This window comes from Pseudomonas sp. P42 (genome assembly GCF_017973755.1).
GTDB classification, from domain to species: Bacteria; Pseudomonadota; Gammaproteobacteria; order Pseudomonadales; family Pseudomonadaceae; genus Aquipseudomonas; species Aquipseudomonas iridis.
In genome coordinates this window covers 1-57,191 of record NZ_JACOPU010000004.1, presented here as the reverse complement: position 1 = coordinate 57,191, position 57,191 = coordinate 1, and the positions used below count along the sequence as shown (strand labels likewise).

At 58.5% G+C, this 57,191-nt stretch carries 50 protein-coding genes, 3 tRNA genes, 1 pseudogene and 2 riboswitches (1 of these 56 running past the window's edge); of the genes and pseudogenes, 28 read left to right on the top strand and 26 right to left on the bottom strand.

Features of this window, described 5'->3' with window-relative positions; genetic code table 11:
* The 3 genes from H8B20_RS13310 to nfuA all read left to right on the top strand — a co-directional run.
* Nucleotides 1–1,804: the 3' portion of a fatty acid cis/trans isomerase gene (locus H8B20_RS13310; protein WP_210623382.1), read on the top strand. Its footprint begins 491 nt before the window's first position; only the last 1,804 of its 2,295 coding nucleotides appear in the window; its start codon lies beyond the left edge, outside the window; its stop codon occupies nt 1,802–1,804.
* Nucleotides 1,805–1,986: 182 nt separating this feature from the next.
* On the top strand, nt 1,987–3,000 hold the full coding sequence (locus H8B20_RS13305; RefSeq protein ID WP_210623381.1) for an acyltransferase family protein: 1,014 nt from the start codon (nt 1,987–1,989) through the stop codon (nt 2,998–3,000).
* Nucleotides 3,001–3,058: 58 nt separating this feature from the next.
* Nucleotides 3,059–3,643, top strand: coding sequence for a Fe-S biogenesis protein NfuA (nfuA, locus tag H8B20_RS13300; RefSeq protein WP_042559410.1), 585 nt, complete (start codon nt 3,059–3,061; stop codon nt 3,641–3,643).
* Nucleotides 3,644–3,783: 140 nt separating this feature from the next.
* Here nfuA and cobM read toward each other — a convergent pair whose 3' ends face one another.
* From cobM to H8B20_RS13280, 4 genes are all read right to left on the bottom strand, one after another.
* Complete coding sequence (gene cobM, locus H8B20_RS13295) at nt 3,784–4,530, bottom strand: precorrin-4 C(11)-methyltransferase (protein WP_210623380.1); 747 nt, start codon at nt 4,528–4,530, stop codon at nt 3,784–3,786.
* A 79-nt stretch (nt 4,531–4,609) separates the two neighbouring features.
* Nucleotides 4,610–5,023, bottom strand: a complete 414-nt coding sequence (locus H8B20_RS13290; protein WP_210623379.1) for a cobalamin biosynthesis protein — start codon at nt 5,021–5,023, stop codon at nt 4,610–4,612.
* Nucleotides 5,020–5,721, bottom strand: coding sequence for a CbtA family protein (locus H8B20_RS13285; RefSeq protein ID WP_210623378.1), 702 nt, complete (start codon nt 5,719–5,721; stop codon nt 5,020–5,022). Before H8B20_RS13285 ends, H8B20_RS13290 begins: the two co-directional genes overlap by 4 nt.
* Nucleotides 5,722–5,732: 11 nt before the next feature.
* Nucleotides 5,733–5,930: a CbtB domain-containing protein gene (locus tag H8B20_RS13280; RefSeq protein WP_042559406.1), complete on the bottom strand. Its 198-nt coding sequence runs from the start codon at nt 5,928–5,930 to the stop codon at nt 5,733–5,735.
* A 121-nt stretch (nt 5,931–6,051) separates the two neighbouring features.
* Nucleotides 6,052–6,273, bottom strand: a riboswitch (cobalamin riboswitch).
* A 220-nt stretch (nt 6,274–6,493) separates the two neighbouring features.
* Nucleotides 6,494–6,705: riboswitch (cobalamin riboswitch) on the top strand.
* A gap of 100 nt (nt 6,706–6,805) precedes the next feature.
* Between H8B20_RS13280 and cobW the strand changes: the two genes are divergently transcribed.
* The 5 genes from cobW to H8B20_RS13255 all read left to right on the top strand — a co-directional run bounded on the left by cobW (nt 6,806) and on the right by H8B20_RS13255 (nt 15,576).
* Entirely contained in the window at nt 6,806–7,876 is a 1,071-nt protein-coding gene (cobW, locus tag H8B20_RS13275) for a cobalamin biosynthesis protein CobW (RefSeq protein WP_047301522.1), read from the top strand.
* A 3-nt stretch (nt 7,877–7,879) separates the two neighbouring features.
* On the top strand, nt 7,880–11,728 hold the full coding sequence (cobN, locus tag H8B20_RS13270; protein ID WP_210623377.1) for a cobaltochelatase subunit CobN: 3,849 nt from the start codon (nt 7,880–7,882) through the stop codon (nt 11,726–11,728).
* 253 nt (nt 11,729–11,981) lie between these two features.
* The gene (locus tag H8B20_RS13265; RefSeq protein ID WP_210623376.1) at nt 11,982–12,983 is read left to right on the top strand and encodes a magnesium chelatase ATPase subunit I; all 1,002 of its coding nucleotides are present in this window, start codon (nt 11,982–11,984) and stop codon (nt 12,981–12,983) included.
* Nucleotides 12,908–13,648, top strand: coding sequence for a VWA domain-containing protein (locus H8B20_RS13260; protein ID WP_200615322.1), 741 nt, complete (start codon nt 12,908–12,910; stop codon nt 13,646–13,648). The genes H8B20_RS13265 and H8B20_RS13260 overlap by 76 nt, the downstream gene beginning before the upstream one ends.
* A gap of 368 nt (nt 13,649–14,016) precedes the next feature.
* A complete protein-coding gene (locus tag H8B20_RS13255; protein WP_210623375.1) occupies nt 14,017–15,576 on the top strand; it encodes a TerC family protein in 1,560 nt (519 codons plus the stop codon).
* A gap of 152 nt (nt 15,577–15,728) precedes the next feature.
* Here H8B20_RS13255 and H8B20_RS13250 read toward each other — a convergent pair.
* Nucleotides 15,729–16,173 (bottom strand): annotated as a pseudogene (locus H8B20_RS13250) (thioredoxin family protein).
* Between the two features lie 352 nt (nt 16,174–16,525).
* On the opposite strand from H8B20_RS13250, the gene H8B20_RS13245 reads away from it, so the two are divergent.
* From H8B20_RS13245 to H8B20_RS13210, 8 genes are all read left to right on the top strand, one after another.
* Nucleotides 16,526–17,374, top strand: a complete 849-nt coding sequence (locus H8B20_RS13245) for a transporter substrate-binding domain-containing protein (protein WP_210623374.1) — start codon at nt 16,526–16,528, stop codon at nt 17,372–17,374.
* A 51-nt stretch (nt 17,375–17,425) separates the two neighbouring features.
* Complete coding sequence (locus H8B20_RS13240) at nt 17,426–18,088, top strand: amino acid ABC transporter permease (protein ID WP_024012746.1); 663 nt, start codon at nt 17,426–17,428, stop codon at nt 18,086–18,088.
* A gap of 9 nt (nt 18,089–18,097) precedes the next feature.
* On the top strand, nt 18,098–18,760 hold the full coding sequence (locus H8B20_RS13235) for an amino acid ABC transporter permease (RefSeq protein WP_042559394.1): 663 nt from the start codon (nt 18,098–18,100) through the stop codon (nt 18,758–18,760).
* Entirely contained in the window at nt 18,757–19,554 is a 798-nt protein-coding gene (locus H8B20_RS13230) for an amino acid ABC transporter ATP-binding protein (RefSeq protein WP_047301512.1), read from the top strand. Before H8B20_RS13235 ends, H8B20_RS13230 begins: the two co-directional genes overlap by 4 nt.
* A gap of 21 nt (nt 19,555–19,575) precedes the next feature.
* Entirely contained in the window at nt 19,576–19,965 is a 390-nt protein-coding gene (locus H8B20_RS13225; RefSeq protein WP_016984340.1) for a RidA family protein, read from the top strand.
* A gap of 213 nt (nt 19,966–20,178) precedes the next feature.
* Nucleotides 20,179–20,943 (top strand): IclR family transcriptional regulator, encoded by a 765-nt coding sequence (locus H8B20_RS13220; RefSeq protein WP_047301511.1) that lies wholly within the window; start codon nt 20,179–20,181, stop codon nt 20,941–20,943.
* A 43-nt stretch (nt 20,944–20,986) separates the two neighbouring features.
* The gene (locus H8B20_RS13215) at nt 20,987–22,201 is read left to right on the top strand and encodes an amino acid deaminase (protein WP_210623373.1); all 1,215 of its coding nucleotides are present in this window, start codon (nt 20,987–20,989) and stop codon (nt 22,199–22,201) included.
* Between the two features lie 157 nt (nt 22,202–22,358).
* Nucleotides 22,359–23,291, top strand: a complete 933-nt coding sequence (locus H8B20_RS13210) for a sugar kinase (protein WP_210623372.1) — start codon at nt 22,359–22,361, stop codon at nt 23,289–23,291.
* 125 nt (nt 23,292–23,416) lie between these two features.
* Here H8B20_RS13210 and H8B20_RS13205 read toward each other — a convergent pair whose 3' ends face one another.
* Together H8B20_RS13205 and H8B20_RS13200 are read right to left on the bottom strand one after the other, a co-directional pair.
* Nucleotides 23,417–23,692 (bottom strand): peptidylprolyl isomerase, encoded by a 276-nt coding sequence (locus H8B20_RS13205; protein ID WP_025112520.1) that lies wholly within the window; start codon nt 23,690–23,692, stop codon nt 23,417–23,419.
* Between the two features lie 51 nt (nt 23,693–23,743).
* Nucleotides 23,744–26,281, bottom strand: a complete 2,538-nt coding sequence (locus H8B20_RS13200) for a PAS domain-containing hybrid sensor histidine kinase/response regulator (RefSeq protein WP_210623371.1) — start codon at nt 26,279–26,281, stop codon at nt 23,744–23,746.
* Between the two features lie 127 nt (nt 26,282–26,408).
* On the opposite strand from H8B20_RS13200, the gene H8B20_RS13195 reads away from it, so the two are divergent.
* Together H8B20_RS13195 and H8B20_RS13190 are read left to right on the top strand one after the other, a co-directional pair.
* Nucleotides 26,409–27,518 carry a PilT/PilU family type 4a pilus ATPase gene (locus H8B20_RS13195; RefSeq protein WP_210623370.1) on the top strand — a complete coding sequence of 370 codons (1,110 nt, stop codon included), beginning with the start codon at nt 26,409–26,411 and terminating at the stop codon, nt 27,516–27,518.
* A 130-nt stretch (nt 27,519–27,648) separates the two neighbouring features.
* Complete coding sequence (locus tag H8B20_RS13190; RefSeq protein WP_210623369.1) at nt 27,649–31,416, top strand: hypothetical protein; 3,768 nt, start codon at nt 27,649–27,651, stop codon at nt 31,414–31,416.
* A 38-nt stretch (nt 31,417–31,454) separates the two neighbouring features.
* On the opposite strand, the gene H8B20_RS13185 is transcribed toward H8B20_RS13190, so the two are convergent.
* The 10 genes from H8B20_RS13185 to H8B20_RS13140 all read right to left on the bottom strand — a co-directional run bounded on the left by H8B20_RS13185 (nt 31,455) and on the right by H8B20_RS13140 (nt 44,512).
* Complete coding sequence (locus H8B20_RS13185) at nt 31,455–33,410, bottom strand: acetoacetate--CoA ligase (protein WP_210623368.1); 1,956 nt, start codon at nt 33,408–33,410, stop codon at nt 31,455–31,457.
* A 148-nt stretch (nt 33,411–33,558) separates the two neighbouring features.
* Nucleotides 33,559–34,332, bottom strand: coding sequence for a 3-hydroxybutyrate dehydrogenase (gene hbdH, locus H8B20_RS13180; protein ID WP_210623367.1), 774 nt, complete (start codon nt 34,330–34,332; stop codon nt 33,559–33,561).
* Between the two features lie 7 nt (nt 34,333–34,339).
* On the bottom strand, nt 34,340–35,731 hold the full coding sequence (locus H8B20_RS13175) for a GntP family permease (protein WP_210623366.1): 1,392 nt from the start codon (nt 35,729–35,731) through the stop codon (nt 34,340–34,342).
* Between the two features lie 292 nt (nt 35,732–36,023).
* Complete coding sequence (locus H8B20_RS13170; RefSeq protein ID WP_210623365.1) at nt 36,024–37,430, bottom strand: sigma-54 interaction domain-containing protein; 1,407 nt, start codon at nt 37,428–37,430, stop codon at nt 36,024–36,026.
* A 165-nt stretch (nt 37,431–37,595) separates the two neighbouring features.
* Entirely contained in the window at nt 37,596–39,170 is a 1,575-nt protein-coding gene (locus tag H8B20_RS13165) for an ABC transporter ATP-binding protein (protein ID WP_210623364.1), read from the bottom strand.
* A gap of 9 nt (nt 39,171–39,179) precedes the next feature.
* Nucleotides 39,180–40,202: an ABC transporter permease gene (locus H8B20_RS13160; protein ID WP_210623363.1), complete on the bottom strand. Its 1,023-nt coding sequence runs from the start codon at nt 40,200–40,202 to the stop codon at nt 39,180–39,182.
* Nucleotides 40,202–41,263, bottom strand: coding sequence for a microcin C ABC transporter permease YejB (locus H8B20_RS13155; RefSeq protein WP_042559380.1), 1,062 nt, complete (start codon nt 41,261–41,263; stop codon nt 40,202–40,204). The genes H8B20_RS13160 and H8B20_RS13155 overlap by 1 nt, the downstream gene beginning before the upstream one ends.
* The gene (locus tag H8B20_RS13150; protein ID WP_210623362.1) at nt 41,263–43,131 is read right to left on the bottom strand and encodes an extracellular solute-binding protein; all 1,869 of its coding nucleotides are present in this window, start codon (nt 43,129–43,131) and stop codon (nt 41,263–41,265) included. The genes H8B20_RS13155 and H8B20_RS13150 overlap by 1 nt, the downstream gene beginning before the upstream one ends.
* Before the next feature lie 133 nt (nt 43,132–43,264).
* On the bottom strand, nt 43,265–43,546 hold the full coding sequence (locus H8B20_RS13145; RefSeq protein WP_003445034.1) for a peptidylprolyl isomerase: 282 nt from the start codon (nt 43,544–43,546) through the stop codon (nt 43,265–43,267).
* Nucleotides 43,547–43,642: 96 nt separating this feature from the next.
* Nucleotides 43,643–44,512 (bottom strand): lipase family alpha/beta hydrolase, encoded by an 870-nt coding sequence (locus tag H8B20_RS13140; RefSeq protein WP_210623923.1) that lies wholly within the window; start codon nt 44,510–44,512, stop codon nt 43,643–43,645.
* A 335-nt stretch (nt 44,513–44,847) separates the two neighbouring features.
* Between H8B20_RS13140 and H8B20_RS13135 the strand changes: the two genes are divergently transcribed.
* On the top strand, nt 44,848–45,927 hold the full coding sequence (locus H8B20_RS13135) for a hypothetical protein (protein ID WP_210623361.1): 1,080 nt from the start codon (nt 44,848–44,850) through the stop codon (nt 45,925–45,927).
* A gap of 56 nt (nt 45,928–45,983) precedes the next feature.
* Here the strand turns inward: H8B20_RS13135 and H8B20_RS13130 are convergent, their stop codons facing one another.
* Nucleotides 45,984–47,060: a 3-deoxy-7-phosphoheptulonate synthase gene (locus H8B20_RS13130; protein WP_210623360.1), complete on the bottom strand. Its 1,077-nt coding sequence runs from the start codon at nt 47,058–47,060 to the stop codon at nt 45,984–45,986.
* A 639-nt stretch (nt 47,061–47,699) separates the two neighbouring features.
* Here H8B20_RS13130 and H8B20_RS13125 point away from each other — a divergent pair.
* The 7 genes from H8B20_RS13125 to H8B20_RS13095 all read left to right on the top strand — a co-directional run bounded on the left by H8B20_RS13125 (nt 47,700) and on the right by H8B20_RS13095 (nt 51,867).
* Nucleotides 47,700–48,143 (top strand): GNAT family N-acetyltransferase, encoded by a 444-nt coding sequence (locus H8B20_RS13125; RefSeq protein ID WP_210623359.1) that lies wholly within the window; start codon nt 47,700–47,702, stop codon nt 48,141–48,143.
* Between the two features lie 127 nt (nt 48,144–48,270).
* Nucleotides 48,271–48,912, top strand: coding sequence for a response regulator transcription factor GacA (gacA, locus tag H8B20_RS13120; protein WP_016984198.1), 642 nt, complete (start codon nt 48,271–48,273; stop codon nt 48,910–48,912).
* Nucleotide 48,913: 1 nt separating this feature from the next.
* On the top strand, nt 48,914–50,737 hold the full coding sequence (gene uvrC, locus H8B20_RS13115; RefSeq protein WP_210623922.1) for an excinuclease ABC subunit UvrC: 1,824 nt from the start codon (nt 48,914–48,916) through the stop codon (nt 50,735–50,737).
* A 32-nt stretch (nt 50,738–50,769) separates the two neighbouring features.
* Nucleotides 50,770–51,330 (top strand): CDP-diacylglycerol--glycerol-3-phosphate 3-phosphatidyltransferase, encoded by a 561-nt coding sequence (pgsA, locus tag H8B20_RS13110; RefSeq protein WP_042559374.1) that lies wholly within the window; start codon nt 50,770–50,772, stop codon nt 51,328–51,330.
* A 60-nt stretch (nt 51,331–51,390) separates the two neighbouring features.
* Nucleotides 51,391–51,466, top strand: a tRNA-Gly gene (locus H8B20_RS13105).
* A gap of 45 nt (nt 51,467–51,511) precedes the next feature.
* Nucleotides 51,512–51,585 (top strand) — tRNA-Cys (locus H8B20_RS13100).
* A 195-nt stretch (nt 51,586–51,780) separates the two neighbouring features.
* A tRNA-Leu gene (locus tag H8B20_RS13095) sits at nt 51,781–51,867 on the top strand.
* A gap of 93 nt (nt 51,868–51,960) precedes the next feature.
* Here the strand turns inward: H8B20_RS13095 and H8B20_RS13090 are convergent.
* The 8 genes from H8B20_RS13090 to H8B20_RS13055 all read right to left on the bottom strand — a co-directional run bounded on the left by H8B20_RS13090 (nt 51,961) and on the right by H8B20_RS13055 (nt 56,090).
* Nucleotides 51,961–52,992: a site-specific integrase gene (locus tag H8B20_RS13090; RefSeq protein ID WP_210623358.1), complete on the bottom strand. Its 1,032-nt coding sequence runs from the start codon at nt 52,990–52,992 to the stop codon at nt 51,961–51,963.
* On the bottom strand, nt 52,993–53,199 hold the full coding sequence (locus tag H8B20_RS13085; RefSeq protein WP_150592035.1) for a DUF4224 domain-containing protein: 207 nt from the start codon (nt 53,197–53,199) through the stop codon (nt 52,993–52,995). It abuts the gene before it with no gap.
* Nucleotides 53,196–53,669, bottom strand: coding sequence for a hypothetical protein (locus tag H8B20_RS13080; RefSeq protein ID WP_210623357.1), 474 nt, complete (start codon nt 53,667–53,669; stop codon nt 53,196–53,198). Before H8B20_RS13080 ends, H8B20_RS13085 begins: the two co-directional genes overlap by 4 nt.
* Nucleotides 53,666–54,046 (bottom strand): pyocin activator PrtN family protein, encoded by a 381-nt coding sequence (locus H8B20_RS13075; RefSeq protein WP_210623356.1) that lies wholly within the window; start codon nt 54,044–54,046, stop codon nt 53,666–53,668. The genes H8B20_RS13080 and H8B20_RS13075 overlap by 4 nt, the downstream gene beginning before the upstream one ends.
* A gap of 158 nt (nt 54,047–54,204) precedes the next feature.
* Nucleotides 54,205–54,486, bottom strand: coding sequence for a phage antirepressor KilAC domain-containing protein (locus H8B20_RS13070; protein ID WP_210623355.1), 282 nt, complete (start codon nt 54,484–54,486; stop codon nt 54,205–54,207).
* Between the two features lie 10 nt (nt 54,487–54,496).
* Complete coding sequence (locus H8B20_RS13065) at nt 54,497–55,087, bottom strand: hypothetical protein (protein ID WP_210623354.1); 591 nt, start codon at nt 55,085–55,087, stop codon at nt 54,497–54,499.
* Nucleotides 55,084–55,263 carry a hypothetical protein gene (locus tag H8B20_RS13060; protein ID WP_134827538.1) on the bottom strand — a complete coding sequence of 60 codons (180 nt, stop codon included), beginning with the start codon at nt 55,261–55,263 and terminating at the stop codon, nt 55,084–55,086. Before H8B20_RS13060 ends, H8B20_RS13065 begins: the two co-directional genes overlap by 4 nt.
* A gap of 77 nt (nt 55,264–55,340) precedes the next feature.
* Entirely contained in the window at nt 55,341–56,090 is a 750-nt protein-coding gene (locus H8B20_RS13055; RefSeq protein WP_210623353.1) for an XRE family transcriptional regulator, read from the bottom strand.
* Nucleotides 56,091–56,190: 100 nt separating this feature from the next.
* Between H8B20_RS13055 and H8B20_RS13050 the strand changes: the two genes are divergently transcribed.
* Complete coding sequence (locus tag H8B20_RS13050) at nt 56,191–56,415, top strand: helix-turn-helix transcriptional regulator (protein WP_210623352.1); 225 nt, start codon at nt 56,191–56,193, stop codon at nt 56,413–56,415.
* A 319-nt stretch (nt 56,416–56,734) separates the two neighbouring features.
* On the top strand, nt 56,735–57,191 hold a 457-nt coding region (locus H8B20_RS13045; RefSeq protein WP_210623351.1), incomplete at its 3' end, for a phage regulatory CII family protein.

Genomic DNA, 57,191 nt, shown 5'->3' with positions numbered 1-57,191 from the left:
CATGCCGCTGGCCGTCACTGGCCTGACCGATCAGCAATACCAGACCTTGCAGCGCTGGCTGGCCTCCGGTGCGCCAATCGACGAACAAGGCCTGGCGCCGAGTGCCCAGGAAGCGATGCAGATTGTGCAATGGGAAAATCTGCTCAACCAGCCCGGTGCACGGGAAAGTCTGGTCGGCCGCTGGTTGTTCGAGCACTTGTATCTGGCCCACATCTATTTCAAGGGCGGCGAGTCCGGGCACTTTTTTCAGTGGGTGCGCTCGCGTACACCGCCCGGTCAGCCGATCGACCTGATCGCCACTCGCCGCCCCAATGACGATCCCGGCACGCGGGTGTATTACCGCTTGTGGCCGATACAGGGCGTGATCGTACACAAGACCCACATCACCTATCCGCTGAGCGCGGAGAAGATGGCGCGGGTAAAAAGCCTGTTCTATAGCGGCGACTGGCAGGTCAACGCGCTGCCGGGTTACGGTCCGCAGAGCCGGGCCAATCCGTTTGTCACATTCGAGGCGATTCCGGCGCAGGCGCGCTATCAGTTCATGCTCGACAACGCTGAATACTTCGTCCGCACGTTTATTCGCGGCCCGGTGTGTCGGGGGCAGATCGCGACCGACGTGATTCGCGACAACTTCTGGGCACTGTTCCAGGCGCCGGAACATGACCTGTACATCACCGACCCTAACTATCGCGGCCAGGCCACGCCGTTGCTGGCCATGCCCGGGCAGAACGACGATGTCGGCAGCGTGCTGAGCCTGTGGCGCAACTACCGCGACAAACGTAATGAATACGAGGCGCTGCGTCGTGACAGTTACGCCGACTTGCCGGCGCCGAGCTGGTCGACCCTGTGGGCGGGCAACGACAACGCGTTGCTGAGCATCTTCCGCCACTTCGACAGTGCCTCGGTGACCAAAGGCCTGATTGGTGAAGTGCCGCAAACGATGTGGCTGTTCGACTACCCGCTGCTGGAGCGCACCTATTACCAGTTGGCGGTCAACTTCGATGTCTTCGGCAATGTCTCGCATCAGGCGCAAACCCGCCTGTATTTCGACCTGATTCGCAACGGTGCAGAGCAGAATTTCCTGCGCCTGATGCCGGCCGATTCCCGTGAGGACTACCTCAACGATTGGTACCAGAGCGGTGGCCAGTTCAAGATGTGGCTCGATTACGAAGCCATCGACGACGACAAGCCGACCGCGCTGAAACTCGATGAGAAGGACCCGAAACACGACTTCGCCATGCAGTTGCTCGCGCGCTATGGCGATCTCAATGCGCGGCCAGACCCGATCAACCGGTGCGCCGGCGCTTATTGCTCGCGGCCGAATATCGATCCGGCGTTGCAAAATGCCGAGCAGGCGCTGAGCCGTCTGACTTCACGCCCGGCGGCCGGTTTGAAGGTCATCGATCAATTGCCGGAAGCGACCATGCTGCGTGTCGAAACGGCCAGCGGTAAACGCGAGGCCTACAGTCTGATGCGCAACCGCGCGCACAGTAACGTGGCGTTTCTGCTGGGTGAGTCCCTGCGCTATCAGCCGGGGCTGGATACGCTGACCATCTATCCGGGTGTACTCAGCAGTTATCCGAACTTCATCTTCAACATTCCCGCTGATCAGGTGCCGGCATTCGTCGATGCGATGGAGAATGCCAAGGATGCCAACCGTTTCGAAAAAATCGTCGAACGCTGGGGTATTCGTCGCAGTCATCCGCAATTCTGGTTCTATTTCCACGATTTGAGTCAGTACATCCACGAAACCGATCCGGTGGAAGAGGGCGTGCTGGACATGAATCGCTACGAGAATCTTTGATCATTTGAGCAATACCTGCTGTCCCAGTTTTCAAGCAGCATCGCAAAACCCCTGTGGCGCTGAGCCTGCTCGCGATTGCCCCGGCCCCTTGAGCATTTCTGGTGCCTGACATTCCGTTATCGCGAGCTAGTCCACTCCACAAGGGCTTTGCGGTGGTTTGAGGGGGTGGACAGGAGTGATCAATGTTGATTTCAGTGCAGGCCTTGCGGGCGCTTGCCGCGTGGACAGTGGTCTGCCATCACTTCATGCAGATTTTTTTCGGCTTCCAAGCGCGCGGGCCGATTGGCCAGTTGTTCATCGACAAGGGCGCGGTGGGGGTCGACATCTTCTTTGTCATCAGCGGTCTGGTAATTTTCCTGTCCACCGAAGACAAGGATCTGCGACCCGGGAAATTCCTTCTGTATCGGCTGTTTCGCATCGTCCCGGCGTACTGGCTGTATACGCTGTTGATGGCGCTGCTGGTGGTGTTCGCCCATCCGGTGTTGCCGGATCAGACGCTGGAATGGCGTCATTTCCTCTTATCGTTACTGTTTATCCCGACGCAAAACCCTGGTGGTTACGGCATCTACCCCACCCTAAATGTCGGCTGGACACTCAATTACGAAATGCTGTTTTACGTGCTGTTTGCCTGCGCGCTGGTGTTCCGCTGGCAGGTGCGCCTGCTGGTGGTCGCGACGCTGTTGTTTGCCGCTTGCCAGGCGTTCGGCTTGCTCAACGAGTTTTACCGGGCAGACATCGTCTATGAATTTTTGCTGGGGATCGGCATCGGCGTGCTCTACCGCCGAGGGCTGATCGGGGCGGGGTTATGGCTGCCGCTGTTGGGCATCGTTGGTGCATTAGCAGCGATTTATCATCTGGCTCCGGGACCGAGACTACTGAACTGGGGCGTGCCGAGCGCGGTGCTGGTCATGGCGTGCATCGCGCTGGAGCGCTACGTCGAGCGCAGCAAAGCGCTCAAGCTGCTCGGGGATTGTTCATATTCGGTGTATTTGATGCACGTGCTGGTGCTGTCTGCAGGTGGATTTATCGCTCAACGATACGCCATCAACCCGTATCTGATGTTTATCGTATGTGTGCTGGCCATTGGTGCGGGCTCGTGGCTGAGCTACGAATGGGTGGAAAAACGCAGCTATCGTTGGCTCAAGGCGCAAATAGATGACCGTTCCGTCGAGAATCATTCCCGACAAAAATACTAGGACTTTGTCCGGCGCAACGATTGGCGTAAACTCCGCCACAAGCCTGCGAGGAGTTTCCATGACCGCTATTACCATTACTGACGCCGCCCACGATTACCTGGCCGATCTGCTTTCCAAGCAGAACACCCCGGGCATCGGCATCCGCGTCTTCATCACCCAGCCTGGCACCCAATACGCCGAAACCTGCATTGCCTACTGCAAGCCGGGCGAAGAAAAACCTGAAGATACCGCGCTGGGGCTGAAAAGCTTCACCGCGTATATCGATTCGTTCAGCGAAGCGTTTCTCGATGACGCCGTTGTCGATTACGCCACCGACCGCATGGGCGGCCAACTGACCATCAAGGCGCCGAACGCCAAAGTCCCGATGGTCAACGCCGAAAGCCCGGTCAACGAGCGCATCAACTATTACCTGCAAACCGAAATCAACCCGGGGCTGGCCAGCCACGGCGGTCAGGTCAGCCTGATTGATGTGGTTGAAGACGGCATCGCTGTGTTGCAGTTCGGTGGTGGTTGCCAAGGCTGCGGCCAGGCAGACGTGACCCTGAAGGAAGGCATCGAGCGCACCTTGCTTGAGCGTATTCCGGAGCTCAAAGGCGTTCGCGACGTGACTGACCATACGCAGAAAGAAAACGCCTACTACTAAGTCAGGCGTTCACTGCGAGCATAAAAAAACGGCACCCGTGAGTGCCGTTTTTTTGTGTGAAGTTCCAGGACGCCTTCGCGAGCAGGCTCGCTCCCACATTGAAGCCATGTCGTTCACCAACCCTGCTCGCGAAGGGGCCGTCATGGGCGATACAGATGCGCATGCCCGGCGCGATACAGCGATGACTCGCTGAACACCTCACTCCCCAACACCCGCCCAACCAGAATCAACGCTGTGCGGCGAAAGCCTTTGGCGGCAACCTTCTCGGCGATATCCGCCAGCGTCCCCACCACCCAGTCCTGATCCGGCCAGGTCGCTCGGTGAATCACCGCGATCGGGCAGTCGGCGCCGTAATGCGGCAGCAGTTCAGTCAGGATCTTTTCCAGATGATTGACCCCCAGATGAATCGCCATCGTCGCGCCATGCTGCGCCAGACTGCCCAACTCTTCGCCGGCGGGCATTGCCGTCTTGTCGGCATAGCGGGTCAGGATCACGCTTTGCGATACGTCAGGCAGCGTGAGTTCTGCGCCCAGCAACGCCGCGCATGCCGCAGTCGCTGTCACTCCGGGGATGATTTCAAACGGGATATTCAGTTCACGCAGATAGCGGATCTGCTCGCCAATCGCGCCATACAGACTCGGATCTCCGGAATGCACCCGCGCCACATCCTGGCCTTGGGCATGGGCAGTTTTGATCAGATCGATGATCTGCTCCAGATGCAATTCAGCGCTATTGACCAGTGTCTGTGCCTGATGACCATCGAGCACCGCCGCCGGTACCAGCGAGCCTGCGTAGATGATCACGGGGCAACTGCGAATAAGCCGCTGGCCTTTGACGGTGATCAATTCCGGGTCGCCTGGGCCGGCGCCGATGAAGTAAACGGTCATCGTTGAATCCTTGGGAAATAGGCACGGCAACGCTTCAGATGAAGATTGCTCATGATTGATGGCGGAGATTATCGGGAATTTACGCGGCGCCGGCCAATGCCAGCGTTGCCTGTGCGTATTTTTGTCGAGAAATCAGTAGCTTTGCCGGTGCCTGAATCAGCTGTTCGGCGAGTGCCAGTGCGGCGCTTTCCGCTACGCCATAACAACCGGTGCGTTCGAAGGCAATCTGCGAATGGTGGCTGAGTTGCAGTTCATAACTGGCCAATTCCTCACTGCTGAAGTAAAGCAGCGGCAGGGCCAGTTGATTCGCGAGTTCCTGCAGGCCGGGTTCATCGCGCTTCAAGTCGATGCTGGCCAGAGCCTTCACGGCATGCAGTTCGATGCGATTGGCTTGCAAGGCTTGATCGAGTAACGCGCGCAGCGTGCTCGCAGGGCAGCCGCGCTGGCAGCCCAGACCGACCACGAAAGTCGGCGCTGCGCTGTCAGTCGTCATGCGTGGTATTGACCGTCGTTCTTGCGGCGGAACAACCAGGCGCTGATCAGGCCCAATGCCAGCCAGAACGCTACGTTGGTCAATTGCGAGGCGATTTTGAACTGCGCTTCCAGTGCTTCTGGAGCGAGCATCGAATGCACCTCCGGTTGCGGGGCGCCGATCACGTGCGGTACAGCGAGGATGGCCACACCGAGGATTTTCATCAGCCAATGACGGCTGAACGCAATCAACGCCAAACCGGCAGCGGTTGAAGCGGCGGTGCTGATCCACCACAACTGCCGCGAAGCCAGATCCGCCGCGGCAGTGCCCGGCAGTTCAGGCGGCAAGCCCAGGGTCGGTGCGAGGACGAACGTCGCGTAACCGGCCAGACCCCACAGCAGACCTTGCGAAGTTTTGGTCGGCGCGCGCAGGGTGTAGAGGCCGGCCAGCATCAGGGCAAAACCCACGGCCACCACCAGATTGCCACCCGTGGTCGAAAGCACGCGCTGCCAGCCGTCTTCCGGCTCCCAGGCTTCGGCATCATGGGTGTGCGCGGCAGTGCCGGCGGCGTGTTCGTGAACGGCGGCAACAGGTTCGGATTTTTCATAGGTTTCGGCTTGAAGAATCAGCGGCGACACCCAGAAACTTTGCAGCAGCGTGAGCAGCAGGGCGGCCAGCAGACCGGTGAAACCTGCGGTTTGAGCAATTCGCTTGATCATGTCGGCAGGTCTCAGTGGCACGGGAACGCGGCGCTGTGGCGGGTATCGTGAGCCGCGTTGTGCACGGCTTCGATGTGCGAGAAACCCGCGAAATAGACGAGGCCTGCACCCAGGATCGACGCGAAAATGGCGGCGGTCAGGCGCTGGCTCAGGGTGGCGGTGCTGGAGATTTTGTCCGTGTTGCTGCCGGTGCTGGTGATGATTGACATGGCGCTTCCCTCTGGAATGTCAGCAGGTGAATAGAGCGCGTGAAAACCCCTGCGGCGCGGGCACGCAGAGGTTCAAACAGCGCCCGCCCACCGCGGGTTTGTTATGTTCAGCGACGCAGGTGCGCGCTGTGTGTTGCGGGCCGGTCTCCGGGCTCACGAGGGGTTGGCGTCAGGCCGACCTGCAAGCGTCACCTTCCCATGCCGCAATGGCACAGTGGATCTGACGCTTCGCTCGCTTACCGTTGCGGGGGCAGCACCGGACTGACATGGCTCTGAGTAAAGCACATGATTCACCGGTTTCCCGTTTCACCCTATGAAGGGCACCCGTAACAAGTTGTGTAGGAAAGCATGAGGGCGGGATTTTAGTCAATTGAATGGGAGAGGGCGCCGATTTTCGGCCCTTTCAAAATTGGAATTCGACTTGGTCTTTCCAAGTCGGCGTCATTCTTCCTGATGCCTCGATCAGTCCCCTCTCCCTCAGGGAGAAGGCCAGGGTGAGGGGCTTTTGATTTTTTGCCCTCTCGGCAGCCCCACCCCCCCATTGACCCATCCCCACACCATGCGTAGCCTTGCGCCTTCGAGGTTCTTCGGCATTGCCGAAGCTAAGAAGGGAACGCGGTCAATGCCGCGGCTGCCCCCGCAACTGTGAACGGTGATATTCGCTGCCACGCCACTGCAAGCTCAATCCACAGAGCCCGCGGGAAGGCGCAGCGAATGCCAGGCCCGGCGCCTGAACACCGTCAGCCAGGAGACCTGCCTCGTCACAGATTCTCAATTCAACCGGGCGGGGTGATCCGGTGGCGAACTCTCCAGGCACGCACGCGCGGTGCCGGTTCTCGTCCCGTATGCCCGCCACTTTGCCAAAGGGCATACCGATGAAAACACTGGCCAAACTCCCTGTCACCATCGTCACCGGCTTCCTCGGCTCGGGCAAAACCACGCTGCTGCGGCACATGCTCGACAACGCGCAGGGCCGCCGTATTGCGGTGATCGTCAACGAGTTTGGCGAGTTGGGCATCGACGGTGAAATCCTCAAGCAATGCACCATCGGTTGCACCGAAGAAGAAGCCACCGGCCGCGTCTATGAACTGGCCAACGGCTGCCTGTGCTGCACCGTTCAGGAAGAGTTCTTTCCGGTAATGCGCGAGCTTGTTGCCCGTCGCGGTGACCTCGATCATATCCTCATCGAAACCTCTGGCCTGGCCCTGCCAAAACCGTTGGTGCAAGCCTTCCAGTGGCCGGAAATCCGCAGCGCCTGCACGGTTGACGCGGTGATCACCGTGGTCGACAGCCCGGCCGTGGCCGCTGGCACCTTCGCCGCGTTCCCGGATCAAGTCGATGCCCAGCGCAAACTCGACCCGAACCTGGATCACGAATCGCCGCTGCACGAATTGTTTGCCGACCAACTGGCCAGCGCCGACCTCGTCATCCTCAACAAATCCGATTTGATCAGCCCTGAAGACCTGGCGCGCGTACGCCTGGAAGTCGCCGAAGAGCTGCCGCCAGCGGTGAAGATCATCGAAGCCAGCAGTGGTCGCGTGCCGCTGGACGTGCTGATCGGCCTCGGCGCCGGTTCCGAAGAACACATCGACAGCCGTCACAGCCATCACGACCATCACCACGACGGTGATGACGACCACGATGACCACGATCACGACGCCTTCGATTCGATCTCCATCGAACTGCCGCAAGCCGACGAAAGCCTGTTGCTCGACGCGCTGACGCAACTGGTGGTCAAGCACGGCATCCTGCGTGTGAAGGGCTTTGCGGCGATCCCGAACAAGCCGATGCGCTTGCTGATTCAAGGCGTGGGCACGCGTTTCGACAAGCATTTCGACCGTCAGTGGGGCGCCGATGAAGCGCGCGTCACGCGTCTGGTGTTGATCGGTCAGGAGCTCGACGCCGCTCAACTCGAAGCGCAACTGCGCGCTGCGCTCAGCGTTTAACCCATGCACCTGCTCAGGACCCAGCCCGGCGGTTTCGTCTCGGATGACAACATCGCGGACCTGGGGCAAACCCCCGCCGAGCTGGTGATCCTGTGCAGCGGCGATTCCAGCCTGGCGCTGCTCGCCGAAGCTGCGCAGCAATTGCCCGAGGATTATCCGAGCCTGCGCCTGGCCAATCCCATGCAGGTGCAGAATCACGCTTCGGTCGACCTCTATGTCGATGAGGTGCTGCGCCACGCCAAAGTTATTCTGATCTCGCTGCACGGCGGTATTGCCTATTGGCGTTACGGCGTCGAGCGTTTGATCGAGTTGTCAGAGCGCGGCGTGCACGTGATGCTGGTGCCGGGTGATGATCGTCCCGATCCGGAACTCAGTGACCTGAGCACCGTCAACGCCGAGGATCGTGACCGGCTCTGGCAGTTCCTGCGTCAGGGCGGCATGGGCAACGCAGTGGATTTCTTTCATTGCCTGGCCAGCCGTTGGCTCGCCCGCGATTACCCGTGGGGCGAACCACAATCCCTGCCACGCACGGCGATTTACCATCCACAAAAAATCAGCGCCGCACTGAATGACTGGCAGGCCGATTGGCGGCCCGATCAGCCGGTCGCGGCGGTGCTGTTTTACCGCTCGCATTTGCAGGCGGCGAACACCGCGTTCATCGATGTTTTCTGCCAGCGCTTGCAAGCGGCAGGGCTGAACCCTTTACCGATTGCGGTGGCGAGTCTGAAAGAGCCCGGCTGTCTGTCGGTGGTCGAGGACTGGCTGGATGAAGTCGAGGCGGGGGTGATTCTCAACACCACCGGTTTTGCTCAGTCGAGTCCCGAAGCGCCGCACTTGCGGCCGTTTCGCCGCAACATCCCGGTGATTCAGGCGATCTGCGCTCAGGACAACGAACCCGGTTGGCGCGAGAGCGAGCAGGGCCTCGGTCCGCGGGACCTGGCGATGCACATCGCCTTGCCGGAACTCGACGGACGCATCATCAGCCGCCCGATCAGCTTCAAGGATCTGGCCTGGCGCAGCGAGCGCAGTCAGTCCGACGTGGTCTGCTATCGGGCGCAACCCGAACGCATGGATTTTGTCGCGGAACTGGCACGACGCTGGATCGATCTGGCGCGGGTGCCGAATGCCGAGAAACGCATTGCGCTGATTCTCGCCAACTACCCGACTCGCGACGGGCGCATCGGCAATGGTGTCGGCCTCGACACGCCGGCGGCAGCGCTGAATATCTTGCGGGCGTTGCAGGCCGAGGGTTATCCGGTAACGGCTGAGTTGCCGGACAGCGGCACAGCGCTGATCCAGCAATTGCTCGGTGGCGTCAGCAATGATCTCGACACCATCGATTTGCGCCCGTGCCAGCAAAGTCTGGCGATGGACGATTACCTGACGATGTTCAACGCACTGCCCGAGGCCAATCGCGCGGCAGTGATCGAGCGCTGGGGCCCGCCACAAAACGATCCGATGTGCCGCGACGGGCGCTTGATGATTGCCGGGTTGCGCTTTGGCCTGACGTTCGTCGGCATCCAACCGGCGCGCGGTTATCAGGTCGATCCGAGCGCGGTGTACCACGACCCGGATCTCGTGCCACCGCACGGTTATCTGGCGTTCTATTTCTGGCTGCGCAACACCTATGGCGCCCACGGCGTGATCCACGTTGGCAAACACGGCAACCTTGAATGGCTGCCGGGCAAGGGCGTCGGGCTCTCGGAACACTGTTGGCCGGATGCGCTGCTTGGGCCGTTGCCGAATATCTATCCGTTTATCGTCAACGACCCGGGCGAGGGCGCCCAGGCCAAACGGCGCACGCAAGCGGTGATCATCGATCACCTGATGCCGCCGCTGACCCGCGCCGAAACCTATGGTCCGCTGCGTAATCTGGAACTGTTGGCCGACGAATATTACGAAGCGCAGCTGCTCGATCCACGCCGCGCCCGCGAATTGCAGCGCGATATTCTGCAGCTGGTGCGCGATACGCAGATCGACCGCGAACTGCAACTGGATGCCGCGATGGACAGCGATGCCGATGCCGCGATCTGGCTGCCGCGTCTGGACACGTATCTGTGTGATTTGAAGGAATCGCAGATCCGCGATGGCTTGCACATTTTTGGCGAATCACCCTCCGGGCGTTTGCGTATCGATACTTTGTTGGCGTTGCTGCGCATTCCGCGCGGCGATGGCAAAGGGGCGCAGTCGAGCCTGTTGCGGGCGCTGGCCAAGGCGTTTGAACTGGGCTTGGATCCGCTGGATTGTGCGCTGGCTGAGCCGTGGGTTGGCCCGCGTCCCATCGAACTGCAAACCGTGACCGATGAAGTCTGGCGCACGGCCGGCGACACCCGCGAACGCCTCGAACTGTTCGCCGCCGAACTGATCTCTGAAACCTTGCACGGTTTCTGTGGGAGCGAGCCTGCTCGCGAAGGCGCCGTGTCAGGTGTCATGGAATTACCTGATCCACCGCTTTCGCGAACCGGCTCGCTGCCACAGGGGCCGGGGTGGTCTGATGTACATCTGATCATCCAGGGTTTGCGCGAAGTCGTGGCCCCGCGCCTAGACGCCTGCGGTCCGGCAGAAATGCGCGGCCTGCTCGATGCCCTCAGCGGCCGTTTCGTCCCGGCCGGCCCGAGCGGTGCGCCGAGTCGCGGCCGTCTCGACGTACTGCCGACAGGGCGCAACTTTTACTCGGTGGACGTGCGCAACCTGCCGACCACCACCGCGTGGCGCATCGGGTTCCAGTCGGCCACGCTGATTCTCGAGCGACACCTGCAGGACCACGGCGACCATCTGCGCCAACTCGGTCTCTCGGTATGGGGCACGGCGACGATGCGCACTGGCGGTGATGACATTGCCCAGGCCATGGCGCTGATGGGCGTGCGCCCGGTGTGGGCCACGGGCAGCCAGCGAGTCGACGATTTCGAGATCCTGCCGCTGAGCCTTCTGGACCGACCGCGGGTCGATGTTACGCTGCGGGTCTCCGGATTCTTCCGCGATGCGTTTGCCAACCTGATCCGTTTGTTCGACGCCGCCGTGCAAGCGGTGGCGGCGCTGGACGAACCCGACGATCTGAACCCTCTGGCCGCCAAAGTGCGCGCCGAACGCGAGGCCTTGCTGCAAACGGGTCTGGATGAAGAGGCCGCACGGCGCCAGGCCGGTTGGCGAATCTTTGGTGCCAAACCCGGTGCTTATGGCGCCGGTGTGCAAGGCGCCATCGACGGTCGTCTGTGGCAGACCCGCGAGGATCTGGCCGAGGTTTACCTGAACTGGGGCGCTTACGCCTATGGCGGTGCCGATGAAGGCACCGCTGCCCGGGAACAATTCGTCCAGCGCCTGAGTCAGGTGCAAGCGGTGCTGCAGAATCAGGACAACCGCGAGCACGACTTGCTTGATTCCAACGACTATTACCAGTTCCAGGGCGGCATGCTCGCAGCCGTGGAAACCCTGCGCGGTGAAGCCGCGGCCAGTTATCACGGCGATCATAGCCAGCCGGACTTGCCGAAGATCCGTACTTTGAAAGAAGAGTTGAATCGGGTCATCCGCTCGCGTGCGGCCAATCCGAAATGGATCGACGGGGTCAAACGTCACGGCTACAAAGGTGCGTTTGAAATGGCGGCTACGGTCGACAACCTTTTCGCATTCGATGCCACCACACAGTTGATCGATGATCATCAATACGCATTGCTGGCTGACGCTTATCTGCTTGATCCGGCCACTCGCGATTTTGTCCGCGAGCATAATCCACATGCACTGCGGGACATGACCGAACGCATGCTGGAAGCGCAGCAACGCGGGATGTGGCAGGATCCGGGGGCGTATAAAGAGGCGCTGGAGAGTTTGTTGCTGGATATAGAGGAAGATGTGTAGCCGTTCAAAAGCTACCCTCACCCCAACCCTCTCCCGGAGGGAGAGGGAGCCGACCGAAGTGTCTTGTGCCATGCATCGACCTGAAAGGCCGAGTCGATTATGGATTCGGCAGGGCGTTTCAGGTCGGCGTATTTTCACAACATCCCCCGATCAGTCCCCTCTCCCTCTGGGAGAGGGCTAGGGTGAGGGCAACACCACCTGACACACCCAAATGCTCAAGCACACCAACGACCACGAAAGAGAAAAGCCAAAGATGACCGACACTCCCCATTTCCCGCTCTCCGCCGTGGTCGGCGCCGATGACCTCAAACTCGCCCTGTGCCTCACCGCCATCGACCCGAAAATCGGTGGCGTGCTGATCGAAGGCCCACGCGGCATGGCCAAGTCGACCCTGGCCCGGGGCTTGGCGGACCTGCTCGCCAGCGGTCAGTTCGTCACTTTGCCGCTGGGCGCCACCGAAGAACGTCTGGTCGGGACCCTCGATCTCGACGCCGCCCTCAGCGAGGGTCGCGCGCAGTTTTCCTCCGGCGTGCTGGCCAAGGCTGACGGCGGCGTGCTCTACGTCGATGAAGTCAATCTGCTGCCCGATCACTTGGTGGATCTGCTGCTCGACGTCGCGGCCAGCGGCACCAACGTGGTCGAGCGTGATGGCATCTCCCACCGGCACTCGGCGAAATTCGTCCTGATCGGCACGATGAACCCGGAAGAGGGCGAGTTGCGCCCACAGTTGCTCGATCGCTTTGGCCTCAACGTCGCGCTCAGCGGCCACACAGCGCCGGCCGAGCGCGGGCAGATCATTCGCCGACGCCTCGACTTCGACAGCGACCCGCAAGCGTTCTGCGCGCAGTGGGAAACCGCCCAACAAGGTTTGCGCGAGCGCTGTGAAAACGCTCGTAGCGCGTTGGCCGGCATTCCTCTGGACGATGCTGCACTGGCGCAAATCACCGAACGCTGTTTTGCCGCCGGCGTCGATGGCTTGCGCGCCGATCTGGTGTGGCTGCGTGCGGCGCGTGCGCACGCGGCATGGCGCGCAGCTGAGGCGATTGGCGAAGAGGACATCGACGCAGTGGCCGAATTTGCCTTGCGCCATCGTCGTCGTGAACAGCCATCCTCAAGCCCTCAACAACCGGCGCAATCCCCGGAAAACGCTGCAGCCAACCCGAGCGAAGGGCAGGGTCAGTGGGGCGACATGCCGGCCCCGGCCCTCGCCACGGGCAGCCGCCGCGAAATCCCGAGCTGGCCAAAAAAGCCCTAGGCATTCGCCCCCGATCCGACGCGGGGGCGAATGCCAGACCTCGTGCCGGTCGGCTCGACAACGGACGCCAGGGCAAACGTCACGCGGCTCGCAGTGGTTCAGTGAACTGGCCGGGAACGCTGCTCAAGGGGCGTCCGCAACGTCGTGAAGACCTGCTGTTCCAACTGCGCACGCGCACGCCCCATGAGTTGTGGCTGGTGATCGTCGATGCCTCGGCGTCGACGCGCCGTCATCAGGCATTGAGCGATGCCAAAGGCCTGCTCGCGCAGCTGTTCGATGACGCCTATCGACAACGTGCGCGGTTGGCATTGCTGACCGCCAGTGGTGCGACACCGAAGTGGCAGGTACAGGGTTTGAAAGCATCCCGCGATTTGCGCACCTGGCTTGATGGCTTGGGTGCGGGCGGCGGTACGCCGTTAGTCGCGGCATTGTCACAGGCGCAGCAATGGCTGACGGTCCGGCGCAAGCGCTTTCCTGCCGAGCAACAGCGCTTGCTGGTGGTCACGGATGGACGTTTGAAAGCGTGGACAGGTTTGCCGGCGCTGGAATGCCCGGGGCTGTTGATCGACATCGAGCGTGGGCCGATCCGGTTGGGACGCGCGAAAGATCTGGCCGGGGCGCTGGATGCGGATTATCGGCATATTGATGATCTTATCCCGGCCTGAAGCCCTCTTCGCCAGCAGGTCGCTCCGAATTCACGGATTCAAACCTGTAGGAGCCTGCGGCAGCTCCTACAGGGTGATTTGGACGCTGTTACAGATTTTGAAATGATTTCGAGCTGTAGGAAAAGTCACTTCAGGCTGTACGCTTCAAGGCCTTTTTTCATTCAGGATTTACATGAACACCCGCTCGGAGCCTCCCAGTCTTCAGATACGAAGAACATTCCCCTCGCGCAATGGCGCGGTCTTGACGCACTCGCAGCATCCGGTTTTCCGATACACGACTATCGTTGATAACGCGGCCCCAGAGCCTTCGCGTTGCGCTTTGCCGTGCCCGGCAGCCTGAATTAACTGAATAGAGATCGAGACGTTTTATGGAATGGTTAGCGGATCCCACGGCCTGGTTAGGCTTGTTGACATTGATCGTGCTGGAACTGGTGCTGGGTATCGACAACCTGGTGTTCATCGCAATTCTTGCGGATAAACTGCCGCCGCACCAGCGTGACCGTGCGCGGATCATCGGTCTGTCGCTGGCACTGATCATGCGCCTGGGCCTATTGGCGAGTATCTCCTGGCTGGTCACCCTCACGCAGCCGCTGTTCGAGGTGTTCGACAAGAGCTTCTCCGGTCGAGACCTGATCATGCTGTTTGGCGGTGTGTTTCTGTTGTTCAAAGCCACCATGGAGTTGCACGAACGGCTCGAAGGTCATGTCGGCGAGCGCACGAGCAACACGGCATATGCACTGTTCTGGCCGATCGTTGCGCAGATCGTCGTGCTCGACGCCGTGTTCTCCCTCGACGCGGTGATTACTGCAGTGGGCATGGTCGATGAGCTGGCGGTGATGATGATCGCAGTGATCATCTCCATTGGCCTGATGATCGTTGCGAGCAAGCCGCTGACGCGCTTCGTCAACGCGCACCCGACGGTAATCATGCTGTGTCTGGGCTTCTTGATGATGATCGGTTTTGCCCTGACCGCTGAAGGCTTGGGCTTCCACATCCCGAAAGGCTACTTGTACGCGGCCATCGGTTTCTCGATCCTGATCGAAGTGTTCAACCAGATTGCCCGCGCTCGACGCAAACGCTCGATGCAGGGCCTGCGCCCGATTCGTGAGCGCACCGCCCACGCAGTCATGCGTCTGCTGGGCGGTCGCACACTGGCGGCGGAGGAAGTCGGCGAGGAGATTTCCGATTTGCTGGATAACGGTGATGCGCCAAGCGCCGAGCTGTTCGACCGTCGCGAGCGAGTGATGATCAGCGGTGTGCTGCAACTGGCCGAGCGGCCGATCCGCCAACTGATGACCGTGCGGGCCGACGTCGACAGTATCGACCTGGCAGACGATGCCGAGGCGATTCGTACCAGGTTGATGCACTCGTCCTACTCGCGCCTGCCGCTCATCCGTGATGGCGCCGTGGATGAACCGCTGGGCTTCGTGCACAAGAAGGAATTGCTCAAGGAATACCTGGCGGGTACCGAGCCGAACCTGGAACACCTGGCGCGCAAGACGATCAATCTGCTCGACAGCTATTCGATCCTCAACGCCCTGGAACAGATGCGCGCGGCATCCACCCACATTGCATTCGTGGTCAATGAGTTCGGCGATTTTGTCGGCGTGCTGACCATGACCGACATCCTCGAATCGATTGCCGGTGAGTTACCCGATGCCAGCGAAATCGAAGGCCCGGATGTGGTCGAGGAGCAGGGCGGGTTCGTTGTCAGCGGCGCATTGAACCTGACGCGTGTGCGTCAGCGCACCGGGTTCGGCGCCGAACCCACCGAGGATTATCAGACCATGGCCGGGCTGGTAATGAGTTTGCTTGATCGGTTGCCGATGAAGGGCGATCGCCTGGAATATGCCGGGTGGCAGATGACGGTCAAAGCGGTCGAGGAGCGGCGGGTGACGCGGGTGTTGTTGGTGCGTGAAACTGCGTAAATCTGACTGTCTGCGCTGACGCTGACCCTATCGCCAGCAGGCTCCCACAGGTCCCCTGAACGACGCAAAACCCTGTTGGAGCTGCGGCACGCTGCGATCTTTTGATCTGTTTTTTAAAACCAACGTCAAAAGATCGCAGCGTGCCGCAGCTCCTACATGGGTACCGCGCAGCTTCGAAGTGACCGCCCACGGGCAATGGTGCAAAGCTGTCGCAGGGACTGACGCAACCACGCAACGTCATGTCGCTGCTTGCGCGGCACTGCCGGTGCCTTGGTCCGGCCGATGTGCCGGACAAACTCGGCGGCCAGCGTTTCCTCAGTGCCAATCCCCAAAAGTTTTTTCACCAGCCTGCCGTGCTTATAGAACAGCACCGTCGGCGTACCCGTGACCAGCGGATGGCGCGGCGATTCACGGGTGTTCAGCATGTAGATATTCGCCCGCAGCCGATACGGCGCGGCAATCTTGCGAAACACCGGCCCCGGCCGATTCGCAGGCGGGACAGTGTTCGCTGGCGAAATACAGGATCACCGGGCGCCAGGTTTTCAGGGCTTTGCGGTACGTGGGGGCCAAATCTGAACGGTGAGTTGCCGGGTTCATGGAAATTTCCTTTTCCAATCGACAGTGTGCTTGTCTGCAACCGTAATCCCCTTGGAATCTTTAAATCTACTGTCAGAGTTGACAGGTAGACAGCACAGAGCAACTGGCCACATTTGATCACTATGCACTCAAATGTAGCCCTGATACCCGCCATGTGGGGTGATTGGTAGCAAGCATGAAGCGGCGGCGCAAAAAATACCTAACGCAGCGATATGCATCCCGTTGATTCCAAAAACATTTAAACCCAGTGCAGATTCTTCCCGAGTCCTGTGGCACACTTTCTGCTGTCTATTCCGTAGTAACAAACCGACTTCCGGTATAACGGAATAAACATCATCCTGGAGTGCTTGCCATGCATCGCCGACCTTCCTTGTTTAAAGCGTGTGTTTTTGTTCTCGCGGCTTCGTCCTCTGCCATGGGCCTGGCCCAGGCCGCCGATGGCAAGCTCGACACTGTCCTGGCCCGTGGGAAATTGATTGTGGGCACCGGCAGCACCAATGCGCCGTGGCATTTCCAGGGGGCGGACGGCAAGTTGCAGGGTTTTGATATCGACATCGCCCGGATTGTGGCCAAGGGGTTGTTCAACGACCCGAGCAAGGTCGAGTTCGTTGTGCAGTCGTCCGATGCGCGGATTCCCAACCTGCTGACCGACAAGGTCGACATGAGCTGTCAGTTCATTACTGTCACTGCCAGCCGTGCCCAGCAAGTGGCGTTCACCCTGCCTTATTACCGCGAAGGCGTCGGCCTGCTGCTGCCGAACAACAGCAAGTACAAGGAAATCGAAGACCTGCAGGCCGGCGGGGACGGCGTCACCGTTGCCGTTCTGCAAAACGTCTACGCCGAAGAGCTGGTGCATCAGGCACTGCCCAAAGCCAAGGTTGATCAGTACGACAGCGTCGATCTGATGTATCAGGCAGTCAACTCCGGTCGCGCCGATGCCGCCGCCACCGACCAGTCTTCGGTCAAATACCTGATGGTGCAGAACCCTGGCCGTTATCGCAGCCCGACCTATGCGTGGAGCCCACAGACTTACGCCTGCGCGGTCAAACGCGGCGATCAGGACTGGCTGAACTTCGTCAACACCGCGCTGCATGAAGCCATGACTGGCGTTGAATTCCCGACTTACGCCGCTTCATTCAAGCAATGGTTCGGCGTTGACCTGCCATCGCCCGCGATCGGTTTCCCAGTCGAATTCAAATGATCCCGTGAGAGCGGGGCGATTCAAATCGCCCTGCTCAAGGTACTGCTGACCATGAACTATCAGTTGAACTTTGCCGCCGTGTGGCGCGATTTCGACACCTTGCTGGCGGGGCTCGGTCTGGGCTTGCAGTTGGCACTGGTGTCGATCGCCATCGGCTGCGTGATCGGCCTGCTGATGGCGTTTGCCTTGCTGTCGAAGCATCGCGCCTTGCGGGTGCTGGCATCGGTGTACGTCACGGTGGTCCGTAACACGCCGATTCTGGTGTTGATTCTGTTGATCTACTTTGCGTTGCCAAGTCTTGGGATCCGGTTGGACAAGATTCCCTCGTTCATCATCACGCTGTCGTTGTATGCCGGCGCCTACCTGACCGAAGTGTTCCGGGGCGGTTTGCTGAGCATCCCCAAAGGGCAGCGCGAAGCCGGGTTGGCGATCGGCCTCGGCGAATGGCAGGTCAAAGCCTACGTCACCGTGCCGGTGATGCTGCGCAACGTATTGCCGGCGCTGTCGAACAACTTCATTTCGCTGTTCAAGGACACTTCGCTGGCCGCCGCGATAGCGGTGCCGGAGCTGACTTATTACGCGCGCAAGATCAACGTCGAAAGCTACCGGGTGATCGAAACCTGGCTGGTGACCACGGCGTTGTATGTCGCGGCCTGTTACCTCATCGCCATGCTGCTGCGTTATCTCGAGCAGCGTCTGGCGATCCGCCGATAGGAGGCTGTGATGTACGAATCCCCCAGTTGGTTGAATGAATTGTGGATTGCCCGCGAAACCTTGTGGCAGGGCTTTCTGACCAGCGTGCAGGTATCGGCGCTGGCGATATTGTTCGGCACGTTGCTCGGCGTCGTCACCGGCCTGGTGCTGACTTACGGCAGATTCTGGATGCGTGCGCCGTTCCGGTTTTACGTCGACATCATTCGCGGTACGCCGGTGTTTGTGCTGGTGCTGGCCTGCTTCTATATGGCGCCAGCGGCCGGCTGGCAGATCAGCGCGTTTCAGGCCGGTGCGTTAGGGCTGACGCTGTTCTGCGGCTCGCACGTTGCGGAAATCGTGCGCGGTGCATTGCAAGCGTTGCCGCGCGGGCAGATGGAAGCGGGCAAGGCGATTGGCCTGACGTTTTACCAGTCGCTCGGTTACGTGCTGCTGCCACAAGCGCTGCGGCAGATCCTGCCGACGTGGGTCAACTCGTCCACCGAAATCGTCAAGGCCTCGACCTTGCTTTCGGTCATCGGCGTGGCCGAATTGCTCCTCAGTACCCAACAGATCATCGCCCGGACCTTCATGACGCTGGAGTTCTATCTGTTCGCCGGTTTTCTGTTCTTCGTCATCAACTACGGCATCGAATTACTCGGCCGGCACATTGAAAAGCGGGTGGCCTTGCCATGACTGAAGCTCAACTTTCCAACGCTGCAAACGGCCAGCCGTTGCTGGATATTCGCGGTCTGCACAAGCAATACGGCGCAGTCGAAGTGCTCAAGGGTGTCGACCTCAGCATGCAACGCGGCAACGTCGTGACGCTGATCGGTTCCAGCGGTTCGGGCAAAACCACCTTGCTGCGCTGCGTGAACATGCTCGAAGAGTTTCAGGGCGGGCAGATCCTGCTCGACGGTGAGTCCATCGGTTACGACGAGATCAATGGCAAGCGCGTGCGGCATGGCGAGAAAGTCATCGCTCGTCATCGGGCGATGACGGGTATGGCATTCCAGCAATTCAACCTGTTCCCGCATTTGACTGCGTTGCAGAACGTCACCCTGGGCCTGCTCAAGGTGAAGAAAATGCACAAGGACGAAGCCGTGGTGCTTGCCGAGAAATGGCTGGAGCGGGTTGGCCTGCTGGAGCGCCGCAATCACTTTCCCGGCCAGTTGTCTGGCGGCCAGCAACAGCGCGTGGCGATTGCCCGGGCGATTGCGATGAACCCAAGCCTGATGCTGTTCGACGAAGTCACTTCAGCCCTCGACCCCGAACTGGTTGGCGAAGTGCTCAGCGTGATCAAAGGGCTGGCCGAAGACGGCATGACCATGCTGCTGGTGACCCACGAGATGCGCTTCGCTTTCGAGGTCTCGGACAAAATCGTATTCATGAATCAGGGGCGGATCGAAGAGCAGGGGCCTCCCAAGGAACTGTTCGAACGCCCGCAATCGCCGCGTCTGGCTGAGTTCCTCAAAAACACGCGGTTTTAACTTTTATCAGGAGAAACACCCATGAGCATTACTCGTTACGGCACCGGCAGCACCGCCGCAGGCGGCCAGCCTCGTCCATTCGCGCGTGCCGTTGAAGCTGATGGCTGGCTGCACGTTTCCGGTCAGGTGCCAGCGGTGGATGGCGAGATCATTGTTGGCGGCATCGTCGAGCAGACCCACCAGACCATGAAGAACCTGATCGCGATCCTCGAAGAGGCCGGGTATGGCCTGGAAGACGTGGTGCGTGCCGGCGTGTGGCTGGATGATCCACGGGATTTCAGCAGTTTCAACAAGGTTTTTGGCGAGTACTTCAAACCGGAACACGCGCCGGCGCGGGCCTGTGTGCAGGCGAGCATGATGGTTGATTGCAAGGTCGAGATCGACTGCATCGCGTACAAGAAGAAGGTTTGAGTGAAGGCTTTCCCTCACCCTGGCCCTCTCCCGGGGGAGAGGAGACTGGTTCCTGTCGATGCGGAGTCCGAGGTATGTCAGTTCCTTCTGCATCGATATGGTCAGGCTCCCTCTACCTCCGGGAGAGGGCGGGGGGGGGGAGGGATGCGATCCGACTGACACAACAACGCGGGCCAGTTACCATCCCGGCAACTTTTATGGGAACCCAATGACATGACCGAAGACACCATCAAGCGCCGGGCACGCGGTCTGGACCGGGCGTTCGATATTCTCGATTTCCTCAAGGAGATCGGCCAGCCGCTGCGTCCGAACGACATCGCCAACGGTATCGGCAGCCCGAAATCCACGGTCTACGAACTCGTCGCGTCCCTGCTGGAACGACGGATTCTGGAGCCGGTGGGCAAGGACGGTCACGTCTATCTGGGCCGGCAGTTGTACTTTCTCGGGCAGGCGCACTTGCGTCATTTCGACCTCAGTCGCGAGGCCGATCATGCCTTGCAGGAGATCGTCAGCCAGACCCGCGAAACCGCGCAGATGTGCCTGCTCAACGGGCGCAAATACACGGTGGCGTTGATGAAGGAGGGCGAGCGGCATTTCCGTATCTCTTCCGATATCGGCGAAAACGCGCCGATCCCCTGGACCGCGTCCGGGCGTCTGTTGCTCGCGCATCTGAGTGACCAGCAAATCATCGACCTGATCGACGAAGGCGACTACATCCTGCCCGACGGCGAGCGGTTGCCGCTGGAGCGCTTTCTGGCGGAAATTCGTCAGGCCGGCATCGATGGGTTCTTCTCCTTCGACAGCGTCGCCGACACCTTCACTCACTGCTTCGCCGCACCGGTCAAAGACCCTTCCGGCGTAGCCATTTGCACCTTGTGCATCGTCGCCCCACGGGCCGATGCCAAGACCCATTACAACGACTATCGCCGGGTATTGATCGAGAGCGCCAACAGCCTCGCCCGGCGCATCAACGAATAACCGCGGCTGCCTGCGGCCGCGAATGAATGCGAGGAGTTTGACCATGACGACTGCCATCAATACTGCTGTGGAAAAGGGCGACGCCGCCGTCGGCGCGCACCTGGTGCGAGACGTCAGCCTGCCGGCGCTGGTGCTGCACCGCGAAGCGCTGGAGCACAACATTCGCTGGATGCAGGCATTCGTCAGCGACAGCGGCGCCGAACTCGCGCCCCACGGCAAAACCAGCATGACCCCGGCCCTGTTCAAGCGTCAGCTCGACGCCGGTGCGTGGGGCATCACCCTCGCCAGCGCCACTCAAACCCGCGCGGCCTACGCCAACGGTGTGCGTCGTGTGCTGATGGCCAACCAATTGGTCGGTACGCCGAACATGGCGCTGATCGCCGATCTGCTAGCGGATCCGTCGTTCGACTTCTATTGCATGGTTGATCACCCGGACAACGTTGCCGATCTCGGCGCTTACTTCGCCTCGCGCGGTGTGAAGCTCAACGTGATGATCGAGTACGGCGTGGTCGGTGGTCGATGCGGTTGCCGCAGCGAACAGGAAGTCATTGAGCTGGCCAAGGCAATCAGCGCGCAACCGGCGCTGGCGCTGACCGGTATAGAAGGATATGAGGGCGTGATCCACGGCGATCATGCGGTCAGCGGTATCCGCGAATTCGCCGCATCATTGGTGCGCCTGGCCGTGCAGTTGCAGAACAGCGGCGCGTTTGCCATCGCCAAACCGATCATTACGGCCTCGGGCTCGGCGTGGTACGACCTGATTGCCGAATCGTTCGAAGCACAGAACGCTGCTGGCCGCTTCCTCAGCGTGTTGCGCCCCGGCAGTTATGTGGCGCACGACCATGGCATCTACAAAGAGGCGCAGTGCTGCGTGCTCGATCGTCGCAGTGATCTGCACGAAGGTCTGCGTCCGGCACTGGAAGTGTGGGCGCACGTGCAGTCGCTGCCGGAGCCGGGGTTTGCGGTGATTGCACTGGGCAAGCGTGACGTGGCGTACGACGCCGGGCTGCCGGTGCCGCTGCTGCGTTACCAGGTCGGTGTAGTACCGGCGGTGGGCAAGGACGTTGGCGCGTGCAAGGTCACGGCAGTGATGGATCAGCATGCATTCATGACGGTGGCGCCGGGCGTTGAGCTGCGCGTTGGTGACATCATTTCCTTTGGTACATCCCACCCCTGCCTGACCTTTGACAAATGGCGCGTGGGCTTGCTGGTGGATGAGCAGTTGTCGGTGATCGAAACCATGGAGACGTGTTTCTAGGGCTTCAGACCGAGGCGCCGCCATCGCTGGCAAGCCAGCTCCCACAGGGTGAAGTGTGGATGCACATTTTTTGTACGACCCAAAAAATGTGGGAGCTGGCTTGCCAGCGATGGGGCCAGATCAGACACCATCGATCAACCAGAGACACCACAAAAAAATGACCACTCTCAGCCCCTTGGGCCCCAACACCCCACGCATCGCCCTGATCGGCGAATGCATGATCGAACTTCAGCAGCGCGCCGACGGCAGCCTGCAGCAAAGCTTCGGCGGCGATACCCTCAACACCGCCGTCTACCTGTCGCGCACCATGGGCGATAAAGCACAAGTCGACTACGTCACAGCGTTGGGCGATGACAGCTTCAGCGACGCCATGTGTCAGAGTTGGTCGAGCGAAGGCATCGGCCTCGATCTCGTACAGCGCCTGCCCGGACGCTTGCCGGGTCTGTATTGCATCCAGACCGACGCCAACGGCGAGCGACGCTTTCTCTACTGGCGCAACGAGGCGGCCGTCCGCGATTGCTTTACCACTGCCGCAGCCGAGCCGATTCTGGCGGCGTTGCCGGATTACGACGTGCTGTATTTCAGCGGCATCACCCTGGCCGTGCTCGGTGCGCAGGGCAGGGAAAGATTGATCCAGACCCTGATCGAAGCTCGCCAGCGTGATGCGCGGATCGTCTTCGACAACAACTACCGGCCACGTTTATGGGCGTCAGTGGCAGAGGCACGTGCGGCTTATCGCAGCGTGTTGCCGCACATCGATCTGGCGTTGCTGACCGAGGATGACGAGCAGGCGCTGTTTGGCTTCAGTGACTGCGATGCGGTGTTCGAGGCTTACGCGCAGATTGGCACGCCGGAAGTGGTGCTCAAGCGCGGCGCTGAGGCGTGCCTGATTCGGTGTGACGGTGAGGCGTTTGCAGTGCCGGCACAGAAGGTCGAGAAAGTCGTGGACACCACGGCGGCGGGGGATTCGTTCAGTGCGGCTTATCTGGCGAGTCGTTTGCTGGGTGGAGATCCAGAGGATGCGGCGGTGGCCGGCCATCGATTGGCAAGCCAGGTCATTCAAGTGCCGGGAGCGTTGATTCCGAGGTAACCAATGAATGGCCGCTTGCTGCGCAATCGTTCGCGAGCAGGCTCGCCGCCACAAGGATCAACAGTGTGCAGGCAACCACCTTGTGGGAGCTGGCTTGCCAGCGCTGAGGCCCGAAAGCCAACCACTCAATCCCGGTAAAACACCTGCACCAGGTGATAGCCGAATTTGCTCTTGATCGGCCCATGCACCGTGCGCAGCGGCTTCTTGAAGATCACCGCATCAATCGCACCGACCATCTGCCCCGGCCGAACTTCACCCAGATCGCCGCCGCGCTTGCCGGACGGGCACGTCGAGTATTTCTTCGCCAATACATCAAACGCTTCACCCTTGGCGATGCGTTGTTTGAGCTGTTCGGCCTCTTCGGCGGTTTTCACCAGAATGTGGCGGGCTTGGGCTTTCATCGTGCGGTACCTGATAACGGGGTGACGGCGGGGCGCGGATTATGCCTCAACTCAAGGCGTCTCGCTGATCATCGTGCGGATCTTGCTGGCCAGCAGCTCAATCGAAAACGGCTTGGCCACCATGTCCATGCCGTCCTCAAGAAAGCCCTGACGCTCGGCAGCCTTCTGCGCATACCCGGTCATGAACAGCACCTTGAGCTTCGGATGATGCTGGCGTGCGATTTCCGCCAGTTGCCGCCCGTTCATGCCCGGCAGCCCGACGTCGGTGATCAGCAGATCGACGCGCACATTCGACTCCAGCAAAGGCAGGGCGGTCCTGGCGTCATCGGCCTCGTAGCCGTTGTAGCCCAGCTCCCTGAGCAGATCGAGCACCAGCATGCGCACCGCCGGGTCGTCTTCGACCACCATCACGGTTTCACCGGCGGCGATCGGCGCAGGTTGCTCAACGAGTTCAGCCTCCGGGCTTTCCGGCTCGCTGCCATGCAAGCGCGGCAAGTACAGACGCACGCAAGTACCCTGGCCCGGCAGGCTGTCGAGGCTGACATGACCGCCCGACTGCTGCGCAAAACCATAGATCATCGACAATCCAAGACCAGTGCCCTGGCCGATGGGCTTGGTGGTGAAAAACGGATCGAATGCCTTGGAAAGTACCGAAGGGGTCATGCCGCTGCCGTTGTCGCTGACCGCCAGCATCAGGTAATCGCCGGCCTTGACCGGTTCCAGCGTGGTGATGTCATTGCCATCCAGATAAACGTTGGCCGTTTCAATCAGCAATTCACCGCCATCGGGCATGGCGTCGCGGGCGTTGATCACCAGGTTGAGCAGGGCGTTTTCCAGTTGGCTGACGTCGGTGCTGACAGGCCAGAGGTTTTCTGCGAGGCGTAACGTGAGCGCGATCGGATCGCCCTTGGTGCGACGGATCAGATCTTCCAGCGAATGGATCAGCGCGTTGACGTCGAGGGTTTTGCGATCCAGTGACTGGCGCCGCGAAAACGCCAGCAGGCGGTGCGTCAGCGCAGCGGCACGGTTGGCGGACGACACGGCGGCTTCGGTAAAACGCCCGATCTCGTCGGCCCGACCATTGGCGATATAGCGTTGCATCAGGTCGAGGCTGCCGATAATCCCGGTGAGCATGTTGTTGAAGTCATGGGCGATGCCGCCGGTGAGCTGACCGACCGCTTCCATTTTCTGTGCATGACGCAACGCATCTTCGGCGCGCTCGCGTTCGAACATCTCGTTCTGCAAGCGCTCATTGGCCTGGGCCAATTGTTCGGTGCGGGCGCTGACGCGTTCTTCAAGTGTTTCGTTGAGATTGCGCAGCGCCTCTTCGGTTTTCTTGCGCTCGGACTCGTCGATCACAAAGATGTAGAAGCCGTTGACCGCGCCATCCGCTCCGTGGCGGGGCAAGTAGTTCATCAGCGCATGCCGGGTGCTGCCGTCGCGATGGGGCGTGTACAGGCTGAACGAGCAGGGCCGTCCGGCCAGCGCCTCGCCGATGTACGGCGAACGCAGGAAATAAGCCTCTTCGCCGATCACCTCGCGAATGGTGCGGCCATACAGCTCTTGCGGCGTCAGACCGTACCAGTCGAGATACGCCGCGTTATTCAGGCGAAAGCGCTCTTCATGGTCGACATAGCTGATCAGGATCGGCATGGCGTTGATGACCAGTTGTAATTCGGTCTGACTCTGGCGCAATGCATGTTCGTTCTGTTTTCGCTCGGTCAGATCCAGGGCTGCACCGAGAAAACGCACCGGCCGGCCATGATGATCCTTGTAGCAGCGGCCGCGAGCGAATACCCAGCGCTGCTCGCCGCCGGGCAACAGCAAGCGGTACTCCTCGGCATATTCCGTGCCGTGGGTGATGCAATGTTTGATGCTGCGGGCCAGCAGCGCACGGTCTTCGGGGTGAACGCCGTTCAGATAATCGCTGATGGGCAATTGCCCGGCGCGGGCCGGATCAATGCCGTGCAACTGGGCAAAGTGCGCATCGGCAATGAAGCGATCTTCACCGATGTCCCAGTCCCAGGTGCCGACCGCATCGGTGGCGGCGAGCGCCAGTTGCAGTCGCTCCTCGGTGTTGCGCTGAACCCTGAGGCTCTCGTCCGAACGCTGCTGCAACTCCAGAGCGATGCGCCGCCGTTCGTTGGTTTCAATCGCGGTGACGAGGATCCCGGCTACCTGTGCGTTTTCATCACGGATCGGGCTATACGTCAGATCAAGCCAGAACTCTGAATCCTTGCCGTCGTGTTGCAGGGTGAAACGCTGTTCACTGTAGGTGCGTACCTGACCTTGTAGGACGGCGCTGTAAATCGGGGCGGTAAAGTCTCGAAGTTCGGGCCATATCTGGTGCGCCGGCTGTCCGAAAGCGTGCGGGTGCTTGCTCCCGGCGAGCAGGGCAAAGCCGTTGTTGTAGATCTGCGTCAACTCCGGCCCCCACATCAGCAACATCGGCATCGGCGAGTGAATCACGATGTCCACGGCGGTGCGCAGGCTCTGCGGCCAGGTGCCTGCAGCGCCCAGAGGGCTGCGGCTCCAATCGGTGCGGGCAATCAGTGCCTGGGCGTCGTTGCTGGTTGGTACAGCGTTCATCGTTGCATCCTGAGCGTCAGTCGGTAGGGCGGCGTCTACTATCCTAATCTGGTAGACGCGCATTGACTCGCGGCGTCACGGCGCGGGTCCTCTCTATTCATTGCAAGCTTCGCAGGTGCTTTTAGCCATGGAAATCGATGCACTGCTCAAACAACTGGCGAGTCGTCATGGTTCGGACCTGTTCCTCTCCACGGGCGCACCGCCCAGTGCACGTTTTGAAGGCGTGCTTACCCCGTTGAGCGAGCAATCCTTGAAACCTGGCGAGGTGGCAACGGTAGCCACCTTCCTCATGGACGCCGAGCAGCGCAGGGAGTTCGACCGGGATCTGGAAATGAACCTGGCAATCTCGCGCCCCGGCATCGGTCGCTTCCGGGTCAACATCTTTAAACAGCGCAACGATGTATCCATTGTGATCCGCAACGTCAAACTCGATATTCCGCGTTTCGAGGATCTCAAGCTGCCGCCAGTATTGCTCGAAACCGTGATGCTCAAGCAGGGGCTGGTACTGTTTGTTGGCGCTACCGGTTCGGGAAAATCAACCTCGCTGGCAGCGCTGATCGATCACCGCAACCGCAACAGCAGCGGGCATATCGTCACCATCGAAGACCCGATCGAGTATATCCATCGCCATCAGCGGTCGATCATCAACCAGCGTGAAGTCGGGGTCGACACTCGAAGTTTTCACTCCGCGCTTAAAAATACCCTGCGCCAGGCGCCGGACGTGGTGCTGATCGGTGAAATTCGCGACCGTGAAACCATGGAGCACGCGGTGTCATTTGCCGAGACAGGGCATCTGGTTTTGTCGACGTTGCACGCTAATAACGCCAATCAGGCGTTGGATCGAATTATCAATATGTTCGCAGAAGAGCGCAGGCCGCAGTTGCTACAGGCGCTTGGTAACAACTTGAAAGCATGCATTTCGCAGCGTCTTGTGCGCACGGTTGATGGAAACCGCAGAGCTGCCGTAGAGGTGTTGCTGGGTACGCCGACCGTAGCCGATCTGGTCCGACGTTGTGAGTTCGGGGAGCTCAAAGCCATGATGGAAAAATCCGCGGCTATGGGCATGCAGACATTTGACTCAGCCCTGTTTGCGTTGGTATCGACGGGTGCAATTACTGAGGAAGAGGCGTTAAGGAATGCCGATTCGGTCAACAATCTGAAGTTGCGCTTGAAATTGGTTGGAGAGAGCAACATTGATCGAAATTCAACGGCGGGAGAGTGGGGTTTAATGGATTGATATGCTGATCAGTAGGCTTGATATTGATGGGTGGCAATATCGCTTAATATGTTCGAAGTGGACCGGTCCAGTCTGGAAGTTGAGTATTGTCAAGTTTGACGATAAACAATTAACTTGATGGGATTCCATAATGGATTTTAAGAAAAAAAATAAAATTTTTCAGTCATCAACCAAAGCTCTGGCTGAGTTGAATGGCAAGCTGGCCGCGGACGCTGCTGAGTATCTTCAGGTAATTGATGAGCTGGAGTTGGCGCTGGAAGAGAGTAAAGAAGATCAGGTTATCAAATGGTACGCTCGCGAAGTAGCGTTGCAGGCGGGATCCTCAAAGTATGAAATTTATAATCCCGGCAGGCTTTTGCTTAACGACTTTCTGCAAACGAATTTTGTCATTGGTATGATTAATCGGGTGGGGGCGCGTGAGCATAATGGTCTTGTTCGGGTCGGGCCTGATGAGAAAATCGAAGTCTATGGTCCGGACGGCTGGATTGACCTGCGTGCGCGCACCATCCTTGGCTGGTATGAGGAATATACGGCGCCTTTGAAGTTGATTGCGGATATATCCCGAGCAGCAGGAGGGTATGTATGGCCGGACCTGGATATGACCCTGGACCAGTGGTTTCGCTTTCATGAGATTGATCCGCCGAAAAATAACGCAGAAGTCAGGAACTTGATTGCCTTGTTGAAGTTTGATCCGGTCGTTGATAATCCCGTCAACTATTGGGAGCACTTTCAGGGGGGTGGGCAGGGATTGTTGAAACTCACGCAGGACGAATTTTCAGAGATCAGGCGGGCGACGGCAAAAATCACTTTAGGTAGGAAACTTCTCACAATATTGCACAGCATCAGCGGGCGGCCACGTATAACGCATGAGAACGCCGCTCAGCAAATAAAAAACCTGGTTACACACGCTGGCTCGCTAGTGATCGCCAGAAGATATCTCGAAGAGCTTGAATGGTTTGGCGCAAACGCACAGGAAGAGGTATCTGAGAGCGTGCTGGCCCAGCTATTGATAACGGCTATATTGCTCGACCTTGATACATCGATTGACCAGATTACCCGACGCGGACGTGTTGCCGAGTTTGATTTATATGCAGCGACAAACGTTGAACGACATGCCTCGTCAGTACTTCGGGACCTGTCGAGCTTTTTGCAGACCAAACAATGGGTAGACGCTGCTCTGGCGCCGCTTGCGGCGCATATGTTACTGACTCGCATTGCACCAGAGTTTCTCGTATCTGGAGTACCGTCGTCAGTTACACTTGGCTCGATTGCGTGCATCAATTTCAGTCGTGGCGTGACGCTGGTTAACGCGGTTAAAACCGGCGCCGCTCAAGTGATGACCTATACCCAGATCATGGCTTACGCTGACTTGTATCCGGTAAGTGACGCGCAGAGACATCTACGGGATCTGACCATGATCGACCCGATTGTCGATTGGGCGCTGCTTAATCAAGTAGTGACGCGTGCAGAGCTTGATGAGGCGGAGGAAGCTACTACAAAACGAGCAATTGCGGCATTCGAGCAGCATGCCGAGAAGTTTAGCCAAATAGCCCAAGCCTTCTCGACAGTGCTACCTGACAGGGCGAAAATTGCCCGTGCGGCATTGAGTGTCGCGGCGCCAGGCTGCGACACTCTGGACGAAAAAGCACTTTCCGAACAAGGCGGCCAGCAGATCATGTCCATGGTTGATTTGCATCAGTCTGGCGATCTGGTTACCGGCAAGTGGGACCGACGCACCGTCCGCTTGATCACGAACGGGGTGCCGCGACCGGCCATCAATTACAACCCTTCGGGCGTTAGTCTTTATAAGCATTACCCACAATTACTCGCGCTCAAATCCTGTGATGAGGCGATGGATCGTCAGTTGGCGGTGTATCGCAGTGATTTGGATGAGGCCATGTTGACGACCGTAAAAATGGCGTTGGCGCTGATGCCCGATACTGATCTGCACGCGTTCATGAATGCAAAGATCCACTTTCTCACCGTGCGTGGATCCGCGATCTATACGGCTACCAAGCGCATCGGCGGGCCATTGGACAAGGAATTTCAAAATGAAACACTGCAAAGCCGAGACGCTGCAACCGGTCGTTTTGGCGTTGTGATGTTTGCGACTTACAACAATGCTGTCATCTGTTATGAGCTGTTCACCGCGCGCGGAGAGTTTCAAAAAAATGACGCATTGGGTGAGTTGATTGTTCGCCAGCAAACACTGCAGCAGCGCTCAAGGATGAATCGCCCGGCTGACCTGACATCTCAACTGCCTTTTACCTCCCTGCAGTTATTGCCGCTCAATGTGAAGTGTTACACCCATGGTGTTGCGCCAGACGCTTCGATCAGCAGTAGCATGGCCTTTATCGATAACTTTGGTGCGCTGCCCGAGCCGCAAACAACTGCGAACCCCAAGTTGGGATTTTATCAGCGTATCAACGATCCCGACGTTGCACGTATCGCGGAGTTTATTGTTGCTCATCGACCCTTCCTTAATGCTCGGGAACTCAGAGAGCTAGTTCGTGTGCCCACGCCTTTGGAACTCTCCCGAGAAGAGGGCGAACGGCTGATTACTTATTTCATCAACCTGGTGGTGCCGTTCAAGAAATGTATCGAGGACATTACATCCGGTGAGCACGACAAAGTGGTAGATGGGATCTATGGTTGCTTGATGGACGGCATCGGGCTGGTGGGAACGGTCGCGGGAGCCAGTTCCAAAGTGTTGAGTATTTCAGCGAAGGCTATTTCTACAACTGCAAAAGCTGCGCGTTTTACCAAGTTGGCGTTTACCTCGGCGGTTTCGCTATTCAACCCACTGGACGGCGTGCCGTCTGGCATACAGTTAGGTGGAAAACTGGTATACAAGGGTTTTTTGCGTTTCAACAAAAACTCGCATGCGCTTATCGCGAAGGCGAACAAACAGCTGCGCTCACTCAGGCCGCGACAACACCCACATGTTTTGTTTGACAATAATGGTAGCGCACAATTCGCGCTCGGCACCTGGCGCCCCCGCAGTGTAGCGAGCGATGCCGTGGCGATACTGGCCGTGCGCCGGGACAATAAATGGTACGCCTTGAATCGTCGCGGCGACGTCTGGGGCAAACCTCTGGACGGTTTCAGGCAGAACGCGCCATTGCCATTGCCTTACCCGACAAAGACCTTGCCGGAGAGCTATTCGCGAAGCTTCATCGACAAAAGTCTGCCGCGCGCGCGAGCGAAAATCGATAATGCCCTTGAAGCCATAAGCCGTCATGACTTCAAACGCGATTGCAGTCGAGTGATGAAAATATTATTCGGGGACTCGTCATCTGTAGCCATAGATCGTTTGATTGTCTACCTGCGCTTGATCCGTTTCGATTTTGCCGGGTTTTCGCTAAGCAATATTGTGCTTGACGCCATCAAGGAGAATGAAACTATCGCTGCATTCGATGTTAACGCTTATAAACGCTGGAAAAATGAAGGCGCAACCAATGGGGCTGATCAGGCTTTTGTTGAAATATATACAAAAAACCTCAACAAACATTTCATTAGCCTGGGCTTTAATCATGACGTCGTAGCCGATGATCTGATTCACGAGTTATTCCATGCGAGCGCGCAGACGGACGATGTGGGCTACGCGACGGACGCGCAGGCAGAAAAGACCGAAGGACAGCAACTGAATGTGGCAACACTGCTCAATATTGCATCGGGCTGTCTGCCGGTGTCAGAAGGCAGCACGGTTTGTCATGCGCCATCCAAAGCCTTTGAAAATGCAGATTCGCTGGCGATGGCCACTTCACTTCTGAGCCAGCTTTGCACAGACAAAGTGACGTTCGACCGCAATATGGCGGACATCACCAGTGCTCTTGAAGCCAGTGGCGCAAACGCCATTACCGAGCCGGTTATTATCACTCTGAACAAGCCGGCGTGATTATGTAGGCCGCGATCTGACTTCCCTACCTGGCCGAATCAATCCGCCAGTTCAGGCCGATCCCGAAACTGCTCCAGCGCTTCGGGATTGGCTAATGCATCGGTGTTTTTCACCGGCTGGCCGTGCACTACGTCCCTGACGGCCAGTTCCACCACCTTGCCACTGATCGTGCGTGGAATGTCCGTGACGGCAACAATCTTCGCCGGCACATGCCGCGGTGTAGTGCTGGCGCGGATCACCTGGCGAATCTGCGCTTGCAGGCTATCGTCGAGTACCGCGCCGTCCTGCAACCGCACAAACAACACCACCCGCACATCGTCCTGCCATTGCTGCCCGATAGCCACGCTATCGAGCACTTGCGAGACTTTTTCCACCTGCCGATAGATCTCCGCTGTACCGATGCGCACGCCGCCGGGATTGAGCACGGCGTCGGAACGGCCGTGAATCATCATTGCGCCGTGGGGCAGTTGTTCGGCGTAATCGCCCTGCGCCCAAACGCCGGGGAACAGGCTGAAATAGGATTTGCGCAGCTTTTCGCCATCCGGGTCATTCCACAGGCCGATTGGCATCGCCGGGAAATGCCGGGTGCACACCAACTCACCTTTTTCGCCAATCACCGGCTGACCCGCGTCGTTCCACACTTCAACTGCCATGCCCAGGCTCTTACCCATGATCTCGCCGCGCCGCACCGGGGATAGCGGATTGCCGTTAACGAAGCAGGAAACGATATCGGTACCACCGGACATCGAGGCCAGGCAGACGTCCGGTTTGAAGTCGCGGTAGACGAAATCGTAGCTCTGCGGCGACAAGGCTGAGCCGGTGCAGAGCAGGGTTTTCAAGGCACACAGGTCGTGGCTTTCGCGGGGCTTGAGGCCACTGCTTTCCAGGGTTGCAAGAAATTTTGGACTGGTGCCGAATACGCTGACACGCTCATCTTCCAGCAGATCCAGTAAACGCTCGGGACCTGGGTGAAAGGGCGAACCGTCATACAGCACCACAGCGCTGCCGACCGCGAGGGCCGACACCAGCCAGTTCCACATCATCCAGCCGCACGTTGTGTAGTAGAACAAGCGGTCGCCTGGGCCGAGATCGACGTGTAATCCATGTTCCTTCACGTGTTGCAGCAACACGCCGCCGGTGCTGTGCACGATGCATTTCGGCACGCCGGTGGTGCCGCTGGAATACAACACGTACAGCGGATGGGCGAACGGCACCGGGACGAAGAACGGATCGCCGCCCGGCGTGTAGAAATCATCCCAAAGCATGACATCGGCGTGCGTTCGATAATCGTCCACGCGAGCCTGCGAGCGCGCGTAAGGTACGATGATCAGCTGTTGCAGCGACGGCAGTTGCGCAAGGATTTCATTGAGCTTGGTCGTCTGGTCGATCTCTTTGCCCGCATAGCGATAGCCGGCGCAGGTGATCAGTACTTTCGGCTCGATCTGGCCGAAGCGGTCGATCACGCCATGGGTGCCGAAGTCCGGTGATGAGCATGACCAGATCGCGCCGAGGCTGGTGGTCGCGAGCATAGCCACCAAGGTCTGCCAGGTGTTTGGCATGCACGCCGCCACCCGGTCGCCGAGGCCAACACCAGCCGCTTGCAGGCTGGCCTGAAACCCCGCGACCTGGCGGGCCAGCTCGGCCCAGGTCAATTGCTCGCGCTGACCATTTTCCGCCACGCTCACGACAGCCACCGCATCGTCGCGCCGGCGCAACAGGTGCTCGGCAAAATTCAGCGTTGCTCCGGGAAACCACTCGGCGCTGGGCATTTTCGCACCTTCGCGCAGCACGGCGTCGGGCGGTGTATGGAAGCCGATGTCGAAGAAATCAACGATGGCCTGCCAGAACACTTCGCGCTGATCGATGCTCCACTGATGCAGGGCAGGGTAGTCGCCAAGGTTCAGCGAATGGCGCTGATTGACGAAGCGTCGGAACGCGTCCATGCGCGATTTGGCGATGCGGCTGGCGTCGGGTTGCCAGAGGATGTCGGACATTGGTTTGCCTCTTGTTTTGTTGTTCATGCACATCGCCTGTGGGAGCGAGCCTGCTCGCGAAAGCATGCTGTCAGTGAATGCATACGGAACTGACACACCGCCTTCGCGAGCAGGCTCGCTCCCCCAAGGAGAATGGCTGCGCGAAAACTTACTGCGCCAACCACCCACCATCAATATTCCACGCCGCGCCACGCACCTGGCTGCCAGCCTCGCTGCACAGAAACAACACCAGTTCACCCAGATGCTGCGGGGTGACGAATTCCAGTGACGGCTGTTTCTCTGCCAGCAGATCATGTTGCGCCTGCTGCGGGTCGATGCCCTTGGCGGCGCGATCATCGATCTGCTTCTGCACCAGCGGCGTCAACACCCAACCCGGACAGATAGCGTTGCAGGTGACGTTACTGGTCGCCGTTTCCAGGCCGACCACTTTGGTCAGCCCGATCACGCCATGTTTGGCCGCGACATAAGCCGCTTTGCCCGTCGAGCCTACCTGGCCGTGGACGGAAGCAATGTTGATGATTCGTCCCCAGCCCTTGGCGCGCATGCCCGGCAAGCTCAGGCGGGTGCTGTGGAACACCGAAGAAAGATTGATGGCGATGATCGAATCCCAGCGCTCGATCGGAAATTCTTCCACCGCCGCGACGTGCTGGATACCGGCGTTATTGACGAGAATGTCGACGCCGCCGAACTCGTGCTCGGCGTACGCGATCATCTCGGCGATCTGCGCCGGGTCGCTGACGTCGGCCGGATGATGGCCGACCTTGCCGCCGGACTGCGCCACTTCGGCAATCACTTTGGCGGCATCGCCGAAACCATTGAGAATCACATTGGCCCCAGCCTTGGCCAGCGCAAGGGCAATACCCAGGCCGATGCCGCTGGTGGAGCCGGTAACCAGTGCGGTTTTGCCCGTAAGAGTCGTCATCAATACCTCACACAATGCCAGTGGCGTAGAAAGTGCCGATCACCACGAAAACCGCCAGGGTCTTGATCAGCGTAATACAGAAAATGTCTTTATAGGCTTCGCGGTGGGTCAGACCGGTAACCGCCAGCAGCGTGATCACCGCGCCGTTATGCGGCAGGGTGTCCATGCCGCCGCTGGCCATCGCGGCCACGCGGTGCAGCACTTCCAGCGGAATGTTCGCCGCGTTCGCCGCGCTGATGAATTGCTCCGACATCGCCGCCAGGGCAATGCTCATGCCGCCCGACGCCGAACCGGTGATACCGGCGAGCAAGGTCACGGTGATCGCTTCGTTGACCAGCGGATTGGGGATTTGCTTGAGCCAGTCGGCCAGCACCAGAAACCCCGGCAGCGAGGCGATCACCGCGCCGAAACCGTATTCGGAGGCGGTGTTCATGGCGGCCAGCAACGCGCCGCTGACCGCGCTCTTACTGCCCTCGGCCAGTTTGCTGCGAATCGCTTTAAAGCCAAACACCAGCACCATGAGGATGCCGATCAGCAACGCCGCTTGTACCGCCCAGATTGCGGTCAGTTTGGCGATTTCAGTGGTGACCGGCGTGGCCATGCCCGGCAGCGCGAGGCTGTGGGTCTTGCCATACCACTGCGGAATCCACTGGGTGAACAGCAGGTTCATGATGCCCACTGCCAGCAGAGGCGACAGCGCAAGCCACGGGTTTGGCAGCTTCAGGTCTTCGGCCGTTTCCGGCTCGTTGCGCAACTCGGTGCCATAACCTTCACCGGCACGCTGGGCCCTGTTGCGCTGACGCTGGAGGAACAGCATACCGGCGCAAAACACGAAAATCGTGCCGATCACACCCAGCCACGGCGCTGCCCACGCGGTGGTATTGAAGAAGGTGCTGGGAATAATGTTCTGGATCTGCGGCGTGCCGGGCAGGGCATCCATGGTGAACGAAAACGCGCCGAGGGCGATGGTTGCCGGGATCAGGCGCTTGGGGATATTGCTCTGGCGAAACATCTCCGCGGCAAACGGATAGACCGCAAATACCACGACGAACAGCGAAACGCCACCGTAGGTGAGCACGGCGCAAACCAGCACGATGACCAGCATGGCCTGCTTGGTGCCAAGCAGGCGAATCGCTGCAGCGACGATAGAACGCGAGAATCCGGACAGCTCAATCAACTTGCCGAACACGGCGCCGAGCAGGAACACGGGAAAGTACAGTTTGATGAAACCGACCATTTTTTCCATGAACACCCCGGTGAAGGCAGGGGCGACGGCGGAAGGGTCGGTCAACAGGACAGCGCCGAGGGCGGCAATCGGGGCAAAAAGGATAACGCTGTAGCCACGGTAGGCCGCGAGCATCAACAGCGCGAGGGCTGCCAAGGCAATGATCACACTCATGGTGTGCTCCTTCGATTGTTATTTTTGTGGTGAAACGGATGTAGGAAGGAGTGATAGCGAGATGCGTGCCAAGTTAGTAACGTATTGAAATGTAAGGGGAATGGTTGATTTTGTTGCAGGAATTCATGCTCGTTGTCTCTATATAGAGACGTTTATAAGATCAAAAGATCGCAGCCTTCGGCAGCTCCTACAGGAACGACACAAATTACCCTTGTATGAGCTGCCGAAGGCTGTGATCTTTTGGTCTCGATTCAACGGTCTCGCATCGGAGATATGTATCTCGCTTTTGAGACTAGGCAATCCCCAACGCCACCATCTTCTTGTACAACGTCGACCGCCCAAGCCCCAGCCGAGCCGCTGCCTCCGGCACCTTGCCCCCACATTGCACAAGCGCAGACTGGATCAATTGCCGGTCAAGCCGTTCGCGAGCCTGGGCGAAAGTTTCCACGGCCAACGGTTCAACAATCGGCGCGCAAGTCCGCTCCACTGGCGTAAACGTACCGATTGCCGCACGAATGTCGACCTCTGAAAGCATCAAGTCATCGCTGAGCAGCGCCGCCCGTTCCAGCACGTTGCGCAGCTCGCGAATGTTGCCCGGCCAGGCATGCTGCGCGAGCAACGCCAAGGCTTCGCGGTGCAGTTCGTGCTGGCTGCGCAGCTCTTCGAGAATGGCTTCGCTGAGCGCGGGCAGGTCATCGAGCCTGTCCCGTAACGGCGGCACATTGATGGGCAATACGTTGAGTCGGTAATACAGGTCAGCGCGGAACTCACCGCGTTTGATTGCCGCTTGCAAGTCCGTCGATGTCGCGGCGATCACCCGCACATCGCTCTGGATCACTTCATTGGAGCCCACCGGCTCGAACTCTTTCTCTTGCAGCACGCGCAGCAGTTTGCTTTGCAGTGGCAACGGCATGTCGCCAATTTCATCGAGGAACAACGTGCCACCCTGAGCAATCTGCAGTTTGCCGGTGCGGCCCTTGCGGTCAGCTCCGGTGAAGGCGCCTGGTGCCGTGCCGAAAAACTCCGCTTCGAGCAGCGCCTCGGGGATCGCCGCACTGTTGATGCTGACAAACGCCTTGTGCGCCCGTGGCGAAGCACTGTGGATTGCCTGGGCCAACAGCTCTTTGCCGGTGCCTGTTTCGCCGAGCAACAAAACCGGTGAGTCTGCACTGGCGCTGCGGCGAGCGCGACGTTTGACTTCGAGGCTGGCGGCGCTGGTGCCGATGAAGTGCGCAAAGTTGTACTTGGTCTGCCGCGCACGCAGCAATGAGCGGGTCGAGGCCAGTTCCTCCTGCATGCTCAGGTAGCGCTTGAGCATCGGCGACAGGGTGCGCAACTCATCAAACAGGGCGAAACCGATTGCGCCGATCACCGTGCCGGCATCGTCGTGAATCGGCAGGCGCATCACCACCAACGGCTCTTTCGGCGTGTCCTGCATGTCCAGCAGAATCGGCCGTCCGCTGCGCACCACTTCACGCAACAGGCTGCCGGGGATCACGCTTTCGCAAGGCTTGCCGATCGCACCGGCAGCGGATTCCAGGCCGAAACGTCGGGCGTAGCGTTCGTTCATCCAGACGATGTTGGCGTCGCGATCGACAATCACCGTGCCTTCGCTCGATTGCTCGATGATCTCGAACAGTGAGCGGATCGCCAGGGTGCGAACCCGTTGGTAGTCCTTGAGGCTTTCAGTGGTGTTCATGAAGGCTGATCCTGAATGTGTGTTGCGAGCGCTGGCCTCATCGTCGGCAAGCCAACTCCCACAGTTTCATTGGTGGACACAACATTTGTGAACGACCGAAAGCCCTGTGGGAACTGGCTTGCCAGCGATGGGCGCGACGCGGTTCAAGCTGGAAACCGATTATGCCTAGCCCGGATGCGCCGCCGCCAACAGCTCTTTGGTATACGGGTGCTGCGGCGAATCGAACACCTCATGACTCGCGCCACGTTCGACGACTTTACCGTCCTTGATCACGATCATGTCGTGGGCCAGAGCGCGGACGACGGCCAGGTCATGGCTGATAAACAGATAAGTCAGACCATGTTTTTCCTGCAGATCACGGAGCAGGGCGACCACTTGTTTCTGCACCGTGCGATCCAGTGCCGAGGTCGGTTCGTCGAGCAGAATCAGCGCCGGTTTCAGCACCAGCGCCCGGGCGATGGCGATACGTTGGCGCTGGCCACCGGAAAACTCGTGCGGATAGCGATGACGGCTGTCCGGGTCGAGACCGACTTCCTTGAGTACGCGGATCACTTGTTCATCGCATTCGTCGGCGGTGGATTCGCAATGCACTTCCAGGCCTTCGCTGATGATCTGCGCCACCGACATTCGCGGACTGAGGCTGCCGAACGGATCCTGAAACACCACCTGCATCTGCCGGCGCCACGGTCGCAGTTGTTTCTGATTAAGGCCATCGAGCGCTGTGCCTTGAAAACGAATGCTGCCTTGCGAATCGAGCAAACGCAGAATTGCCTGACCCAGCGTCGACTTGCCCGAACCGGATTCGCCCACAATGCCCAAGGTCTTGCCGCGTTGAATGTTCAGGCTGATGCCGTCCACTGCACGCAGGTACTGTTTGCGCTGAAACAGCCCGCCACCGACGACGAATTCCACCCGCAGATCATCGACCTCCAGGACGTTTTCGCGCTCATCCCGGGGCAATGCTTCGCCATCTGGCTCGGCGTTGAGCAGCACGCAGCTGTAAGGATGCTTCGGCTCGGTGAACAGCGTTTCGCAGGGCTCCTGCTCGACAATCTCGCCGGCCTTCATCACGCAGACGCGCTGGGCGATGCTGCGCACCAGATTGAGGTCGTGGCTGATCAGCAGCAGCGACATGCCCAACCGCTGTTGCAGGGATTTGAGCAGCAGCAGGATCTTGCGCTGCACGGTGACATCAAGGGCAGTGGTTGGCTCATCGGCGATCAGCAACTCCGGTTCGCAGGCCAGTGCCATGGCAATCATCACCCGTTGTCGTTGGCCGCCGGACAACTGATGCGGATAGGCCTTGAGCCGCTCTTTGGGTTTCTGGATGCCCACCAGTCCAAGCAGCTCGAGGATGCGTTTTTGCGCCTCTTTGCCACCGAGGCCACGGTGCAGCAACAGCGTCTCGCCGATCTGCTTTTCGATGGTGTGCAGTGGATTGAGCGAGGTCATCGGCTCCTGAAAGATCATCGCGATGCGATTGCCACGCAGTTCACGCAGGACCTTCGGATCGGCGCCGACCAGTTCCTGCCCGCGATATCGAATGCTGCCGCTGGTGTGCGCTTCGCTTTCGGGGAGCAATTGCAGGATCGAATGCGCTGTGACCGATTTGCCCGAGCCGGACTCGCCGACCAGTGCCAGGCACTCACCGGGGCGGATATCCAGGCACAAGTCGCGCACCACGGTCTGACCATGGAAGGCGACGTTCAGATTACGGATTTCAATCAGGTTGTCAGTCATGGTCACGCTTCAGGATCGAGGGTCGAACGCGTCACGTAACGCTTCGCCGATGAACACTAATAAGGAAAGGATCAGCGCCAGCGTGAAAAACGCCGTCAGTCCGAGCCACGGTGCCTGCAAGTTCTGCTTGCCCTGGCCAATCAATTCGCCCAGCGAGGCACTGCCGGCCGGCATGCCGAAACCCAGGAAGTCCAGTGCGGTGAGGGTGGAAATCGCTCCGGTCAGAATGAATGGCAAGTAGCTCAACGTCGCATTCATGGCGTTGGGCAGGATGTGCCGGATAATCACTTTGCGGTCAGTCAAACCCAAGGCGCGCGCGGCTTTGACGTATTCCAGATTGCGTCCGCGCAGGAACTCGGCACGCACCACATCCACCAATGCCAGCCATGAAAACAGCGCCATGATCCCCAGCAGCCACCAGAAATTCGGTTCGACGAAACCGGAGAGGATGATCAGCAGATAGAGAACCGGCAACCCGGACCACACCTCCAGCAAACGTTGCCCGAGCAGATCGACCCAGCCGCCGTAATAGCCTTGCAGCGCGCCGGCCGCGATGCCGATCAGCGCGCTGACAAATGTCAGCATCAGCGCAAACAGAATCGAAACCCGGGCGCCGAAGATCACCCGCGCCAACACATCCCGCGACTGGTCATCGGTGCCGAGCCAGTTGACTGCCGTGGGTGGGCTGGGCGCTGGTTTGTTGAGGTCGTAATTGGGTGTGTCGTCACTGAACGGGATGGGCGGAAACAGCAGCCAGCCACCGTCCTTGCGGATCAGGTTCTGCACGTATTCGCTGCGGTAATCGGCCTGGAAGGGTAACTGCCCGCCGAACTCCTGTTCGGTGTGCCGTTTGAATACCGGGAAGTACCACTGGCCCTGATAGCTGACCATCAACGGTTTGTCATTGGCGATCAGTTCACCGCCTAACGTCACGACGAACAGTGCGATAAACAACCACAACGACCACCAGCCCCGGCGGTTTTTCTTGAAGCGCTCGAAGCGGCGACGCCCCAGTGGCGAGAGCTTGAACATCAGGCGTTCCTCGCGGCGAAGTCGATGCGCGGATCGACGAGGGTGTAGCACAGGTCGCCAATCAGTTTTATCAGTAAACCGAACAGGGTGAAGATGAACAGCGAGCCGAACACGACCGGATAGTCTCGGGAAACCGCCGCTTCGTAGCTCATGCGGCCGAGGCCGTCGAGGGAGAAGATCACTTCGATCAGCAGGGAGCCGGCGAAGAACACACTGATAAAGGCTTGAGGAATGCCCGATACCACCAGCAACATCGCGTTGCGGAACACGTGGCCATACAGCACACGCCGCTCGCTCAGGCCTTTGGCCCGCGCCGTGACCACGTATTGGCGGGTGATTTCGTTGAGGAACGAGTTCTTGGTAAGAATCGTCAATGTCGCGAATCCACCGATTACCAGCGCGGTGACCGGCAACACCAGATGCCAGAAGTAGTCGGCGATCTTGCCAATGGTCGACAACGATTCGAAGTTGTCCGAGACCAGACCTCGTACCGGAAACCAGTTCAGCGAGGTGCCTCCGGCAAACACCACGATCAGGAACATCGCGAACAGGAACGCCGGCATCGCGTAGCCAATAATGATTGCCGTGCTGCTCCAGATATCGAAATGGCTGCCATGATGCACGGCCTTGCGGATGCCCAGTGGAATCGACACCAGATAAGTAATCAGCGTGGCCCACAGCCCGAGCGAGATGGTCACCGGCATTTTTTCCAGGATCAGGTCAGTGACCGTCGCGCCACGAAAGAAGCTTTTACCGAAGTCCAGTTGCGCGTAGTTCTTCAGCATCAACCACAGGCGCTCATGGGCCGGTTTGTCGAAACCGTACTGTTTTTCGATGTCCTTGATCAGTTGCGGGTCGAGACCACGGCTGGCGCGTGATGTACCGCTCATGGTCTCGCCCGAACCACCGCCGACATTCGTCCCGCCAATGCCCTGCAAGTGCGCGATCGCCTGCTCGACCGGGCCGCCCGGCGCGGCTTGAATGATGACGAAATTGACCAGCAGAATGATCACCAGTGTCGGAATGATCAGCAGCAGACGCCGCAGTATGTAACCCCACATCAGCGAGGTCCTCCGGGTCTGCCGCGCGTGATTTTCTCGGCGGTCATCTGTTGATTGGTCAGCGGCGTGCGGCTGATTTCCCACCAGCTCTCGATGGCTTCGTCATTGCTCGCCTGAACCGACGGAATGCCGAAACGGTTCCACCAGACCGTCGAACTGCCCGGCGGGTAGTAATTGGGAATCCAGTAGTAATTCCATTGCAGCACGCGGTCCAGCGCATGGGCGTAGTGCAGCATGTCGGGTTTGGTCGAGGCGCGGACCAGGCCGTTGATCAACGTGTCCACTGCCGGGTTTTTCAACACCATGTAATTGTTGGCGCCAGGGTCGTTGGCGGCGGCCGAGCCGAAATAGTTGAGCAGTTCGCCACCCGGCGACGTAGTGACCGGATAGCCAGTGACGATCATGTCGTAGTCGCGGCTCATCAAACGGTTGACGTACTGCGAGGCGTCGATGCGGCGGATGTTAAGGTCTATGCCGATCTGTTTCAGCGTGCGCTTGTAGGGCAGTAACAGGCGATCGATGCCGTTCTGGCTGACCAGAAAGGTAAAACTCAGCGGCTCGCCTTCGGCATTCACCAGTTGATCTCCGTCAGGTTTCCAGCCGGCCTGCTCAAGCAAAGCGAGGGCTTGCAATTGCTTGTCGCGGATCAGGCCGCTGCCATCGGTTTTCGGCGCCTCGAAGACTTTTGTGAAGACCTCGTCGGGAATCTGTCCACGCAAGGGTTCAAGGATTTTCAGCTCTTGTGCATCGGGTAACTCCCGCGCCGCCAGTTCTGAATTGGAAAAATAACTTTGCTGGCGGATGTACAGGTTGCGCATCATCTGCCGGTTGCTCCACTCGAAATCCCACAGCATGGCCAGTGCCTGACGCACGCGTCGATCCTGGAACGTCGGTTTCTGCAGGTTGAACACAAATCCCTGGGCCGATTGCGGCGCCTCGGTGGCCAGATGGGCTTTTTGCAGACGCCCGTCGCTCAGGGCAGGGCTGTCATAACCAATCGAGTAGCCAGTGGCTGAAAACTCGCGGTTGTAGTCATAGGCGCCACCGCGCAGCACCTGGCGTGCGACGTCGGTGTCGCCGAAATACTCGATGCTGAAATGGTCAAAGTTGTACAAGCCGCGGCTGACCGGCAGATCCTTGCCCCACCAATCGGGATTGCGCTCGAACGTGATACTCCGTCCCGAGTCAACCTTGCCGACCCGATAAGGACCGCTGCCCAGTGGCGGTTCATAACCACCACCGCCGGCAAAATCGCGACGCTTCCACCAATGCTCGGGAAACACCGGCAGGGTCGCGATATCCAGTGGCAAGGTACGGTTTTCATTGCTTTTGAAATCGAAGCGCACGATCAGCGGTGCTTCGATCTCGACGCCTTTGACGTCGGCGAATTGTGTGCGATAGCGCAAACTTCCCTGGGTCATCAACAAATCGTAGGTGTAACGCACGTCTTCGGCGGTGATCGGCTTACCGTCGGCGAATCGGGCCTTGGGGTTGATGAAAAATCGTAGCGACAGGCCGTCGTCCGAGCGCTCCATTTTTTGCGCGACCAGGCCGTAGACGGTGTAGGGCTCGTCCATCGAACGCTGAGCCAGCGGTGAGTACAGCATGCCGTCGATCTGGCTGACGCCTATGCCTTTGTCTATATAAGGAAGGATATGGTCGAAGTGACCGATTTCGAGCGCCGAGCGGCGCATCGTTCCGCCCTTTGGGGCCTGCGGGTTGGCGTAGTCGAAGTGACTGAAGCCTGCGGGGTACTTGGCGGGTTCGCCATACACGGTCAACGCATGTTGCGGTGCAGCGTTCACACCAGCGGCGCCCGCCAGCAGGGCGAGGGCGGTAAGCATCAATGTTGGGAAAACCAGTCGCATTGTCAGCCTTGGAACCGGGTAATCGATAAGCGCAAGTTGTACGCGAGAGGCGCGTCAGTCGCCAGCCGTATGTGTAACTGAAACACAACGGCCCACCAAAAGGCGGGCCGTTGTATAGCAATCAGACGAAGGATCAGTCCTGACGGCTTGTGACTTCCAGCAGGTGATAACCGAACTGGGTTTTCACCGGGCCTTGCACGACGTTGATCGGCGCGCTGAAGACCACGGTATCGAATTCCTTGACCATCTGGCCAGGACCGAACGAGCCCAGATCACCGCCCTGACGGCTGGATGGGCAGGTGGAATTGGCCTTCGCGACTTCGGCGAAATCAGCGCCGCCTTCGATCTGGGCCTTGAGTTCGTTGCACTTGTCTTCGCTGGCAACAAGGATGTGGCGGGCAGTGGCTTTAGCCATTGGGAAATTCTCCAATCTATTTCAGTAAAGTGTGGAGCCTACCGGAATCAGTGGCCGAATTCTCGGCAAAGTTCCGTGGGATTGTCGACTGTCTGATCAAAGATTCGCTGCTTTCAGGCGCGCGGCATGTTCTACGTAAAGACCAATCGGGTCCAGTTGGCTGGGTAACCCATTGGCAGGACGGCGCAAGGTGCTCAGGTGGTCCAGCGGATAGTCAGACCGGATCACTTGCCCCAGGTGGGAGCTGAAGCGTCCTACGAAACCGTCATTCTGTTGTCCCTCTGTTATGAAATATTGCGACAGCGCCCGGTGGACGCCTTCGATTGGATCGAGGCTGGGCAGGTCGTTTGCAGGCAGCACTCCGCTCCAGGAGTAATAGTGCACGCCATTGACTTTCCCGGGGCCGTCGCCGCCCCAAGTGCTGGGCAACCCCTGTGAATATTTGTCGTTGAAGGCGCCAACTCCTTCGGTAGTCAGTGCATTGAGCGCCGCCAGCGCGTTCTGCGGCAGGTTGACGCTACCGCTGAGCAATGAAAGGAAATCGCCAAACAGCGTTGCAATATTGTGCGCGACCAGTTCCGGCAATTGCCCTGGAACCAGGGCCTTGCGCAGGAAGTCAGCCAGTTCGGAACCGTGGTTTGGACCACTGACCGACGTCACCGAAGCGACGGCGTGCGGAGCAAGCGCCGCCGCGTATCTTGCAGCGAGTGCGCCCTGGCTGTGGCCGATAAGGTTGACTTTGCTGGCACCTGTGCCTCGCAGGACACGATCAATCTGCGCCAGCAACTGCTCGCCCCTCATTTCGTTATTGTGGGTGGCGGAGAGGTGGGGAACAAACACCCTGTTTTCAGCAGTTTTCAGCGCCTCCTTGACGTCATGAAACAGCTCGAAACGGCCTATACGCTCAAATCCGAACAGGCCGTGTACCAGAAGGATGGGATAACGAGTTGAAGCAATCCGTCGCATGTTCTTACCTTTTTCGCAGAGGTTCATCGGGAGGTCTGTGGGCCACTCTAAAACACACAACTCGTTGAAGAAGTACGAAGAGCCTTCAATAGGCCGATGAATCTGGACTAGGAGTCGTAGGAAGTTTCGGAAATAGTTGAAATCCGAATCGGAAGTTCTCGCCGTCTTCCGCGTGAAGCAATCCGATTCTGCGTAAGTTGCCTACCGGATCCGCAGCTTTTGCTCCAAGGATGCGGCGAATTGGGCTAATAGCGAGAGCGCCCGCAATCGCGTTCAATGTTGACTGTCGACGCCGTCAATGAAGACAGCGTTTTATCCAAGGAATGGAATTGCGAATGAACACGCATGAGATCGAGTTCTGCTACCGGATGCGCCACCCAGCCAGCGCCAGCAAGACAGTTGAATTGTTGCCAGCAGTAACACTTGATGCGCTGGAGGGAACCGTGCTCGACCCCTCGCAAAGCAAGGTTGTCGTCCGTATCGCCCCGTATCCGGGCATGGCCAGTGGTGATCAACTGCTGCTGAGCTGGGACGGCCTGGATATCGAGGGCTACGCCTACCAGCATGAAGTGGTGCGCTTCGTCAGCGAAGCCCAGGTTGGCAAAGACGTCATTTTCGTCATCAAGGGCATGCACGTCGCGGCTTTGGATGGCGGCTCGCTGGAGGTCCGCTGGACACTCGTCAACGCAGCATTGTCCGAGCCCGCATTGTCTGCGCGCCTTCAATTGTCTGTGGGGGATACGCGGGCGCAATTGCTTGCGCCGCATGTCGAGGGTGCAAGTGGCGGGGCGCTGGATCCGGCGCGTGTCGCTGAAGGCGTACTCATCACGCTTCAGCCATACGCCCGCATGGCTGCAGGCGATCAGGTTTTGTTGATGTGGTCTGGCGACGCATCCCCGCTGTCGTTCAGTGATCGATTGAGGGTCGAGTCCTTCGCAGTCTCCGATGTCCTGTCATTTTGGGTCGCGCCCGAATACATCGCGGCACATCTTGGTGGCGAGGTCTCGGTACGCTACCGAATCGAGCAGGCGGGTGGAGTGGTGCGCGAATCCGCGCCCGCGCGAATACTCATAACGCCGTTGCTGCTCGGTGAGCTGGATGCGCCTGATGTACTGGAGGGTGAGGACGGTGTGCTACTGATGGAGGATTCGATTGATGGCGTCACTGTGGTGATTGGCAATGCCCAAACGCAAGAAGGTGAGCTGGTTTACCTCAAGTGCGACGGTGCATATTTCAATCATCGGGATGACCGTGAAATCACCCGGGAAACCGCAGGCAAACCGCTGATTTTCATCGTTCCACAGCGCTTCTGGCGTGAGCATCTTGGGTCGACTGTTTCTGTCGCCTACACCGTCGAGCGCCTGGACGATGTCAGTCAGGCGTCTGCGGTAACGCTGGTGCGGGTCGAGGCGTAGTTGCGACGCGCTCCGCCCTCCGGTTTTTTAAAAAAACCGGAGGGCGGGTCTTGATATCAGCCTCTGGCCTGCGCGCCAAGGCGCTGAGCCGCATCGAGCAGCAGTTGCTCGGTTGCGCTGAAACCCAGGCAGCCATCGGTGATCGAGACACCGTATTGCAGCGATGCGCTCATTGGCTGACAGCCTTCGAACAGATGCGACTCCAGCATCATGCCAATCAACGAGCGATCGCCCTGCAAGCGCTGTTCAAGCACTTCGTTGAACACGCCTGGTTGGCGCAATGGATCCTTGCCACTGTTGGCGTGACTGCAGTCGACCATAATCCGGCTCGGGATCTTCAGGCGGATCAGTTCGGCGTGAATCCGTGCCACGCTCTCGCGATCATGATTCGGCCCCTGATGGCCTCCGCGCAACACCAGATGGGTGTCAACGTTGCCGGGTGTCTGAATGATGGCCGGGTGTCCCTGACTGTCGACGCCGAAATGCCGATGGGGATGGGCTGCCGAACGCATGGCGTCGACGGCAACGGTCGCACCACCGTCGGTGCCGTTCTTGAAGCCCACCGGCATGCTCAAGCCGCTGGCCATTTCGCGATGGATTTGCGATTCAGTGGTGCGTGCACCGATGGCAACCCAGCTCAGCAGATCGTCGAAGTAGCCGGCGGCCATCGGTTGCAACAGTTCGGTCGCCACCGGCAAACCCAGTCGGATCATTTCCAGCATCAGCTCGCGGGACAGTGCCAGGCCACCGGCCATGTCGTCACTGCCATCCAGATGCGGGTCATAGGCCAGACCTTTCCAGCCGACAGTGGTGCGCGGTTTTTCGACGTAGGCGCGCATCACCAGAAGCATTTCGTCGCTGACTTGTTCAGCCAGTCGAGCGAGCTTGCCTGCGTATTCAAGGGCGGACTGAGGGTCGTGGATTGAGCAAGGTCCGACAATTACCAGCAGGCGCTGGTCTTCGCCGTTGAGGATCGCGCGAACCGCTTGGCGGTGGGTGGCGACCTGGCGGCTCAAGGCATGGCTCAATGGCAATTGCTGCTTGAGTTGCAACGAGCTCGGCAGACGCAGGGTCAGGGCTTCGTTGGCGCAAGCATGGGTGGACAATGGCAGTGCAGAAATGGACGAGTTCATATTCGGTCTTCCTGGGCAGGCGGCGGGTGCTTCCCGCTCGCTCAGCCCTACTGGGGTGTTCGACAATTGGCCGTATTGGCTACGTGTTCGGGTTTGCCACCTGTAGGTGACCGATCGGAGGCGGCAGGCTGTCCCGAGCGGAGGCTGGTAAATCGCCAGGCGCTAAAGCTGTCGCAACGGTAATAAGTGGCGTAGTTCATTTGATGAATCCTCAAAGTGTCTGGTGTGTGGCTGAAAAGTTTGTGGCCTGAAAAAACAAAACCCCCGGTCGGGAAGCCGACCGGGGGTTGAGAAATCTCTGGTAGGCGACCCGTTTACTTGGGCGCCGTGTGGGTATCAGGCGCGCCAGTGGCTAAACCAATACCCAAAATAAAAGCTGACCGGAGCGCAAACGTCATTCGCCCGGGCAGCCGCAACCGAGCGCAGGGCGCTGGCGGTTTGAAGCTGTGAGAGGGCGTTGAACATGGTCTGTCTCCAATGAATGCGCCGAGCTTACTAGAGGCCAATACACCTCAGCAATCAGAAAATGCTATCGAGCCGCCAGTGAAACACCTATTGCTTGAGTGCAGCATGCGTTGTGACACACTCCGCTTTTACCCGCAGATGGCAGGGGCGGGTGAGCCCGGAGATGGAGGCAATATGAGATTTCGTATGTGTCGGGCGATACCTGAAGACTTGGTTTTTGCCCGCGCGCTCACCTGTCAGAACATGCTGCATTACTACATTCATCATGAGCTGTTGTGGCAGGACGAGGCATTCGACGTGGCATGGTCGGGGCGTGAAAACTGGTTGATAGTGCTTGATGATGTGCCGGCAGGTTTTTTCAGTCTGAGTCGGGATGCGCGGGCGCTGTATATTCGTGAACTGCAAATGGCTGAAGCCTTTCAGGGGCAGGGCGCAGGATCCTGGGCGATCGACCAGATTATCGGCATGGCCCGGCATGAAAGGCGCCCGGCGTTACGCCTGACGGTGTTCGGAAATAATCCGGCAAGAAAATTGTATGAGAGAAAAGGACTACACGTACAAGGCGAGGACGAGTGTTTCCTGCGAATGGAGCTCGATATCAGTACACCTGTGCTCTGAAACCCACGGCCGGCAAGCCCTGAATGATCGTTTGAAACTTTTTAAATGACGCTTGCCGCTAGGTCTGTCGGGCGCTTTTTGCTAAGGTGTCCGGCATCCCAATATGACCATATCGCGAGGTGTCTGCTTGATTAGGGTGCTGGTGGTCGATGACCATGATCTCGTTCGTACGGGCATTACACGGATGCTGGCCGATATTGATGGCTTGCAGGTGGTTGGCCAGGCCGAGTCCGGGGAAGAATCCCTGATCAAGGCCCGAGAGTTGAAACCCGATGTGGTTCTGATGGACGTCAAGATGCCTGGCATCGGCGGACTGGAGGCCACGCGCAAACTGCTGCGCAGTCATCCGGACATCAAGGTGGTCGCGGTTACGGTGTGTGAAGAGGATCCTTTTCCTACACGGTTGCTGCAGGCTGGTGCTGCGGGATATCTCACCAAGGGCGCCGGGTTGCCGGAAATGGTACAGGCCATTCGCCTGGTCTTCGCCGGGCAGCGCTATATCAGCCCGCAGATTGCCCAGCAATTGGCGATCAAGTCCTTCCAGCCGTCAAATGACTCACCTTTCGATGCCTTGTCCGAGCGCGAAATCCAGATCGCATTGATGATTGTCGGCTGTCAGAAGGTTCAGATCATTTCCGACAAGTTGTGCCTCTCACCGAAAACCGTGAACACCTATCGCTACCGTATTTTCGAGAAGCTTTCGATCAGCAGCGACGTCGAGCTGACACTTTTGGCGGTTCGTCACGGAATGGTTGATGCCAGCCTCTGACATGACTGAAACATTCGATTCCAGTGCCTTTCTGTCGACTGTCAGCGGGCGCCCCGGTGTGTACCGGATGTTCGACAGCGATGCGCGCCTGTTGTATGTCGGCAAGGCCAAGAACCTCAAGAAGCGACTGGCCAGCTACTTTCGCAAAACCGGCCTGGCGCCGAAGACGGCTGCACTGGTTGGACGCATTGCTCAGGTCGAAACGACCATCACCGCCAATGAAACCGAGGCGCTGCTACTAGAGCAGACGCTGATCAAGGAATGGCGGCCGCCGTACAACATTCTGTTGCGCGACGACAAATCCTATCCATATGTATTTTTGTCCGACGGCCAATTCCCGCGTTTGAGCATTCATCGTGGGGCAAAGAAAGCCAAGGGCAAATATTTCGGGCCCTATCCAAGTGCTGGCGCCATCCGTGAAAGTCTGAGCCTGCTGCAGAAAACGTTCTTCGTCCGCCAGTGTGAAGACAGTTACTACAAGAACCGCACTCGCCCGTGCCTGCAATATCAGATCAAGCGTTGCAAGGCGCCTTGCGTCGGGCTGGTCGAGCCTGATGTTTATGCTGACGATGTCCGTCATTCGGTGATGTTCCTCGAAGGGCGCAGTCATGCGCTGACCAACGAGCTGTCCAGCGCGATGGAAGAGGCGGCGATCAACCTCGAATTCGAGCGCGCCGCCGAGTTGCGTGATCAGATCGCTCTGCTGCGCCGTGTGCAGGATCAACAAAGCATGGAGGGTGGCACGGGCGATATCGATGTCATCGCAGCCTTCGTCAACCCGGGCGGCGCCTGCGTGCATTTGATCAGCGTCCGTGGCGGACGCGTGCTGGGCAGCAAAAACTTCTTCCCCCAGGTCGGGATTGATGAAGACGTTTCTGAAGTCATGGCGGCGTTTCTCGGTCATTACTTCATCAGCAGCCCGGAGCGCGACCTGCCCAGCGAGCTGATCGTCAACGTGATGCACGAGGACTTTCCGACGGTGATCGAGGCGATACATGAATTGCGCGGTCGTGAACTGGCCATCAGTCATCGGGTACGAGGCACGCGCGCGCGTTGGCAGCAATTGGCTGTGACTAACGCCGAGCAGGCTTTGGGTGCGCGTCTGGCCAATCGTCAGCACACCGCGGCGCGGTTTGACGCTTTGGCTGAAGTGTTGAATCTGGATGAGCCACCGCAACGTCTGGAGTGTTACGACATCAGTCACTCCAGTGGTGAGGCGACGGTCGCATCCTGTGTTGTCTTTGGCCCGGAAGGCGCGATCAAATCGGATTACCGGCGCTACAACATTGAAGGTGTGACGGCTGGCGATGATTACGCCGCCATGCACCAGGCCCTGACGCGACGTTTCAGCAAGCTCAAGGACGGCGAGGGCAAGTTGCCGGACATTCTGCTGGTCGACGGTGGCAAGGGGCAGCTATCGATGGCCCGCGACGTGCTCAATGAATTGGCCGTGCCGGATTTGATCCTGCTCGGTGTCGCCAAGGGGGCAACGCGCAAGGCGGGTTTCGAAACGTTGTATCTGAACGATGCGGCGCATGAATTCACCTTGCGCGGTGACTCGCCGGCACTGCACCTGATTCAGCAGATTCGCGATGAAGCGCACCGTTTTGCAATTACAGGGCACCGAGCACGTCGCGGCAAAACTCGCCGTACGTCAACGCTGGAAGGCGTTGCCGGAGTAGGACCGACTCGACGTCGCGACTTGTTGAAACATTTTGGTGGATTGCAAGAGCTGACTCGTGCAAGCATCGAAGAGATAGCGAAAGCCCCGGGGATCAGTAAAAAGCTCGCAGAGTCGATTTATGCGAACCTGCATAGCGAGTAGAATGCCCCTTCACCTCGTAGCCAGTTGTGCCGATGAATATCCCTAATCTGATTACCGTTCTACGCGTCCTGCTCATCCCGATCTTCATTTTGCTGTTCTATCTGCCATATCAGTGGAGCTACATGGCCTCCGCCTCGGTGTTTGCCTTTGCGGCAGCAACGGACTGGCTGGATGGTTATCTGGCGCGTCGCCTGGAGCAAAGCACTCCGTTCGGAGCGTTTCTTGATCCGGTCGCTGACAAACTCATGGTCGCCGTTGCGCTGGTGCTGCTGGTTCAAGAGCATGGCAACCTCTGGCTCACGTTGCCAGCGGCGGTGATTATCGGTCGCGAGATCGTTGTTTCGGCGCTGCGTGAATGGATGGCCGAACTCGGTGCGCGTGCGCACGTGGCTGTATCGAATCTCGGCAAATGGAAAACCGCAGCGCAAATGCTCGCGCTGGTGATTCTGTTGGCTCACCCGAAGGATTTCAATTTCTGGGTTATCTTGGGTTACACCTTGCTGCTGGTGTCGGCAGGCCTGACTTTGTGGTCGATGGTTCAATACCTGCGCGCCGCCTGGCCACATCTGAAGACCGATGTAGAAAAGAAATAAAACTTTTTTGAATCAAGGGGTTGACGGAGCTTCTTAATTCTATAGAATGCGCATCACCAAGCGGGAATAGCTCAGTTGGTAGAGCACGACCTTGCCAAGGTCGGGGTCGCGAGTTCGAGTCTCGTTTCCCGCTCCAATTTGTACGTGTTTGTTGTTGTGCTACTGACAGCAGATGCTTTGAGGCCGAGTAGCAAAATGGTTATGCAGTGGATTGCAAATCCACCTACGCCGGTTCGATTCCGACCTCGGCCTCCACTATAAACAAGCTCCGTAGATCCATGATTTACGGAGCTTTTTTATTTTCAGTGCGTTGCAAGATTTAGTCTTTAAAACGTTCATTGCAAACTTGCTTCACCGGGGAGTGATGTATATATTTCCCGCTCGGCTGCTGAAGCCTGCATGCTGTCAGGATTGAGAGCATGCCGCTGGAAACAGCAACACAGCGCTACCGCCCGAATGGCGAAATTGGTAGACGCATGGGACTTAAAATCCCCCGCTCGTAAGGGCGTGCCGGTTCGATTCCGGCTTCGGGCACCATGAATATCAAGGGCTTGCATGACATATCTCATGCAAGCCCTTAGTTCTTTTTTCCGCAATCAAAAAATCTTTTCCGCAATTCGTGACCGTCAGTCACTTCGTAGGGGTAACCTTCATTCCCTTTCGCATTCGGATGTACTGTTCTGTCATCCCGACGGTTGTATGTCCGAGCTGATCCCGAGCTTCCCGGATGCTGCCTGTTGACTCCTCCTTATCTGTCGCCGCTTTCGCTCTAAGGTCGCGCATCTGAAATTCTGCTTTTGGGATCCCGGCTGCTTCCCTGGCGTCATCGAACCGTTTCCTGAGCATGCTGGTCGTCATCGGCTTCCCGGAGTCGATTACTACCAGACGTGTTGATCTGATTTTGTGTCCAGCCTTTCGTGCCATGATTCGATCGATTACGACTTTGAGCTCACCAATGATCTCGATCCTTCGTTTAGCCCCAGTCTTTCCTTGCTGGACGGAGAGCTTCCCTTCTTTTATGTCGCGCTCATCCATCTTCAATGTGTCTGCGACCCTCTGACCTGTTAGATAGAACAGGTCTAAAGCGTCTCTCAAGGGCTGATCGGCATGCTGGTAGGCTCTGGCAAGTACGTCGTCTTCAACATATATGTCGCGACCGGTTTCTTTATTGCCTTTCACGCCTGAGCAAGGATTTGCCAAGGATGTATAACCATTCTCGCGAGCAAAGTTCCAGATGGAGCTTAGTAGCGCTTTCTCCCGATTCGCACGAATGGGTGCTGTCTTACCGCGATGACGAAGGTACTGGCTGATATGTTTCGGTTCGATAGCTTCTAGAGGAGCGGGCGGGTCGTTGAAGAACAGGAGAAGGTTTTTCAGTTCGCGTGCGTTGTCCTTTTGGGTAGCGTGGGCTTTTGTGGGAACCACCTCCTTCATATAAAGCTCGGCTACGTAAGCAAAGGTAAGTACGGTTTGTGTCAGGGCTTGAGAGACGCGGCTTTTTTCGAGCTTTGCGTACTCTAGTATGGCTAGGCCGTAATCCGTACCTAGCGGGATTTCCTTGCGTGGTTTTCCGCCAGTGTCATAAAGGTAATAGGTGGTGTTGCCGCGTTTTCTCTCGCGCAGCCGAGGAATGCTCCCCGGCTTTGTTGGTCTTCGTCCCATTTATCCCACCAGGCGCGGCTGCCACGTTGGAGTTTCTGGTGCGGTTGTAATTGCTCCTGTCAGCGCGGAAGCAATCACGCAAGGCCAGCCATTGCGCTTGATGGTGTGACGAATGCCATTACGCTTCAGTACAGTAATCTGACCGGCTTTAGTTTTGGCTCCAGTCAACTCGCAGACCTGCTCATGGCTAAGAAATTGAATGTTCATGCTGCCTCCTTGCTAGGAAATACAGAGCGCTTCGAATGCGCTTGCTGTGCGACTTTGCTGCTCTCGATTCCTGGTTGCAGCTGCGCAGCCATTGCAATTGCCTGTTCGCGTATAGATCGGGCATCACGCTCGAGCTTCTTGCCGGTACGAAAGGCGCTGAAGGTTTCGGCGGCGATCCGCAGCAACTCGCCGATGGCGACCAGTGTCTGGTGCTCGGCCTGGCCGAAGAGGGGGCCTGCTTCAAGTCGTTTGCAGGTTTGTGCCAAGCGAGTGTGATCGGCCCGGATGAATTGCAGGGAGGCCAGAAGCTCGCGGATGGTTTTGGCGCTTGCGGCGCGCTGGATGTCTTCACCCTCGCGCAGGCCGGTCTCCAGGCCATCGCTGCGGCCTATGATGTAACCGCCCCAGAGCAGCAGAGCGGCCAGAACTATCAGGATGATCAGTGCACCGATTTGTATTGGGGTCATCATGTGGTGTGCTCCTCGGGTTGTCGTTGGCTGGTGGTGACAGCCGTCAGTGGTGTGGGGGCTGTTTGGCGTTGGCTGTCCTGCTGGCGTTGCATGTCTTCATCAGCCTTGTAGGCGCGGATGTCGATCAGCGAGGCAACATGGCGGATGTGCGCGTACTTCAGCGCCTTGCGGCTGGTGTCCAGCGTGGTTATGGGAAGCTGGATCCGGCCGCTGTTGATCTCTGTCACGAACGACTGCTCGTTGAGATTGCGAAAGTACTGCTCGCGGACTTTTTCTAGCGGGATCAGGACGTCACCGAAGATTCGATAGAGCAGTTCAACGGTGGCCGATTCGGGCGCCGGATGCAGTCGAAGCGGATTCTGTGCAGCGTTACTCATGGCCTTGTCGAGCCTCCTTGCGTTGTTGTCGTGCCGGGTGGTTCCAGGCGTTTAGGCAGTGGCGTTTAGTCAGCTCGCGGAGATGTTCGGGCACTTCGAGGAGCGCGGCGTTGCGCTCCTCGCGTGTGCGCATAGAAACGATCTGGCGGGCGTACTCCCTAGGCCACGTCACGGCGATCTGCCGGGATGGCAGGAAGATCGATGTCCAACTGCTCGGCCAGCCAGCGGATGCCGGCTTGCATGACGCGGGTCGACTGGCTGTACTGCATTCCGCATTTTTCGTCATACCAGGGGCTGTCCTTGACCCGCAGGTACGCTTTGTCGCGCTTCGGGTCCGCCGGCAGGTTTCCCTTGAGCAAACCTTTTTTCCGCATGAGAGCGATCAGTTTGGGGCGGGTGAGGCCGAGTTGTGCGGCTGCTTGGGCGAGGGTGCGGCCCATATCGTCCTCTTCATGCCGCGTGCGCAGCAGGAGTGGTCGCTGCAGCAAGGTGGTTGATGGACTCGATGAGCCTTGCGTAGATCTCGGCATCGGTGTCGTACAAGGTGAAGCAGCGCGTATGCGGACTCTTGTTTCCGATGCTCAAGATGGCGGTGACGCCGCGGCGTGTATGAGTGCGATGCAGCGCCACATGCAGGGGAAGTTCAAAACCCATGTCGAGACTCAGCACGCCGCCGGTGTGCACCAGTTCGAATACTCGCTGCTTGTCCTGGATATCAAAATGGCCGTATTGACGATCGGTATGCGGGAGATGCACCAGGTCGCTGGAGTTGCTCGCGTCGAACGGACCGTTGGCAATCTCTTCAATGAAATCGGCCAGTTTGAGGTGCATCTTTTTGTCGTTTGACAGGGTTAGCGTGTGGCGTTCGCTGCCCAGTTCGACGACAAAAGTGCTTTCCACGGTGCCGCGCTCAACCTTGAGACGGAATGCCAGGCATTCACGCTTCGGTGCTGTGCGCAGGACGTGGTTGAAGGTCTCGGTCAGGTTGACCTGGGCGTTGAGCAACTGCAGGGTGCGGTTGTCGATTTTGTACTTGGTCATGCCGCGTGCCCTCCACCGTTTGGATCGATAGGAGAGGGCTGGCAGGACTTGGCAACAAGCTTGGGTTTGCTGTTATGAATGACGACCAGACAGCCCGTGGCGAGCTGCAGCTGTTCGATCAGTTTGCGATTGCTGACGCATGCCGGATGGACATGCAAGGTTGCGGTGGTACGCATTGGTGTTGCCTCGCTCTGTGGTAAAGAGTGAGGCAAATATCACGCAATGTGCTTGTTTGTGTCAACACATAATGTGATTAAATCAGCGCGGCACTGTGTAGAAAGCGTGATGACTTCAATATTCCGCCTACGAGATGGATTTCCTCCACCTCTTGTTCTGCAATGTGAAGAGTTTCGTGATCGGTATTGACGCTATCCAACCGGTACATTCCGTCTCGGAGATAAATAAACTCTCTGATCATCGCTTTGCCGGAGGACGTTCGAACTATGACCTCGTCACCGCTATTGAAGCGTTTGTTCGGCTCTATTAGAACGAACTCGCCATTTTTTATGCGGGGCATCAGGCTATCGCCCATGACTCTTAAGCCATAGGCATCTGGGTCATCGCTATGTATGTTTAGGTAGCCGTCACCTTGCCCTGGTGGCGGTTCTACCGTGTCGAAGAAGCCCTCATTCCCCAGCTGCGCGTTTGATAGCACAGGCACCTTTCCATCCTTAGCCCAGCCTACAAGGCTGCTAACAGGTTGGTCTTTGTCTTTCGATCTTCCGTAGTCCCTCACAAGACGGTCTTCAGACCGAATCCGACCTTGAATGGCGTCTGAGTACGACTCAACGTCGGAACGATTTTTTCCTGCTACCAAGTCTGGAAAAGAGACTCCCAGTGCTGTCGCTATCTTTTGCAAGTCGTGGAGATTGGGCTGACGAGCCCCTTTCTCGTAATTGCCTATCCGAGACTGGGATTCCCAACCGCAAGCGAAAGCGAGGGCTTGTTGGCTCATGCCCTTGGCTTTGCGGTATTGCTTAATACGTTCGCCGAGTGTGTTCATGTGCTTTTTTTACCACGCTCTGAAATTATTTATCATCACTTTGCGTGTTGAAATATCTACGATTCGTGATTAAGATGGCTCCGGCTAATTGGAGGGCATCATGAATCTGATCGCTGAACATCGAGAGAAAGCTGGGATCAAGCAAAAGGAACTCGTTGTAGCTCTTGGATGGACTCAGGCACGTATAAGCAATTACGAAGCAGGACGTCGAATCGCAGGGCTTATGGAGTGCAGAGCCATAGTCAGAGCGCTCAATAAGTTAGGAGCACCGTGCAGTCTTGATGACGTATTTCCTCCGGAAATGGAAGAGTCCCAAGCCGCATAGAAAAAAGGCGACCCAAGGGTCGCCCGGTTTCTCCCGACAGCATCACCACAATGCTATCGGGTCGCGATGTCAGCAGGCGAGCACACCACATGCCGCCGACTTTCATCGCGTTTCCAAGGCTCGGAAGCCTTGGTGTTGCTGCCGTTCTTACCACAGAGCTGGCAGCTGTTGCGCCAGGGGTGAACAACGGATTGTTCGCCCCGGCACGGTGCCGGTGTTGGTCTTACGAACCTCGCCGGCTTTGGGCCTCTCCAGACCACGCGGCAAATGTATCACCAACTTCTGTCGCGCGGCACTGGCAACTTTTAGGATTAATGCCATGAGCCGAATCGCTCTCAGTTCTCTGGAACGGGCGCAGCGGGAAATCCTGCCGCTCGATTTAGCGCTGTACCACGCCGCTCGCGAATACCCGGGCGGCGCTGCTGCCATCGCAGCAACGACCGGTCGTAACCCGACCACGCTGCAGCACAAGTTGTCGCCGACCCATCCCAGCCACTCCATCAACATTCAGGAGTTTGGCGAGATCCTCGAACTGACCAAGGACCGCCGCATTCTCGATGCGGTGCATGCGCTGGTCGGTGACACGATCTGGCAGGAGCTGGCCGACACCTACACCAACGACATGCCCGAGACCCTGACCACGGGGATTGCCGAATACTTCCGCCAGGTCGCTGATCTGGCCGAGACCTGGGCCAAGAGCATCGGCGACGGCGTGGTGACTGATCAGGAACTCGCTGCGATTCGCCTGCAGGTGTTCCGGGGTATTCAAGGGCTGC

Excerpts from the sequence above, each read along its gene's own strand:
- H8B20_RS13305 (WP_210623381.1), top strand. The coding sequence starts at position 1,987 with ATGTTGATTTCAGTGCAGGCCTTGCGGGCGCTTGCCGCGTGGACAGTG.
- nfuA (WP_042559410.1), top strand. The coding sequence starts at position 3,059 with ATGACCGCTATTACCATTACTGACGCCGCCCACGATTACCTGGCCGAT.
- cobM (WP_210623380.1), bottom strand. The coding sequence starts at position 4,530 with ATGACCGTTTACTTCATCGGCGCCGGCCCAGGCGACCCGGAATTGATC.
- H8B20_RS13290 (WP_210623379.1), bottom strand. The coding sequence starts at position 5,023 with ATGACGACTGACAGCGCAGCGCCGACTTTCGTGGTCGGTCTGGGCTGC.
- H8B20_RS13285 (WP_210623378.1), bottom strand. The coding sequence starts at position 5,721 with ATGATCAAGCGAATTGCTCAAACCGCAGGTTTCACCGGTCTGCTGGCC.
- H8B20_RS13280 (WP_042559406.1), bottom strand. The coding sequence starts at position 5,930 with ATGTCAATCATCACCAGCACCGGCAGCAACACGGACAAAATCTCCAGC.
- cobW (WP_047301522.1), top strand. The coding sequence starts at position 6,806 with ATGAAAACACTGGCCAAACTCCCTGTCACCATCGTCACCGGCTTCCTC.
- cobN (WP_210623377.1), top strand. The coding sequence starts at position 7,880 with ATGCACCTGCTCAGGACCCAGCCCGGCGGTTTCGTCTCGGATGACAAC.
- H8B20_RS13265 (WP_210623376.1), top strand. The coding sequence starts at position 11,982 with ATGACCGACACTCCCCATTTCCCGCTCTCCGCCGTGGTCGGCGCCGAT.
- H8B20_RS13255 (WP_210623375.1), top strand. The coding sequence starts at position 14,017 with ATGGAATGGTTAGCGGATCCCACGGCCTGGTTAGGCTTGTTGACATTG.
- H8B20_RS13245 (WP_210623374.1), top strand. The coding sequence starts at position 16,526 with ATGCATCGCCGACCTTCCTTGTTTAAAGCGTGTGTTTTTGTTCTCGCG.
- H8B20_RS13240 (WP_024012746.1), top strand. The coding sequence starts at position 17,426 with ATGAACTATCAGTTGAACTTTGCCGCCGTGTGGCGCGATTTCGACACC.
- H8B20_RS13235 (WP_042559394.1), top strand. The coding sequence starts at position 18,098 with ATGTACGAATCCCCCAGTTGGTTGAATGAATTGTGGATTGCCCGCGAA.
- H8B20_RS13230 (WP_047301512.1), top strand. The coding sequence starts at position 18,757 with ATGACTGAAGCTCAACTTTCCAACGCTGCAAACGGCCAGCCGTTGCTG.
- H8B20_RS13225 (WP_016984340.1), top strand. The coding sequence starts at position 19,576 with ATGAGCATTACTCGTTACGGCACCGGCAGCACCGCCGCAGGCGGCCAG.
- H8B20_RS13220 (WP_047301511.1), top strand. The coding sequence starts at position 20,179 with ATGACCGAAGACACCATCAAGCGCCGGGCACGCGGTCTGGACCGGGCG.
- H8B20_RS13215 (WP_210623373.1), top strand. The coding sequence starts at position 20,987 with ATGACGACTGCCATCAATACTGCTGTGGAAAAGGGCGACGCCGCCGTC.
- H8B20_RS13210 (WP_210623372.1), top strand. The coding sequence starts at position 22,359 with ATGACCACTCTCAGCCCCTTGGGCCCCAACACCCCACGCATCGCCCTG.
- H8B20_RS13205 (WP_025112520.1), bottom strand. The coding sequence starts at position 23,692 with ATGAAAGCCCAAGCCCGCCACATTCTGGTGAAAACCGCCGAAGAGGCC.
- H8B20_RS13200 (WP_210623371.1), bottom strand. The coding sequence starts at position 26,281 with ATGAACGCTGTACCAACCAGCAACGACGCCCAGGCACTGATTGCCCGC.
- H8B20_RS13195 (WP_210623370.1), top strand. The coding sequence starts at position 26,409 with ATGGAAATCGATGCACTGCTCAAACAACTGGCGAGTCGTCATGGTTCG.
- H8B20_RS13190 (WP_210623369.1), top strand. The coding sequence starts at position 27,649 with ATGGATTTTAAGAAAAAAAATAAAATTTTTCAGTCATCAACCAAAGCT.
- H8B20_RS13185 (WP_210623368.1), bottom strand. The coding sequence starts at position 33,410 with ATGTCCGACATCCTCTGGCAACCCGACGCCAGCCGCATCGCCAAATCG.
- hbdH (WP_210623367.1), bottom strand. The coding sequence starts at position 34,332 with ATGACGACTCTTACGGGCAAAACCGCACTGGTTACCGGCTCCACCAGC.
- H8B20_RS13175 (WP_210623366.1), bottom strand. The coding sequence starts at position 35,731 with ATGAGTGTGATCATTGCCTTGGCAGCCCTCGCGCTGTTGATGCTCGCG.
- H8B20_RS13170 (WP_210623365.1), bottom strand. The coding sequence starts at position 37,430 with ATGAACACCACTGAAAGCCTCAAGGACTACCAACGGGTTCGCACCCTG.
- H8B20_RS13165 (WP_210623364.1), bottom strand. The coding sequence starts at position 39,170 with ATGACTGACAACCTGATTGAAATCCGTAATCTGAACGTCGCCTTCCAT.
- H8B20_RS13160 (WP_210623363.1), bottom strand. The coding sequence starts at position 40,202 with ATGTTCAAGCTCTCGCCACTGGGGCGTCGCCGCTTCGAGCGCTTCAAG.
- H8B20_RS13155 (WP_042559380.1), bottom strand. The coding sequence starts at position 41,263 with ATGTGGGGTTACATACTGCGGCGTCTGCTGCTGATCATTCCGACACTG.
- H8B20_RS13150 (WP_210623362.1), bottom strand. The coding sequence starts at position 43,131 with ATGCGACTGGTTTTCCCAACATTGATGCTTACCGCCCTCGCCCTGCTG.
- H8B20_RS13145 (WP_003445034.1), bottom strand. The coding sequence starts at position 43,546 with ATGGCTAAAGCCACTGCCCGCCACATCCTTGTTGCCAGCGAAGACAAG.
- H8B20_RS13140 (WP_210623923.1), bottom strand. The coding sequence starts at position 44,512 with ATGCGACGGATTGCTTCAACTCGTTATCCCATCCTTCTGGTACACGGC.
- H8B20_RS13135 (WP_210623361.1), top strand. The coding sequence starts at position 44,848 with ATGAACACGCATGAGATCGAGTTCTGCTACCGGATGCGCCACCCAGCC.
- H8B20_RS13130 (WP_210623360.1), bottom strand. The coding sequence starts at position 47,060 with ATGAACTCGTCCATTTCTGCACTGCCATTGTCCACCCATGCTTGCGCC.
- H8B20_RS13125 (WP_210623359.1), top strand. The coding sequence starts at position 47,700 with ATGAGATTTCGTATGTGTCGGGCGATACCTGAAGACTTGGTTTTTGCC.
- uvrC (WP_210623922.1), top strand. The coding sequence starts at position 48,914 with ATGACTGAAACATTCGATTCCAGTGCCTTTCTGTCGACTGTCAGCGGG.
- pgsA (WP_042559374.1), top strand. The coding sequence starts at position 50,770 with ATGAATATCCCTAATCTGATTACCGTTCTACGCGTCCTGCTCATCCCG.
- H8B20_RS13090 (WP_210623358.1), bottom strand. The coding sequence starts at position 52,992 with ATGGGACGAAGACCAACAAAGCCGGGGAGCATTCCTCGGCTGCGCGAG.
- H8B20_RS13085 (WP_150592035.1), bottom strand. The coding sequence starts at position 53,199 with ATGAACATTCAATTTCTTAGCCATGAGCAGGTCTGCGAGTTGACTGGA.
- H8B20_RS13080 (WP_210623357.1), bottom strand. The coding sequence starts at position 53,669 with ATGATGACCCCAATACAAATCGGTGCACTGATCATCCTGATAGTTCTG.
- H8B20_RS13075 (WP_210623356.1), bottom strand. The coding sequence starts at position 54,046 with ATGAGTAACGCTGCACAGAATCCGCTTCGACTGCATCCGGCGCCCGAA.
- H8B20_RS13070 (WP_210623355.1), bottom strand. The coding sequence starts at position 54,486 with ATGGGCCGCACCCTCGCCCAAGCAGCCGCACAACTCGGCCTCACCCGC.
- H8B20_RS13065 (WP_210623354.1), bottom strand. The coding sequence starts at position 55,087 with ATGACCAAGTACAAAATCGACAACCGCACCCTGCAGTTGCTCAACGCC.
- H8B20_RS13060 (WP_134827538.1), bottom strand. The coding sequence starts at position 55,263 with ATGCGTACCACCGCAACCTTGCATGTCCATCCGGCATGCGTCAGCAAT.
- H8B20_RS13055 (WP_210623353.1), bottom strand. The coding sequence starts at position 56,090 with ATGAACACACTCGGCGAACGTATTAAGCAATACCGCAAAGCCAAGGGC.
- H8B20_RS13050 (WP_210623352.1), top strand. The coding sequence starts at position 56,191 with ATGAATCTGATCGCTGAACATCGAGAGAAAGCTGGGATCAAGCAAAAG.